Genomic DNA, 57,671 nt, shown 5'->3' with positions numbered 1-57,671 from the left:
AGCGGTGGAGGGCAAACGCCCGCAGACGCTTATAGAGAACGATCCGCTGGCGCTGTTTGATGAGTTAGGGCTGCGCAATCAGCTGAGCGCTTCGCGTAGCCAGGGGCTGGCGGCGCTGGCAGCCGCCGTGCAGGAGCAGGCTCGTCAGGCGCTGGCCTGACGCTGCGCTTTCGCCATCAGTTTTTTTAACGCATGGGAGACCGCGACAAAGCCAAAGGTGGCGGTCACCATCGTTGCCGCACCAAATCCTGCGGCGCAATCCATCCGTTTTGGCCCTTCCGCGCTGCTTTTCATCGCACACACAGAGCCATCCGCCTGCGGGTAGACCAGCGCTTCGGTTGAGAAGACGCAGTCGATACCGAGTTTGCCTTTGCTGTTTTTCACCACGCCGAAATCGCTTTTCAGCCGCTCGCGCAGCTTCGCTGCCAGCGGATCCTGAATGGTTTTCGCCAGATCGCTGACCTGGATCTGCGTCGGATCGATCTGCCCGCCCGCGCCGCCGGTGGTCACCAGCGGGATCTTATTGCGTCGGCAATAGGCAATCAGCGCCGCTTTTGGCCGCACGCTATCAATGGCGTCAATCACATAGCTGAACGAGGTGCTCATCAGTTGCGCCACATTATCAGCGGTGACGAAATCGTCGATCACCGTGACACGGCACTCCGGGTTGATGTCGCGAATGCGCGCGGCCATCACTTCCGCTTTCGCCTCGCCGACGGTGTCACGCAGAGCATGGATCTGCCGGTTGGTGTTGGTGACGCAGACATCATCCATATCAATCAGCGTGATGGCGCCAATTCCAGTGCGCGCCAGTGCTTCGGCGACCCACGAGCCGACGCCGCCGATGCCGACCACGCAGATATGCGCATCTGCAAACCACTGCAGCGCTTTTTCACCATACAAACGCGCCGTCCCGCCAAAGCGCTGGCGCCAGGCGTCGCTGATTACTGCTGACATATGAAACCTCAAGCTGAAACAGAGAACCCCCTCCGGGACCGGAAGGGGTGAAGAGTTTACCACATTCCCTTAGCCGCTAAAGACGTTGCCCGTCAGACCCGCGCCCGGCGCGTTCTTTAATATCCAGACGCGACCATAGTGGTTATACCAGCCGGCGCGATGCCCGGCTTCTGCGCCGATACCCTGGTAGATGTCGAAGTGCTGGCCTTTAATCGCCCCGCCAACATCCAGCGCCACCATCAGGCGCAGCTCATACTGGCCGTTGAATTTGCCTTTACTATCCAGCTGCGGTACTTCCGCCAGCAGCGTGGTGCCCGGCGGGATCACGGTTTTATCAGAAGCAACCGACGCGCGGCCAATCAGCGGCACGGAGCTGGCGCCTTTTACCGGAGCCCAGGATTGCGGTTTAAAGAAGACAAAGGAGGCGTTCTCCTCCAGCAGCGCGCGCACTTCGGCTTCGCTGTGCTTCTCGCCCCATTCGCGAATCGCCTGCATCGACATATCTTCGCGTTTCACTTCACCGCGATCGATCAGCACTTTGCCGATGCTGCGATAGGCGTGACCATTTTTACCGGCGTAGCTAAAGAAGTTGAGCGGGCTGCCGTCGCCGAAATCGATATAGCCGCTGCCCTGCACATCCATAATGAAGTTGTCCATCAGCGAGTTGCTGTAGGCCAGCACATAGTTCTCGCTGAGCGCCCCGGCGTAGATCTCCGCACGCGAAGGCAGGCGGCCGCGTTTTGACGGCATGCGGTAGATAGGATACTGGAACTCGCCCTGGCGGGTGTGGCGCGCCTGCACCACCGGCGTGTAGTAGCCGGTAAACTGCACGTTGCCATAGTTGTCTGTGCCTTCCATCTGCCAGGCATCAATGCCGTACTGGCGCAGCGAGCGGGTATCGCCCCCGGCGCGCAGCCAGGCTTCAATCGCGTTATAGACGCTGCTCTGGTTGCCATACAGGCGCGGCGCAGAGCTTCTGATCTGGCTCACCTGCTCGGAGAAGTCTCCGGCATTAATCGGTGCGCCCACGGCGTCAGGCTGATTAACGAGGGAAAAAGGCTGAGAGAATTTTCCGTCTTTATACTGTTGACCGCGATCGGTCGGTTTAGAAGAGCAGGACGCGAGAAGTGCCACCATCGCGCCTGTGAGTACGAACCTAGCCCAACGTGCTTTCATTGTTTCTCATCTTTTGGTTAACCCCAAGCCGGATGAAGATAACAAACCGCTGTGGCTAATGAAATGCACACGAACATTCCGATATCAGTTTTGTTTAAATCTTAAGCACATTGTGTTGTTTTTAAACATAAAGTCCTTAAATCGACAAATGTCGCAAAAAAAGGTTGCATCAAATCGTCTACGGCGTATAGTGCGCTTCCACGGACGCGGGATGGAGCAGCCTGGTAGCTCGTCGGGCTCATAACCCGAAGGTCGTCGGTTCAAATCCGGCTCCCGCAACCAATTAAAATGTGGAAGAAAGAAAAAGTTTACATGATGGAAGTGTAAACAGACGGACGCGGGGTGGAGCAGCCTGGTAGCTCGTCGGGCTCATAACCCGAAGGTCGTCGGTTCAAATCCGGCCCCCGCAACCAACACAATAAACACCTTAACGGGTGTTTTTTTGTTTCTGGCGTTTGTAAAACCGCGCAGCAAACAAGACAAAAAAAATGGCGCCCTTCGGCGCCATTCTGTTATCCCCTTCTCGCCAGCGTCGCGCCATCCGCGAAGTAGGCTTTAATCCCTGCCAGAATCGACTCTGCGACTTCCTGCTGGAATTTTGCGGTCTTGAGCTTACGCTCCTCTTCCACATTACTGATAAACGCCGTCTCAACCAGAATCGACGGGATATCCGGCGCTTTCAGCACCGCAAAGCCCGCCTGCTCGACGCTGTTCTTATGCAGGTTATTGACGCGCCCCAGCTTATTAAGCACCGCTTTGCCAAACTTCAGGCTGTCGTTGATGGTCAGCGACTGCACCATATCGAACATGGTGTGATCGAGATAGCGGTCACCGCTTTTGCTTACGCCACCAATTAAGTCCGCCGCGTTCTGCGTATCCGCCAGATATTTCGCCGCTGTACTGGTCGCCCCTTTGGTCGACAGCGCGAAGACGGAGGAACCGTGCGGCTGGCGGCTGCTGAAAGCATCGGCGTGAATCGAGACAAAGAGGTCGGCGCGCTGCTTCTGCGCTTTCGCCACCCGCACCTTCAGCGGAATAAAGACATCCTCGTTGCGGGTCATATAGGACTTCATATTGCCCTCTTTCTCGATCAGCGCATGCAGACGGCGGGCGATTTGCAGCACCACATCCTTCTCACGGGTTTTATATTTCCCCGTCGCCCCCGGATCTTCACCGCCATGACCGGGATCGAGCATGATCACAATTGGCCTGTCGCGCCCGGCTTTGCCCGGCTGCGGGCCGCTCTGCGCGGGCGGCACCTGCTTATCAAGATCGCCCTGGTTGTACTCTTCAAGCAGCGCCAGCAGCGGATCCTGCACATCCTGCGCATTCGCCGGATAGAGATCCATCACCAGACGCTCTTTGAAGCCTGCGACCGGCGCCAGCGCAAAGAGTTGCGGTTTCACATTCTGCTTAAGTTCAAACACCATGCGCACCGTCTGCGGATCGAACTGACCCACACGGGCTGATTTGATAAAGGGATCGTCACTGCGGATCTGCGTTCCCATGCCCTTAAGCACGGAGTTGAGGTGGACGCCTTGCAGATCCACCACCAGGCGGTCGGGGTTGCTCAAGGCGAACTGTTTGTACTTCACCACGCGGTTCGATTCCACCGTCACACGGGTATAGCTCGACGCAGGCCAGACGCGCACGGCGACCACCTGACTGACGGCGGCCAGGCCAACCTGGCTCACGCTTAATAACCACATCGCCCCCGCACCCTGTAATAATTTGCGGCGGCTCAGCGCTGAATGACTTCCCGACATGCTTCTCCCGAGCAATTTGTTTAAATAATGCTTAACGTCAGAATTGACGGAAAACTTTAGCGAATGATGCATAAACTGTCATCTTTTAAAGGGTAAACATATGTCTGGCGCTATGCTTCACAAAGACGGGAGAATCCTGGGTTAAGAAAATTTGTGCTTGCAGCGAAGGCAATAAAAGAATAAAAATACACTTTTTACGAATAATCATGCAGTGAGGACAGGCCGTGGTCAAAGAGCGCAGAACCGAACTGGTGCAGGGATTCCGCCATTCCGTTCCCTATATCAACGCCCATCGGGGAAAGACATTCGTCATTATGCTCGGGGGTGAAGCCATCGAGCATGAAAACTTCTCCAGCATTGTCAACGACATCGGCCTGCTGCATAGCCTCGGGATCAGGCTGGTGGTGGTCTATGGCGCGCGCCCGCAAATCGACGCCAACCTTGCTGAACATCACCACGAACCGATCTACCACAAACACACCCGCGTCACCGACGCTAAAACCCTTGAGCTGGTGAAACAGGCCGCCGGTCTGCTGCAACTGGATATCACTGCGCGGCTGTCGATGAGCCTCAATAACACACCGCTGCAGGGCGCGCACATCAACGTGGTTAGCGGTAACTTTATTATTTCGCAGCCGCTGGGGGTTGATGACGGCGTTGACTACTGCCACAGCGGCCGCATTCGCCGTATTGATGAAGAGGCGATCCATCGCCAGCTCGATAGCGGCGCAATTGTGCTGATGGGGCCGGTTGCGGTCTCCGTCACCGGTGAGAGCTTTAACCTCACCTCCGAAGAGATTGCCACCCAGCTGGCGATCAAGCTGAAAGCGGAGAAGATGATTGGCTTTTGCTCGTCGCAGGGCGTCATGAACGATGAAGGCGAAATTGTCTCCGAGCTATTCCCTAACGACGCGCAGGCGCGTGTCGAAGAGCTGGAGCAGCGCGGCGACTACCACTCCGGCACCGTGCGTTTCCTGCGCGGCGCGGTAAAAGCGTGCCGCAGCGGCGTGCGTCGCAGCCACTTAATCAGCTATCAGGAAGATGGCTCGCTGTTGCAGGAGCTCTTCTCCCGCGACGGTATCGGCACGCAGATTGTGATGGAGAGCGCCGAGCAGATCCGCCGCGCCACCATTAACGATATCGGCGGCATTCTGGAACTGATCCGCCCGCTCGAACAGCAGGGCATCCTGGTGCGCCGCTCCCGCGAGCAGCTGGAGATGGAGATCGATAAGTTCACGATTATTGAGCGCGACAACCTTACCATCGCCTGCGCGGCGCTCTACCCCTTCCCGGAAGAGAAGATTGGCGAGATGGCCTGCGTGGCCGTGCATCCTGATTACCGCAGCTCGTCACGCGGCGAAGCGCTGCTGGAGCGCATTGCGTTGCAGGCGCGGCAGATGGGTCTCAGCAAGCTGTTTGTGCTCACCACCCGCAGCATTCACTGGTTCCAGGAGCGCGGCTTTACGCCGGTGGATATCGACTCGCTGCCTGAAACCAAAAAGCAGATGTACAACTACCAGCGGCGCTCAAAAGTGCTGATGGCCGATCTGACCTGATTCACGCCCCGCCCTGTGCGGGGCGTTTTATTTCAGGGCGCTGAACAATGCTTCAAGTCCGCTGCGCCGCTCGGTGCGGGTAGCAATCGCCTGGCCCAGTACGCGCTCATCGGCATAAAGCGAGAGTCGTTTACGTGCGCGGGTAATCGCGGTGTAGACCAGCTCGCGCGTCACCACCGGCACGTTTTGCGCAGGCAGGATCAGCGCGGCGTGATCGAACTCCGAGCCCTGCGATTTATGCACCGTCATCGCCCAGGCGGTTTCATGCTCCGGCAAACGGCTCGGCTGCACCGACTTGATCTTACCGCCCGGCAGCGGGAACCAGACGCGCATCCCCTGCCCCTGATCCAGCGCAATACCGATATCGCCGTTGAACAGCCCCAGCGCGGAGTCGTTGCGCGAAATCATTACCGGCCTGCCGTGATACCAGCGCGAGAAGGGCTGGCGGGTGATTTTACGCTGACGCACTAACGCCAGCTCAAGCCGCTCATTCAGCCCGCTGACGCCAAACGGCCCTTCGCGCAACGCGCAGAGCAGCTGGTACTCGCCGAAGGCGGCGATAATCGCTTCCGGCTCAGCGTGGCCCTGCACCAGCGAGAGATAGTGCCTGTAGCCCGCCAGCGCGTCGTCAATCATCTCCTGATAGGCCTCGGCACTGTTAAGCGGTTTCCGCTCGATATCCTCAAAGCCCTGGCTGAAGACCGCCTGGGTGGCGCGCTTATCACCGCGGTTAACCGCGGCGGCCAGTTGCCCGATGCCGGAGTGGCTGCCGAAGCGGTAACTTTTTTGCAGCAGGCAGAGGCTGTCGCGCAGCGCGGTGGCTGCCTCACCTTCACCTGCGGGCACTTCCGCGCCGGTTAACCGTGAGAGCTGCGCCGCGCGCGTCGCGCTGTACCCGGCATTCACCCAGGCGCAGATATCCCCCAACACCGCACCGGCCTCAACGGAGGCCAGCTGATCGCGATCGCCGAGGAAGATCACCCGCGCCCGCGGCGGCAGGGCATCAATCAGCCGCGACATCATCGGCAGGTCAATCATCGACGCCTCATCCACCACCAGCACGTCCAGATGCAGTGGGTTGAGCGCGTGATGGCGCATGCGCTGGCTTCCCGGCTGTGCGCCGAGCAGCCTGTGCAGCGTGCTGGCCTCATCCGGCAGCAGCGCTTTTTGCGCCTCATCAAGGGGCAGCTGACGCAGCGCATTGCCGAGGGATTCGGTTAACCGCGCGGCGGCTTTACCGGTGGGCGCAGCCAGGCAGATACGGCAGCGGCTGCCATTAAGCGTTTGTACCAGCGCCGCCAGAAGCTTCGCCACGGTAGTGGTTTTACCGGTTCCCGGCCCGCCGGAGATCACTGAAATTCGCCGGGTGAGCGCCACGGCGGCGGCGACTTTTTGCCAGTTCACATCGGCTTCATTGTCTGGCGGAAAGAGTGAGGCCAGCGCCTCTGAAAGACGGGCTTCATCCGCCTCATCAACGGTTTCCTGGGCGGCAAAGAACTCCGCGACGCGCCGCTCGTTCCACCACATACGGTTCAGGTAGAGGCGCGCGTCATGCAGAATAATCGGCGTCGCGCCGCTGCCGTCGCCAACCGCTGGCGAGGCAAGCAGCAGCCCCTGCCAGTCGTCGGGTGGCCCGGCCATTTCAAACAGTTGGCGTGCGAGCGGCGAATCGCTGCCGAACACCTCGGGCGTCAGGCGCGAGAGCGGCAAACAGACATGCCCCTCTCCAGCATCGCGGCTCAGCAGCGCGGCGGCCAGCAGCAAGGCGGGTTCTTCCGTGCCAGCCACCGTCAGGGCAAACTGCACGTCCAGCGGACGCAGCAGCTTCTGCTCCATCGCTTCTTGCAGTAAAGCCTGCACATTCATGGTGTCATCTCCGGTACTTCACCTGCAAACAGGGTATCCATGCGGGCGATCAGCGCCGCCTCCGGGCGGGTGGTAAAAATCCCCTGCTCCGGTTGCTGCGCCTCCACGCCGCGTAAAAAGAGGTAGATCACACCGCCGAAATGGCGCTCATAGTCGTAATCAGCGATGCGATGGCGTAAATAGCGGTGCAGCGCCAGGGTATAGAGCTGGTACTGCAAATCGTAGCGATGGGACTGCATGGCCGCCGCCATCGCCTCTTGCGTATAGGCCTGGGCGTTTTCGCCCAGCCAGTTGGATTTGTAATCGAGCAGGTAGTAGCGCCCCTGATGGCGAAACACCAGGTCGATAAAGCCCTTCAGCATCCCGCGCACGTCGCGAAAATCGAGCGGCGCGCATCCGGCCGACAGCGGATCGTAGCGGCGGATCAGCCCATCGAGCGCCTCTGCGCTCAGCATGGCGCTGATGGGGAGATAAAACTCCATCTCAACCTGTTTATCTTTAGCCGTCAGCTGGCTAAGAGAGACCCCGGCTGCGGTGAGCGGCGCGTGCAGCACCGTCTCCAGCCAGCTGCTCAGCACTGGCTGCCAGTGCTCCTCATATCCTGCCACCAGCAGCTTTTCCGCCACCCACTCCGGTGATACCGGCTGGGTGAAGTCGATATCTTCAAACAGACTGTGCAAGAAAGTGCCCGGCGCCGCACCGCGCGGAAACTCGTGCGGCGTTAGCATCGGCTGGGTTTGCACCTCGCGCTCGCCTGCGGCATCGACATCCAGACGCGGAAGCAGATCCTGAGCAAGGCCATGACCGCGCTGCTGTAAGCCGGAGTAACTGGTCACGCGCCAGTCATCGGCGACCCGGCGCATCACTTCGCGCACGCTGAGCGCGGGCGGCTGCGGCTGCGGTAACTCCCAGCGCTCAGTGTCCGGCGTGGGCGGTATGGCCAGCACAATCTCTTCATTGCAGATCTCTGCCAGCGCCTGACGCAGCCCGGCGGCGTCCAGCGCCTCGCCCTTCTGGATCAGACGACCCAGCGCGCTGAGGTGGAAATCGGTGGGCCCGCTCTTCTCGCCACGACGGCGAAACAGCGGCGCAATGCCCAGGCTGCAGTGCCAAACGGAACGGGTCAGTGCCACATAGAGCAGGCGTAAATCTTCCGCCAGCCGCTCCGCCTCCGCCAGCTCAATGCTCTCTTCGGCATGGCTGAGATCGAGCACCGCGTTAAACGAGGCGCGATCGTGATAAAAACCCTGGTCCTGAACGCGGAAGTTGGCGATAAACGGCAGCCAGACCAGCGGGTACTCAAGACCTTTCGATTTGTGGATGGTGACAATCTGCACCAGGTGCTTGTCGCTCTCCAGACGCATCTGCTCGCTGGCGGCGCTGGTGTTCGGCTCGGCGATATGCTGCGTCAGCCAGCGGGTAAGTGCGTGTTCACTTTCAAGCTGCGTGCCCGCTTCCTGCAACAGCTCGCTGACATGCAGAATATCGGTTAAGCGCCGCTCCCCGCCGGGCGTCGCGAGCAGGTTTTCCGCCACGTTACGCGCGCTCATCAGCGTGCGCAGCATCGCCATTACGCCGCGCTTTTGCCACAGCTCGCGATAGTGAGAGAACTCCTCAACCACCCGATCCCAGGCATCTTCATCAAGATTGAGCGCGTCGATATCCCGCGCCGTCAGCCCGAGCATCGAGGTCGCCAGCGCGCTGCGCAGCGTGTTTTCACGCTCCGGCGTCAACACCGCATGCAGCAGCCAGAGCAGCTCCTGCGCTTCAGGCGTCTCAAACACGCTGTCGCGGTTGGAGAGGTAGACAGAGGGAATGCCGAGCAGCGTCAGCGCATCGCGGATCAATGACGCCTCATGGCGGCTGCGTACCAGCACAGTGATATCCGAGGCTTTTACCGGCCGCGCTTTATCCCCTTCGTAGAGCAGCGCATCGCCTCGCTGCCCGGCGCTGAGCCAGTCGCGGATCTGCATCGCGCAGAGCTGGGCCATAAAGCTCTGGTAATCACCGACGCCCACGCCTTCGCCCTCCATCAGCCACAGCTTCATCGACGGCTGGGTTTCCCCTTTTACCGCAAAGCGCAGGCCGCTGTTGCGCGCAGCCGCTTTCACCGGCAGGAAGGGGATCTGGTGGAACATAAACGCGTCGTCCATCTGGCTAAAGAGCCGATTGACGCTGGCGATCATCCCCGGCGACGAGCGCCAGTTGGTATCGAGGGTGTAGCGGGCACTCACTTCGTCGCGCGCTTTCATATAGGTGAAGATATCAGCGCCGCGAAAAGCGTAGATCGCCTGTTTAGGATCGCCAATCAACAGCAGGCCACATTCGGGCTGATTCAGCCAGATGCGGCTAAAGATGCGGTACTGCTGCGGGTCGGTATCCTGAAATTCATCGATCATCGCCACCGGAAAACGGGTGCGAATAGCCGCAGCCAGCGCCTCGCCGTTCGGGCTTTGCAGCGCGTGATCGAGCCGGCTGAGCATATCGTCAAAACCGAGCTCGCCGCGGCGGCGCTTCTCTTTGGCTACCGCGTCGCGGATTTCACGCATCGCGCGGGTCAGCACCAGATCGCTCAGAGTCAACGGCTGCGCCAGCAGCGTTTCGATGGCGACAAACAGCGGATGCTCGGGCACAACGCCGCCCTCTTTGGTGCGCTGGGCGAGAAACGCCTGCGAGAACTTCTCCAGCGCGTCCGGCAGCAGATAGGTGCTGGTCTCCTCCTGCGCCCAGGCGGAGATCTTCTCAATCCATTTTCCCTGGTTACCGCGATTGAACTTGCGCCGGTCAATGCCGGAATTTTCCAGCAGCGGCTCCAGTTCACTGACAGAGTCGAGCCACTGACGTTTCACCGCATTAATCTGCGAGACAATCTGCGCATGGCGCGAAGCGAGGGTCTCCTCCTCCGGCGGCGGCGATTTGATCTGCGGGGCTTCGCCCTGCAAATAGCGGTCGATAGACCGGAGCAGATCCTGCGGCCCCTTCCACAAATCGTGGATCACCTGCGCAATATCGCGCGGCAACGGGTAGCAGTGGCGACGCCAGAAGTCGGCGCAGGCCTGATAGCGCAGCAGGGTTTCATCTTCCAGCAGTTTCAGTTCAAACAGCATGCCGGATTCAAAGGCGTTGAGGCTAAGCATGCGCTGGCAAAAACCGTGGATGGTAAAGACCGCGGCTTCATCCATCTGCCGCTCCGCCAGCATCAGCCAGTGGGCGGCCTGCTGTTTGTCTTCAATCTCTGCCAGCAGGCTGGCGTAGAGCGGGTTTTCGCTGCTTTCGCGCAGGCAGGCGATGCGTAGCTCGTGGATGTTGCTGCGTATACGCCCGCGCAGCTCTTCCGTCGCCGCTTCGGTGAAGGTGACCACCAGCAGCTCTTCGACGTTGAGCGGGCGGGGAAAGGCGGCATTGCCGCCAAGCCCGAGTAACAGCCGCAGATAGAGCGCGGCGATGGTGAAGGTCTTACCGGTGCCCGCCGAGGCTTCAATCAGGCGCTCGCCGGTAAGCGGCAGGCGCAGGGGATCAAGGGTCTCAGCGGTCGTTTCACTCATTTTTCTCGCTCATCAAGGGTAAGGATTGCTGCAAAGCGCTGGCGTCCTTCCAGACCTTCCAGCCGTCAGGCCGGGCGTAGTCGGCTTTTCCGCTCTGGCTTCCGGAGATCTGTGACAGTATCGCCATACCTTGCGGCTCAACCACCGCCTGATGGAAGAAGTCCGCAAGTTTTTGCGGCGTCAGCGCTTTTATTTGGGCCACTACTTTATCACGTGAATCGAAGCGCATATTGCCGCGATCGAAATCTTTGCTCAATTTGGAAGCCTCCTCGCCTAATGTCTGCGGCGCTTGCAGCATTTGCGCAATGACACCCTGCTGGATCTGCGCAAACTCCTCCGGCTTCATCGCGCGCAGGCGCGCTTCAGCGGTCGGGAAGAAGGCTTTATAGCGCTCCCAGAGCCAGGCGGGCTGCTTCTCATTGCTCTGCAACAGGAAGCCCATTCCCCACTGGCGGCCAACATTGATAGGGAATGCAAAGACGGCATAACCGAGCTGCTCTTCGGTGCGAAGCTGGTTGTAGAACCACGGCTGCACAATCTGCCCGAGCATCGCGCTGTACGCCGAGCTGCTGTACTCATCAAAACCGGTCGGCACAAAGACGGCAGCCAGCGCGGAATCGGTGCTGTTGCCCGCTTTCTCAAACATGACGTTCTGCTTTTTATCCACCAGCACGTCTTTGTTACGGCACCACTCGTTACCGCTGGTGCCAAGCTGTTTTTGCACGTTGCGGGCAAGGTCTTTCGCCTGCTGTTCGCTCAGGTTACCCACTACCAGAAACTCCGGGCGGGCGTTGTGCTTCAGCGCATCGCGATAATGCAGAATGTCCTGCACGGTGATCGACGGCAGCAGGGCACGGCGCGCTTCGCGCGGGAAATAGGGCACCTGCGATATCATCTGCACAGGCATAATCGCCTGGTCAAACGCTTTACCCTTCTCCGCCGAGGCCATCATCCGGCTGTACCAGGATTTCGCCTGCGTCAGCTGCTCCTCGGTTGGCGTATAGCTGAAATACCCCTCCAGCAAGGCGCTGAAAAGCTGCGGCAGACGCTGGGTGTAGCCGTTGGCATTCAGCATCAAACCGTTATTGGCATTGGTGGAGAAACCGATGCCGCCGACCGCGGCCTGGTTGCTAAGCTGATCGAGCGCCAGCCCTGCCAGGTAATCATTTAAGGCAAACATCACCTGATTTTTCGCGCTGTCCATCGCCTGCGGATTACGCAGCACCACGCTGACATCCGCCCGTGGCTCATTGGCGAAGTAGCGGCTCGGCATGTAAACCACGCGCAGCGTCGGCTCATCAACAATAAGCTCCGGGTGCGTGTATTTTTTCTCCGGCTTAATCAGCGAGAAGTCATCCGGAATGTAGGGGTTAAGCTCCGGGAATTTCAGATCGATCCCTGCTTCATCCTTTTGCCAGGCGGCAAAGCGATCGGGCGTAATTTTCTCTACCTGGTAAGGGGCATCGACGAAGTAAGCTTTTTTGTTATGCGGCTCATCAGGGCTGATATACCAGATACGCGCGTTTTGCGGCGTCATCTCATCAAGACGCGCCTGCACCGCTTTAGCGTCAAACTGGTCGGCAATGTTGACGGAGTCGAGGGTGTGGGCAACCGGCACGCGGATCATCGTGTCGGCAAGCCACTCAACGTAATCCATATCGCGGGTGATCGACGGGTAGCGGAAATCGAGATCAAGAATGTGCGCCAGCTCGTCGAAATAGCGTTTATCGATCCCCTTTTCGCGCAGCAGTTGCAGGTAGCTGAAGATAGCGGCGACAACCCGATCGCGATTCGCCAGCCCTTTATCCGTCAGGGTGGCGGAGATAGCCAGTACACCGCTGTTACCGTTTACTACTGGGTCGGAATCACCGCGAATGCCTTCAACCAGCCCCTGGCTTTGCAGCCAGTCCGAGAGCGTGCCCGGGCTGCGGTTGCCAATCAGATAGGTAATCAGCTCGTCGGTTTTGCTGCGAAAGGCCGCGGTGTTGTTATCAATACGAAACTCAACGCGCAGCACCTTGTTCGGCACTTCCGGCACGTAGTGAATAATGATGCCTTTTTGCGCATCCGTTACCACCGGCACGGTGATCTCAGGCCGGGTGATATCTTTGTTGGGAACCCGGCCATAGGTCTGCACCGCGAGCGTCGCCAGCTCGTTAAGCGGGCGATTACTGTAAATCACCGCTTTCATCAGGTTGGCCGAGTAGAACTTATCGCGAAACGCCAGCAGCGCGTCATGCACCGGGCTGCCCGGTTTATCGCTGAGGGTTTCAAGGTTACCGCCGGAGAAGCGCGCGCCGGGGTGAGCGGGGTTAATGGTCTCCGCACTCACCTGGGCCATGCGCATGCCGTCACGGGTGCGCGCCATGGTCAGCTCCGCGTTGACCGCGTTACGCTCACGCTCGGCGTACTTCTTTGCCAGCAGCGGCTCGGCGATGGCATCGGCTAAGCGATCCACGGCGCCGTCCAGCGCGTCGTTTTCCACTTCCAGGTAGTAAGCGGTGCGATAAGGCGCAGTGCTGGCGTTATGGCTGCCGCCGTGCATTTTGAGGTATTCAGCCAGGCTGTCTGGCTGCGGATACTTTTTCGACCCCATCAGCGTCATGTGCTCAAGATAGTGAGCAAGACCTGGGTGGCTATCGGGATCTTCAAGCGAGCCGACCGGTACAACCAGCGCCGAAAGGGATTTGACCGCCTGTGCATCCGAGACCAGCAGCACGACCATGCCGTTATCAAGGCGGATCGCCTGATACTGCCGCGTATCTTTGTCGCTCTTACGGATAGTCTCTTTCACAGGCTGCCAGCCGGTGTCAGCCTGACTGAGTGGCGCCCACAGGGCAAAAAACAGAACGAAGATAGTTAACCAGGTGCTGCGGGGCATTCACGAACCTCATCATTAACTTTTCCTGCTCCCCCGATAACCGCCGGAGTAGCAGGTAAATGTGTGCTGACAGCGTCAGCACGCGTGTTATATCAGTCCGTGACCGTCGCGCATAATAAGGGATGGCTCCCCTCTGCGCAATTTTTATACCGTCAGGCGGGCTGATTGTGTCGATAAAGCGGTAACAGGAAACGCTGCGACTGCGCGGTAATCTCCGCGAAGTACTCCGGCTCCAGGGTTCGCCACAGACGCTGATACCAGACATCGGCACCTTCTCCGCTGACCACCATGTTGCCTTCATAGGCCTGCAAAAATTTGCTCTGCGCTTTTTGCAACGTCTCGTCGTCCTTTACCATGGCATCATTTGCTGCGTCATAACAGGCTTTTATCCACGCGCCACCGCTTTCCGGCAGCAGCAGCAGCGGTTTCGCCATCCCTTCGCGGTAGCCTTCAATCATCAACGCCAGGTAGCGCAGCGCCTCTTCAGGCGGCAACGGCGGGAAGCGCCACTGACCATCTTTGCGCACAAAGAGACGGCTCTCTCCCGTTCCGCCACTGGCACAGTAGACAAGATGTTCCAGCCAAAGTTGCAGACCCTGGGAGACCTTCAGCTGCGATGGACGCCAGCGCAGCAGCCCGTCCGGCTGCACGTGGGCCAGCCATCCGGTCAGGTGAACACCCGCGCAGTGCAGGTCGATTTCGAGGCTGTCTGCCGGTTGGCGATGCTCAATAACGCGGCTGGCCAGCGCCTGCATCTCTTTGCACTGCGTCTCCCAGACAATTTCACCAAACGCCCCGTATGGCAGCACACCCGCAGCCCGATAACGGCGGAACAGTTTTTCCGCGTCCTGCTCTTCAACCAGCGCATTCAGTAGCTCGTCGTTAAGCTGGTAGCGATCGAGGCCATCAAGAATGAATGGCTCGGCGTCCGGAATATCGCTCTCTTCCGGGCGGAAATTGACCCGCAGACGCATCTGGAAGAAGGCGCGCACCGGGTGCGCCCAGAAGCGCTGAAGCTGATCGAAAGCCAGTGTCTCCAGCGCTGGCGTCTCCAGCGTCTGGATAAAGGGCAGATGCTCTTCGCCCTGCAGGCTGGCGGCGGGCAGCCAGTCGCGGGCATAGCTCTGCCACTCATCCACCGTATAGTTAGCCGGATCAAACGGCATGCGGGTATGCAGATGAGTGATATGTGTCTTTACCCGCCGCTCGCTTTCGTCGCAGTTGAGCGCCTCATCACCCGGCAGATGGTGGCTCTGTCCGATATAGTCCACCAGCTCCTGCACCAGCACCGAAGGAAAACGCTCTTTGTTATCCTGGATCGAACGGCCTATATAGCTGATATAGAGCTGCTGCTGAGCAGAGATAAGTGCTTCGAGGAAGAGGTAGCGGTCATCATCACGGCGGCTGCGATCGCCGCGCTGCGGTTTCTGGCTCATCAGATCAAAGCCGAGCGGGGGAAGCGTACGCGGATAGACGCCGTCGTTCATCCCCAGCAGGCAAACCACTTTGAACGGGATCGAGCGCATCGGCATCAGTGTACAGATGTTGACCGGGCCGGCGAGGAACCGCTGGCTAATGCGCTCCTGATCGAGACGCTGAGCCAACTCATCACGCAGCAGAGAGAGCGGGACCGCTTCGCCATAGCTCGCGCCAACGCCCTGGGCGATGATTGCCTGCCACTGCTGCTCAATCAGCGCCAGCGCGGCTTCGGTCTCCTGATCCGGCAGGAAGAAGTCATTAAGCATCTCCCGGCAGACCGGTAGCCACTCCTCCAGCGGGCGCTCTTCGGCAAGACCCCGACGCCAGATATTGAGTTGCATCAGCAGCGAGGCCAGGTGACCGACCAGCTCCGCAATCAGCCCGCTCGACTCGTCATAAGGAAGAATTGACTGCCACTCGCCCCGGTGGCTCTCCATGGCGTAGCCGAGCAGCATACGCGTCAGGCCAAACTGCCAGGTGTGCTGCCCGGTTGGCGGCAGTTCGAGTTCGCGCACGTTGTCATCATCCATACCCCAACGAATGCCGGACTCGTTTACCCACAGGCGCAGGTAGCGCAGCCCCTCTTCAGTAATGTTGAAACGGGCCGCCAGCACAGGCACATCCAGCAGGGCCAGAACATCTTCCGAGACGAAGCGGCTGTCCGGCAGGGATAAGAGGCTGATAAAGGCTTGCAGCGCGGGGTGAGCCTGACGTGCGCGGCGGTCCGATACCGCATAGGGGATGTAGCGCTCACCGCTGGCGCTGCCAAACACCGCCTGAATATAGGGGCTGTAGCTGTCGATATCTGCCACCATCACCACGATATCGCGCGGCGTCAGTTCAGGATCCTCCTCCAGCATCGCCAGCAGACGATCGTGCAGCACTTCCACTTCCCGCTGCGGGCTGTGGCAGATATGCACCGTGACGCTGCGATCCTCTGGATCGAGCAGGCGCTTTTTATCGCTGCGCGCAAACTCTTCTGCCGTGACGCCGGCTACCGCGCTGTTTTGCAGCTCAAGGATGTCATATTTGAGGTTTTGCAGCAGCGACCCAGGCGTGATGTCGACAAAAGCATCCAGCTCTTCATAACGCTCCATCCCCGCCAGCAGAAAGATGTTGTCACGCCCGAGCTTGCCCCAGGAGGCCAGCAGGGGGTTACCCACATCCTGCTCCCCTTCGCCATTGAACAGACCTTCCGCGCTTTGCGTATCGCGGAAAAGAGGGAACTGCCGGTCATCCCGGTGATGACGGCGGCGGCGCGTGACCAGCCGTGCGAGAAACGCCGGATCTTTGATATCGCCCCAGTAGTAGCGGCAGGGATTAGTAAACAGAAGATGCACATCAATATGTTTGCCCAGCGCCTGCAGGGCTTGCAGATAGACGGGCGGCAGCGCGGAGATGCCGCAGATAAAGACGCGCGCAGGCAGCCCGGCAGGCGGCTCTTTCGCCGATTCAAGCCGGGAGATAAAGCGCTGATACAGGTTGGCGCGGTGCCAGTGGGGCTGGCCTAACTCGCGCGTATGTTCAACCAGTGCGCGCCAGAGCGGTGCCTGCCAGCGCTGCGCATCGTCCAGCCCGTCGACCCTTTCACCCGCCTCCCAGCGCGTCAGCCACTCCGGGCGATAAACCAGGTACTGATCGTAGAGATCCGCCACGCGTGAGCAGAGCTGGAACAGTTTGCGCTTGTCATCATCATCGTGGAGATAGTGATGCAGCATGGCAAAGTCCTCATGCTCCAGCAGCGCAGGCAGCAGCGACATTAACTTCCAGCTCATACTCTGTTTGTTGAAGGCGCTCTCTTTGGGAATGTCCTCCAGGACGGTAACGAACATCTCCCAGATAAAGCTCGCGGGCAGCGGAAAGGTGATATTGGCGGCGATGCCAAATTTTTGCGCCAGGGTCATCTGCAGCCACTGCGCCATACCGGTGCTTTGCACCATGATCACTTCCGGCGCAAAGGGATCGTCGAGCCTATCATGCTCAACGATAAACTCCATCAGTGCTTCAAGCACATCCAGACGATTGGAGTGATAAACCCTTAACATACGTGCTCCTGACTACTGACTATTTGGGCAAAAAAGTTGCGTCATTTTCCCCTGCCTGCCCAGCGGCGAGATAACGGTGACGTTGATGCTGACACATCCTTCTGTTGTTGTCTGCCCCCGTGAAACCTGCCAGCCCGCAGGAAGCGGCGTCGCGTGAGGTTGAGCCTGCTGCCACGCATAGCGCCAGAGCTGTCGCCACTGGCTGGTGGCTGAAAACCCGGCGGACAGCGCGCGATGATACCCGCCAAGTGCAGTGACCACCATCACCATCAGCATCATCGCCAGCAGGACTTCCGTCAGGCTAAAACCTCGCTCCCGGTTCAGGGAAGTTGACATAATGCACTCTCCTTAATGGGGCAGAAATCGCTCCAGCCGTGGGGCGAGAAGCGAACCGTCTCACCCTCTACGCGCCCAAGCCGCCATAATGCGGCCTCTGCGCTGGCGGCGATCAGCAGGGCGGAGCCGTCGGCAAAAATACGCAGGCAGCTTCGCACCCCCTCTGCATCAGGTTGCAGGCATTGCAGCACGGGCACTGACGGCCATTGCCTGTGGCGCGCCGCCTCCATCGCCGATAGGACCGCTGCGCTGCTGCGTATCCCCTGCCCTTCACGATTGACCCGCCAGATATGGCTGGTTAGCTGCTGGTTAAGACCGTTGAGCATCAGGCTGCCCAGCAGCAGCAACAGCAGCACCAGCGCCAGGGAGGATACGCCGCGCTGCCGATTCACAGGTTATACCCGGTGACGGTTAATTCACCGCTCACCGTTTTCTCAGTTGCGCCCGGCAGGCTTGCGGCAAGCAGAATGGTGAGCTGTGGCGCAAAGCCTGCCGTCTGGCGCTGGGTCACGCTAAAGCGCTCGACGTGCATCTGCGCCGGATCGGTGACTTTTTCCCACCCTCGCCCGCTGCAGGAGGCCGCGCCGCGTAGCGTTTCGAGCGCGCCGTTTTGCAGGCGAAAGGCCGTTTGTTCAGCGTCATTACTGGATGCGCCCTCCCAGCGACCGTTGCTGTTGGCATCCCACTGTGCAATAACGCACTCCCCTTTGGCGCTGATAAAAAGCGGCTGACCATTGCAACTCCCATTGCAGTAACCCGCACGCTGGAGGTGTTTGGCGACTGCACGCAGACGCTGCCAGAGGTCATCCTCGATGGTCTGCAGCCGGGTGTGCTGCATAAGGGCAATTTGTAGCCCGGGCAGAAAGCGGGCGGAAGCAAGCAGCAGCACACTACCGATGGCCATCGCCAGCAGCGTCTCTAACAAAGAGAAACCACGCTGAACGTTTAACATACACTCCCTCCCCCAGGCTGACACATTCTGATCCTTCCCCATGCGGAAACAACCACCCGCCACTCACCGGCGCTGCTGCGCAGGCGGATATGCCCCGGCCAGGCGGTATTGCGTAAACCATAAAAGCCGAGCGACGGCGTGACATCAGCCAGTGCTATGTCCGGCCAGGCCGGGCGCATCATTAAAGCCTGCTGCGCTGAGCAACGCGCCGCCGGTGCGTTAAGCAAGCACCACTGATCCCCTTCCTGCACGCTGTAAACAACCTGGGACTGGTTGTGCCAGTTGGCCTCTTCCCGCAAGCGCTCAAGGAAATGGCGCGCCTGCAGGGCGGTTTGCCACAGCCGCTGCTGTGCTTGCCAGCTCTGCCAGCCGGAAATCCCCGCTGCGCTAAGGATGACAATCAGCGCCACGGCAACGAGGGTTTCAATCAAGGTAAAGCCATCTTCTTTTTTCATGGCGGCAGTCTGTCGCCGGGGACGTTATTCGTCGAGGGAGAAAAGGCAGGTTTACGAGGCGTTACGCAAGGAAAAAAGAGGATTGCAGCGGGTTACATAAAGGCTGGAAGCTGTGCCGAAAAAGTGATTTGCAGGCAAAAAAAACCGGCACGTTAACGCGCCGGTTGTGTCAGGCTGAGCGAGGTCAGATAGCGACCGGCGCTTTGATCGCAGGGTGCGGATCGTAGCCTTCGATCTCGAAGTCTTCGAAACGGTAATCAAACAGTGAAGCAGGTTTACGTTTGATAACCAGCTTCGGCAACGCACGCGGTTCACGGCTCAGCTGCAAGCGCGTCTGTTCTAAGTGGTTGCTGTAAAGGTGCGTGTCGCCGCCTGTCCAGACAAAGTCACCCGGCTCCAGGTCACACTGCTGCGCCATCATATGCACCAGCAACGCGTAGCTGGCGATATTGAACGGCAGGCCGAGGAAGACGTCGCACGAACGCTGGTAGAGCTGGCAAGAGAGCTTGCCATCTGCCACGTAGAACTGGAAAAAAGCGTGGCACGGAGCCAGCGCCATTTTGTCCAGTTCGCCGACGTTCCACGCCGAGACGATAATGCGGCGCGAGTCAGGATCGTTTTTCAACTGCTCAATGACCGTTGAAATCTGATCGATATGGCGGCCGTCCGGCGTAGGCCAGGCGCGCCACTGTTTGCCGTAGACCGGGCCCAGATCGCCATTTTCATCGGCCCATTCGTCCCAGATAGAGACCTTGTTCTCACGCAGATAGGCAATATTGGTATCGCCCTGCAGGAACCACAGCAGCTCATGAATAATTGAACGCAAATGGCAGCGCTTGGTGGTCACCAGCGGGAAGCCGTCCTGCAGATTAAAACGCATCTGATGGCCAAAAATAGACAGCGTGCCTGTCCCGGTGCGGTCATTTTTCGGGGTGCCTTCGTCAAGCACCTTTTGCATCAACTCTAAATACTGTTTCATGGTTCCTCAGGAAACGTGTTGCGGCGAACGATGGCGGTACGCCCAGATCATCATGATGGCGCCTGCAATAATCATCGGAATGGAGAGGATCTGCCCCATGCTGATGTACTGCACCCACTCGCCGGTAAACTGGGCGTCGGGCTGGCGGAAGAACTCAACGATGATACGGAACGCGCCGTAGCCAATCAGGAACAGGCCGGAGACCGCGCCGGTCGGGCGAGGTTTACGGATAAAGAGGTTAAGAATGATAAACAGCACCACGCCTTCCAGCGCCAGCTCATAGAGCTGGGACATGTGGCGCGGCAGAACGCCGTAGGTATCAAAAATCGATTGCCACTCCGGATGAGAAGGCAGCAGCGCCATGTCTTCCGCACGCGAGCCAGGGAACAGCATGGTGTATTTGAAGGAGGGATCGACACGGCCCCAGAGCTCGCCGTTAATGAAGTTACCCAGGCGACCCGCGCCGAGGCCAAACGGGATCAGCGGCGCGATAAAGTCGGCGACCTGGAAGAAGCTACGTTTGGTGCGTTTAGCGAAGATGATCATCACCACGATCACGCCAATTAAGCCGCCGTGGAAGGACATGCCGCCGTCCCATACGCGGAAGAGATAGAGCGGATCGTCGAGGAAGAGCGGGAAATTGTAGAACAGCACGTAGCCGAGACGGCCACCGAGGAACACCCCGAGGAAGCCTGCGTAGAGCAGGTTTTCAACTTCGTTTTTGGTCCAGCCGCTGTTCGGGCGGTTAGCCCGGCGGGTTGCCAGCCACATAGCGAAAACAAAACCGACCAGATACATCAGACCGTACCAGTGCAGGGATACGGGTCCGATGGAGAAAATCACCGGATCAAAATCCGGAAAATGCAGATAGCCACTGTTCATCTGTCACCACAACTTGTTGTTATTCCGCCGAAAGTGGACAGCGGTACACCGACGCGGTCGCGCCTGGCGGCCGCTCCAAAGCTGCGAATCATAGCATAAGGCACACCAGGCAGGTTGCCGCTATGTTGTAAAAGTTATGTATAAACGAAACGGCACAGGCCGGAGATTCAGTGCCGAGCGCTTGCCGGATGGCGCTGGCGCTTATCCGGCCTACGAACGGCAAAGCCCGGGGCGTAACCTCTGCCGGATGGCGCTGCGCTTATCCGGCCTACGAACGGCAAAGCACGGAGCGCAACCTTTGCCGGATGGCGCTGGCGCTTATCCGGCCTACAAACGGCGAAACTCGGTGCGTAATTTCTGCCGGATGGCGCTGGCGCTTATCCGGCCTACGAAAGGCAAAGCATGGTGCGTAACTTCTGCCGGATGGCGCTGTGCTTATCCGGCCTACAAAACAACGCTTATCTGGCCAACGAAGAAGGTCTGCCCTGGTAGGCCTGATAAGGCGAAGCCGCCATCAGGCATATTGCCCGCAGAGCCGAAAGGCCGGCTCTGCGGGCATACTAAACCGCCGCTTAAATCCCACCGCGGATCAGCCCGCCGAGGCCGCGTCGCTCCATAAAGGCGGCAATCTGGTGGCGCACTTCGGTTGTCAGTTGGGATTCCAGCGCGCGCTGCGCCAGCGCCTGCACCTCTTCGCAATCAATGCGGCGCAGCAAATATTTAATACGCGCCACCGAGCGACCATTCATGGAAAGATGCCGGTAGCCCATGCCAATCAGCAGCGCAACGCACATTGGATCGCCGGCCATTTCGCCACATAAACAGAGATCGATGCCCAGCCGTTCAGCCTCGCCTGAAATCATCGCCAGCGCGCGCAGCACCGCCGGGTGCAGGCTGTCGTACATATTCGCCACGCGGGTATTGTTACGATCGACAGCAAGAATGTACTGGGTTAAGTCATTGGTGCCGACAGAGATAAAATCGACGCGGTTAACCAGGTGCGACAGCATAAACACCATCGAGGGGACTTCCAGCATCACGCCGATACGCGGTTTCGGGATGGCATAACCGATCATCTCTTCCACTTCCCGCCCGGCACGCTCTATCAGCCTGCGCGCCTCATCAACCTCATCAATGCTGGTGATCATCGGCAGCAGGATGCTGAGGTTGCCGGTTGCGGCGTTTGCCCGCAGCATTGCGCGCACCTGGATCAGGAAGATCTCCGGCTGATCGAGGGTAATACGAATGCCGCGCCAGCCAAGGCAAGGGTTCTCTTCGCTGATGGGCATATAGGGAAGCTGCTTGTCGGCGCCGACATCCAGCGTACGCAGCGTCACTGGCTTGTCGTTAAACATCTGCAACATGCCCTGATACTGCGCCACCTGCTCCTCTTCGGAGGGAAAACCGCTCTGCAACATAAAAGGAATTTCGGTGCGGTAGAGCCCGATGCCATCGATTCGCTTGCCCAGCTTCTCTTCGTGGGCAGGGCTTAACCCGGCGTTGAGCATCACTTTAACCCGTTCGCCGCTGCTTAAGCGGGCTTCGAGGTTAACGTCATCTTCGGCAAGACGGCTTAACTCATTCTCTTCCGTGATAAGACGCTGGTACTCCTGCAGCAGTACCGGTTCAGGATCGACCAGCAGCTCGCCGCGATAGCCATCAACGATCAGCGTCCGCCGATGCAGGGCTGAAGGCTGAATATCCGCCCCCATAACCGTAGGAATACCCAGCGCGCGCACCATAATCGCGGCATGAGAGTTGGAAGCACCATCGCGCACCACCACGCCCGCCAGCCTGTCATGGGGCAACTCGGCAAGCGTGGTTGCAGAGAGTTCGTCTGCCACCAGCACGAAGCGTTCCGGCCAGCTATTCGGCCCCTGAATATTGTCATCGAGATGGAACAGCAGGCGCTGGCCGAGGGCGCGCAGATCGCCCGCGCGCTCTTTCAGATAGCCATCACTGAGGGCGGCAAACTGCGCGGCAAAGCTCTCAATAACGGTTTTTACCGCCCATTCGGCGACCACGCCGCGATCGACCTCTTCAAACAGCTCGCGGCGAAGACGCGCATCGGAGAGCAGGTGTGAATAGAGATCAAAGATCGCCGCCGTCTCTTTTTGCGCGCCGGCGGAGAAGCGTTTGCTGTAGCGACGAAACTCATTCGCCGCCTCTTCCAGCGCGGTCGTTAACCTTTCCCGCTCAAGGGAGGTGTCCAGCGTCGAGGCCGGGTAAACCTGCTCCATCAACGGCAGCGTCTGATCCATCCACCCTTCGGCAATCGCCACGCCGGACGAGGCAGGCAGCGCACGAATACGGGTCTGACGATACTGGCCAAACAGGGCGGTTAGCTGAGACTGGGAAAGAATACCCGCCATCTGGGTGGCGAGGGTAACAAGGAAGGACTCTTCGCTCTCGTCGTACTGGCGAATTTCGCGCTGCTGCACCACCAGTACGCCAAGCAACTGGCGGCGCTGAATAATCGGCACGCCGAGAAAGGCGCGAAACCGCTCCTCTTTCACCGAGGGGATAAATTTAAAGCTGGGGTGCTTTTGCGCATCGGCAAGGTTGATAGGTTCCGCCAGCCTGCCTACCAGGCCGACGATACCTTGATCGAATGCGAGCGTAACAGTGCGGCCGCGCGGCTTTTTCAAACCGCGCGTCGCCATAAGATAGAAACAGCGCCTGTCGTGATCTGCGAGATAGACCGAACATACTTCGGTTTCCATCGCCAGACAAACGTCGGTAACCAGTATCTCCAGCGCTTCGTTAAGACGTGGCGCGCTGGCAACTTTCTCAACAATCTCTCGCAGTCGGGTGAGCATAATGTGGGTGGCTTAACCTCGTTTCCGTCGCCAGGCAGGCGCGCTTTGCGGCTTCACAGGAGTCTCCTGAAGCGCCAGCACAGCGGCTGCAAACTCTTTCATCACCCGCCGGTAGACGTCGCGTTTAAACGACACAACCTGGCGAACAGGATACCAGTAGCTCACCCAACGCCAGCCATCAAACTCGGGTGTACTGCTGGTTTGCATATTGATATCGCTGTCGTTGCTCATCAACTGCAAAAGAAACCATTTCTGTTTCTGGCCGATGCAAACCGGCTTTGTGTCCCAACGCACCAAACGTTTCGGTAACTTGTAACGCAACCAGTTACGGGTAGAAGCAAGGATACGAACATCTTTACGACTTAAGCCCACTTCCTCGAACAGCTCCCGGTACATGGCCTGCTCCGGAGATTCTCCAGGATTGATTCCCCCCTGGGGAAACTGCCATGAGTGCTGTCCGAAGCGTTTGGCCCACATGACCTGACCCTGTCGATTACAGATTACGATTCCCACATTTGGGCGGTAGCCATCGTCATCAATCACCGGACTACCTCAAAATAAACCTGAATAAAGCGATTGTTTCACACTCCCGGAAAACGGTAAACCACTCTATGACAGGGAGATAAACGAATAACAATTGAATAACTCACAGTTATCATCACACTTATAAACAGACCTGCGTCACGCCCAGGGGTTTTATTCACCTTTTCTGTGGATAGAGTTGTGAAGAAGTATGGAATTACCCAGGGAAAACCCAGAGTAGTCTGAATAATGGCTTAAGATGCGCAAAAAATTACTCTTCGTAATTCATTGGTTTAGTGCATCAAACACCCCGCTCATCCGCCGTTTTGTGACGATCGTCACGCTTAGGATCCTGGCGTTGATGAAAGATCGAGCAGAGCCGAATTTATCCACAGATTATGCCACTAAGTTAGGCACATTTTGTGCAAAAATTCGATTTTGCTCCCGCGTCAAGGCTGTAAATGGAAACAGTAGTCGTGGTTATTCCCACTTATCCCACTTTTCTGTGGATAACAGGGTGTAAGATCCTGTTCATTGTCAGTGACCAGATTTGGAAAACCTCGCGGCCTGTTGCGCAACACGCGAACCACGCAGATAAATTCGCTTATAAATCATTGCATTGCTCTTTTTTCCCGGAACACGATAAACTTCTGCCGTGCGGTGGAAAACTGCTGTCTATTTTTTAACCAAAAGGTTTTAGCATGTGTGTAATCGCCCCTCTCACCTCTCCCCCCGAAACCGAAGCGCAGCTGCTGGCGCAGGCGCAGCGGCTGGCAGGCTATACGTTAGGCGAGCTGGCTGAACTTGCCGGAATGCCGACGCCGCGCGATCTGAAGCGCGACAAAGGGTGGATCGGCGTTCTGCTGGAGCGCTGGCTGGGGGCGAGCGCGGGCAGTAAGCCGGAGCAGGATTTCGCGGCGCTGGGCGTCGAGCTAAAGACCATCCCGATAGATCCGCTGGGCGGTCCGCTGGAAACCACCTTTGTCTGCGTAGCGCCGCTGACCGGCAACACGGGTGTGGTGTGGGAAACCAGCCATGTCCGCCATAAGCTCAAACGCGTCTTATGGGTACCTGTCGAGGGATCGCGCACCATTCCGCTTGCTGAACGTCGGGTGGGATCGCCGCTGCTCTGGAGCCCGGACGCCGATGAGGAGCAGCAGTTGCGCCAGGACTGGGAAGAGTTAATGGATCTGATCGTGCTCGGCCAGGTCACGCGCATTACCGCCCGTCATGGCGAAGTACTCCAGCTGCGCCCGAAAGCGGCCAACAGTAAAGCGTTAACCGAAGCCATCGGCGAGCACGGTGAGCCGATTCTCACCCTGCCGCGCGGTTTTTATCTGAAAAAGAACTTTACCCGCGCGCTGCTTGCGCGCCATTTCGCGTTATCGACTTAGTCAGTTTTTAGCGGCTAAAACACCGCGCTTCGCTGCTCATTAGAGCGCGGCCAGGACCCAACGCAACGCGCCCGTTTTATAACGGCTTGACTGGAGGTTTGCGCCCTCTCAGCAATAATTTTCAGATAATCCCGCTTTTTCATCGCATAAGGGCACGTTATTACTACACTTCTGTGAGGAAAAGCCGAGAGGATACGAACAATGAAGAAGTGGGCAGTGATTATTTCCGCGGTCGGGCTGGCATGCGCCGTCAGCGGTTGCAGCAGCGATTATGTGATGTCGACCAAAGACGGCAGAATGATTCTGACGGACGGTAAGCCGCAGATTGATGATGACACCGGGCTGGTGAGCTATCACGATCAGCAGGGCAACAAAATGCAGATTAACCGCGATGACGTATCCCAGATTATTGAGCGCTAAAAATTCCCTATAAAGGTCAGTAACCTGCTGGCCTTTAATCCATTTTTTCCTTTCCCTTTTGCTTCCCCTCTGCCATGGTTATATTCCTTTGTCAGCTCAACTGACGTGGCATGTTTGTTTAAGGAAGCCGGCTATGCACTATCACCGTATCCCCCACAGTTCGCTTGAAATAAGCACCCTCGGGCTGGGCACAATGACGTTTGGTGAACAAAACAGCGAAGCCGACGCCCATGCACAGCTTGATTACGCGGTCAGCCAGGGCATTAACCTGATTGATGTCGCAGAGATGTACCCCGTCCCTCCGCGCCCGGAAACCCAGGGCCTGACGGAGACCTGCGTCGGCAACTGGCTGGCGAAACGCAACAACCGCGAAAAACTGGTTATCGCCTCGAAAGTAAGCGGCCCGAGCCGCAACAGCGATAGCGGCATTCGTCCGAACCAGGCACTCGATCGCAAAAATATCCGCGCCGCGCTTGATGAGAGCCTCAAGCGCCTGCAAACCGATTATCTCGATCTCTACCAGGTTCACTGGCCGCAGCGCCAGACCAACTGCTTTGGCAAGCTGGGCTACAGCTGGGTTGAGAGCGCGCCGGTCATCACCTTACTGGAAACGCTGGAAGCCCTTACCGAGTGCCAGCGCGCCGGTAAAATCCGCTATATTGGCGTCTCCAACGAAACAGCGTTTGGCGTGATGCGCTACCTGCAACTGGCGGAGAAGCACGAGCTGCCGCGCATTGTGACGATCCAGAACCCCTACAGCTTGCTGAACCGCAGCTTTGAAGTAGGTCTGGCGGAAGTGAGCCAGTATGAGGGCGTTGAACTGCTGGCCTACTCCTGCCTGGCGTTTGGTACGCTGACCGGCAAATACCTGAACGGGGCGAAACCGGCAGGTGCGCGCAACACGCTGTTCAGCCGTTTTACCCGTTACAGCAGCGAACAGTCACAAAAAGCGGTAGCGGCCTATGTCGATATTGCGAAACGGCACAATCTCGATCCGGCGCAGATGGCGCTGGCCTTCGTGCGCCGTCAGCCCTTCGTCGCCAGCACCCTGCTGGGCGCGACGACGATGGAGCAGCTGAAAACCAACGTTGAAAGCCTGCATCTTGATTTGAGCGATGAGGTGATCGCGGAGATCGAGGCGGTGCATCAGGTCTACACCTACCCCGCTCCGTAAAAGTTACCGGCGGCGCTGCCAGATCCACAGCGCCGCAATCGCCAGCGCAAACAGCACCCCAAACCCGATACCGGTTCCCACCACCGGCACGCCCACTTTGATGGCCAGTGAGTAAAGCCCCAGCATCAGCAGCATGGCGGTGTTTTCACCGAGGTTCTGCACGGCAATGGCGTTGCCCGCACCGACGGACTCCTTACCAATCGCCTGCAACAGCGCGTTGAGCGGCACCACGAAGAAACCGCCGAGCACGCCAATCAGCATCAGCACGCCATAAGCAGGCAGCAGAGCGTGTTGTAGCGAGAAGATCACCACCGCGATACCAATCAGCACCCCGGCCGGCATACAGCGGGAGACTTTTTCCAGCGTCACCAGCTTCGCCGCCAGCCCGGCACCGACCACAATGCCGACGGCTACCATCGCGTTGAGGTAGGTCGGCGTGGCGTTATCCGTAAGACCGAGCGCTACCGGCACCCACAGCACCAGCAGGAAACGCAGCGTCACGCCCGCACCCCAGAAGAGGCTGGTACCCACCAGCGAGAAGCGGGTCTCCCCGTTCTGCCACAGGCTTTTGCAGGCGCTGAAGAAGCTGGCGGTCATCGGCCCGAAGCGCCACGAGCGCCCGGGGCGCGCCGCAGGCAGTTTCGGGATCAGCAGATTGGCAACCACCGCCCCGGCGTAGACCAGCGCACAGACGCCGACCGCTGCCAGCACATGCCAGTCGGCCAGTACGCCGCCCGCCACCGAGCCAATCAGGATCGCGGCAATGGTCGACGACTCCATCAGGCCATTCGCCTTCACCAACTTATCGCCGGTGGTGATCTCGCCGAGAATGCCATACTTCGCCGGGGAGTAGGCCGCTGCGCCAATGCCCACCAGCAGGTAGCCGACAAACGGGTTAACCCCCACGCAGATACTCGCCGCGCCCAGCAGTTTCAGGGCGTTGGCAACCATCATCACGCGCCCTTTGGCAAAGCTGTCGGCTATCTGGCCGACAAACGGTGCGAAAAGAATGTAAGCGCCCACAAACACCATTTGCAGAACGGGCTGGCTCCAGTCGGGGTAAAACTCCGCTTTCAGCAGCGCCAGCGTGGCAAAGAGCAGTGCGTTATCGCCAAATGCCGAGAGAAACTGGGCGGCAATCACCGCCATCATTCCTCGCGACAAAAGCGGCGAGTTAGCGCTCACTGACTCATGCGTGTTCGGTTTCTGCCTCATCCACCACTCCTTTCAGGGTCACGAAATCGGGCTTGCCGCTGCCCAGCACCGGCAACTGTTTCAGGAAACGGATATCACGCGGAACGGCCAGCTCCGGTACGCCCTGCGCGCGCGCCTGCTGTTGCAGCTTGTCGCGCGTCAGTTCGCTGTCGGTGGTGAACATCACCAGCGCCTCGCCTTTGCTGGCGTCGCTTTTCACCACGGTGGCGTGCATTTTCTCCGGCGAAACGGCTTGCGCCAATTGCTCCACCATCTCCAGCGAAATCATCTCGCCGGCGATCTTGGCGAAGCGTTTTGCGCGGCCCTGGATCTGCACAAAGCCCTGCTCGTCGAAGCGCACGATATCACCGGTGTCATACCATCCCGGCTCCATCTCGCCGTTAATATTTTCCGCCATCGGCGCTTCCAGCACGCCGGGGTTCTCCACCCGCAGATAGCCGGTCATTATGTTTGGCCCTTTCAGTTGCAGGCGGCCGCCCTCTTCAATGCCCGGCACCGCCATTAAGCGTGCGTCCATGCCCGGCAGAATGCGCCCGACCGTGCCCGGTTTCGCCGCCATCGGTACGTTGATGGAGACCACCGGCGCGCATTCGGTCACGCCGTAGCCTTCAAGGATGCGCAGGCCAAACTTGTCCTGCCAGATCTGGCGAGTGCTCTCCTGCAATTTCTCCGCCCCGGCAACCACATAACGCAGGCGGTAAAAATCATACGGGTTGGCAAAGCGGGCGTAGTGACCAAGGAAGGTGGACGTGCCAAACAGCACCGTGCAGTTACGGTCATAGACCAGCTCCGGCACAATGCGGTAATGCAGCGGGCTCGGGTAGAGGAAGACCTGCGCGCCGGTAAACAGCGGCGTCAGCAGGCCAACCGTCAGGCCGAAAGAGTGGAAAAGCGGCAGCGCCGACATAAAGCGGTCATTGGCGGTGAAATCGGCAATGGTACGGATCTGCTCGACGTTCGCCAGCAGGCTCTTATGGCTGTGCACCACCCCTTTCGGGTTGCCCTCTGAGCCGGAGGTAAAGAGGACCAGCGCCGGATCTTCCGGTTTCTGCTCCACCTGCGCGCGATGCGGCATCAGCAGATGGCGGAAAATCCACAGCTTATCTTCAAAGGTGACATCCCCTTTCAGATCTTCGAGATAGACCCAGCGCACCTGAGTAAGTTGCTCCGGCAGATGCCAGAGCTTGCCCTTATCCATAAAGGTGCGGGAGGTGAAGATGGTTTTGATTTGCGCCGCGGTAATCGCGCTGCTCATCCCTTTCACCCCGGCGGTGTAGTTCATCATCGCCGGAATGCGCCCGCGCGCAATGGCACCAAAGATCACCGCCGCGCTGATGCCGGCGTTCGGCAGCATCAGGCCGATTTTCTCGCCCTGCGCGCTGTATTTATCGAGGATGCGTGCCACAAAGAGGGTTTTGGTCAGCAGCTTGCGGTAGCTGTCCGGCGTAAAGTTGATATCTTCCACGCAGGGCTTGCTGGCACCGTAACGGTACTGGGCGCTGAGCAATGCTTCGAACAGCGTTTCGCGCGGGCGCACCGCCATGCGGGCTTCCATCATAATCTGGTGCAGCATTTCGCCGGCAATCTTGCGGCGATCACGCGCACGCGGCGCATCCGGCATCGGCAGCTGCGTCGGCGGCAGAATATGCAGGGTAATGCGCGGGAAGAGGCGCTGTTTAACCAGCCCTTTCAGGCGGCTGAAGAAGGTCAGCTCCGCACCATCAATACGCAGCGGGATGACCGTCGCGCCGGATTTCGCGGCGACAAAACCGGCCCCTTCATAAATCTTCATCAGCGAGCCAGACACGGAGATGCGCCCTTCCGGGAAAATCACCACCGGGCGGCCTTCGCCAATCAGGCGAACCAGATGTTTAACTGACATGGGCTTGGTCGGGTCGAGAGGGACAAAATCGATGATTTTGCTGACCCAGCGCATATACCACTGCTCGCTAATTGAGGTGTAGACCGCAAAGACCGGACGCCCGGGAAGGAACAGCGCCAGTAAAATGCCATCAATAAATGAGACATGATTGGGGGTGATTAATACCCGGTCGCCGTTTAAAGGCGCGGTATCACCGGTCAGCTGTACACGGAACAAGACGCGAAACAGGCCGCGGAAAAAGCCCAGTAGCATTTCAACTCCTTTTGCCAGTCATTGAGGCATGTGATTCAGAGTCTGGCAGATTACATGAGAAGTGCGGAGGGATAAAACGCAGGCAAAAAAAAACCTGCGCGTCCGCGCAGGTTGGTGCAATCAATAAGTACGAAAAGCGTACTGAATAAATCACCAATCAATACCTCTGGGACGTCGATTGTCACCTGCGCCTGGATGCGCTACCAGCGGGAAAAAGCAAGAGAATGAGCCGAAGTGAAACGAGGTGTGTCGATTAGCGATTACTGTTACACGGCAGGATAAAAAAAACCTGCGCATCTGCGCAGGTCGGTGTAAGTCGAGTTTGCAACGTAGCGTTGCGCTCACCTATCAATACCTCTGGGATGAACAGAGTCGCATGGTCGGGCCGCCGACAACCAGCGGTCAATCGAAACAGGCTTTCGCAAAGTGTAAGTAAAGGTTCTCAGTGTGTGAATTTGCAACGCCGCGCATGTAACGTTTTCACGATGTGCGCCGCGCTGGCTCACGTTTGCACACTCTGGTAGACGCGCCGCCTTGAACAGACGCCCCTTTTCCGTAACACTACCTGCAGTGTAAACGCTTACCCAGGAAGGTAGAGAATGGCGACGATTAAAGACGTTGCGCGGCTGGCCGGGGTCTCGGTTGCGACGGTGTCGCGCGTGATCAACAGTTCACCGAAAGCCAGTGAAAACTCGCGCCAGGCGGTACAGAGCGCGATGGATTCGCTTAATTACCACCCGAACGCCAACGCCCGCGCGCTGGCGCAGCAATCGACCGAGTCGGTGGGGCTGGTGGTGAGCGACGTATCGGATCCCTTTTTCGGCGCGATGGTAAAAGCCGTTGAGCAGGTCGCCTCCGCCACCGGCAACTTTCTGCTGATTGGCAACGGCTACCACGTAGAAGAGAAAGAGCGTAAAGCGATTGAGCAACTGATTCGCCACCGCTGCGCTGCGCTGGTAGTGCACGCGAAGGTGGTACCGGACGAAGAGCTGGCATCGTTGATGAAACAGATCCCCGGTATGGTGCTGATTAACCGCATTCTGCCCGGCTTCGAGCAGCGCTGTGTGGCGCTGGATGACCGCTACGGTGCCTGGCTGGCGACGCGCCATCTTATTCAGCAGGGCCATACGCGCATTGGCTATCTCTGCTCCAACCATGAGATCTCCGACGCCGACGACCGCCTGCAGGGCTATTACGATGCGCTGAAAGAGAATGGCCTGCCGTGCAACGACAGGCTGGTGACCTTCGCCGAGCCGGACGAGAGCGGCGGCGAGCAGGCGATGACCGAACTGCTCGGGCGCGGGCGCAATTTTACCGCCGTGGCTTGTTACAACGACTCAATGGCCGCCGGTGCCATGGGCGTGCTGAACGATAACGGAATTGATGTGCCGCGCGAGATTTCGCTGATTGGCTTCGATGATGTGCTGGTGTCGCGCTATGTGCGCCCACGGCTGACCACCGTGCGTTATCCGATCGTGACGATGGCGACCCAGGCCGCCGAGCTGGCACTGGCGCTGGCGGAAAACCGCCCGCTGCCGGAGATCACCCATCTCTTTAACCCAACGCTGGTGCGCCGTCATTCGGTGATTGCGCCGCCGGAGAGTTGATCGCAGCGGAGCTGCTGAAACCGTCGGAACCACGTAGGCCGGATAAGCGTAGCGCCATCCGGCATTATCACCGCGGCACCATTGCCGGATGGCGGCTTCGCCTTATCCGGCCTACCAAAACGCAGTTCCAGCGACACCGTTTTGGCTTTTACCTGCGGTATTACAGCGACGGTGTTGACCCCCGCTGAAATCGGCGAACCGAAGCGTGAATGACAAGGTCTGGACGCCATGGATGGCGGACAGAGGCGAACCGAGACAGGATGTCGAGTCGAGCCGGCCGCAGTCAGGCTCGCGGGAGGTGAGCGCAGTGCGCAGCACCGATTTCCTCGCGGGGCCGCGGGGATTGACAAGGGGAGCGCGGCCGCTTCCCTTGTCCCGTTCACCGCATACGAGATTAATGAAACTCCCCAGCGCCTGGTGAACGGAATCATTCCACCGAAGCCACATGCAAACCCCATTGCCGGATGGCGCTAACGCTTATCCGGCCTACACGGTTTCAGCGGCTAAAAACTCAAAGCGCAATACGATACAGATGCACGCTGGTATTCGGGTAATCGAGGCCATCCCCGATATACGCCCAGCCAAAACGCTCATAATAATCCCGGAAGGCGGCGTAGAGGTGCAACTGATCAAAGCCCATCGCTTTTGCCTGCTGCATAACATGGCGCTGTAGCTGCCCGGCCAGTCCCTGGCCGCGCGCACTCTCTTTTACATAGAGCGCAGCAAGCCATGGGTAAAGATCCTGGCGGCTGATCAAATCACAGCGCCACAGCCCGACGGTGCCCAGCAGTTCATCGCCCTCTACCAGCACATAAGTCAGCGGCAGCTGTCCCGGCGTCTGGCTGTGCTCAATAATGCTGGCGAAAAACTCCCGTGACAGCGAGTCGCCAAACTCCTGCCACAGACAGCCAGTCACCTGCTCCGCATGCTGCGGTGCCTCATAAAGCGGCAGAATAGTCACATCAACTTCCCCTGAAAAATCGGTACCGACTCAAACAGATAGCCGTCAAAGTCCGGTGCGTCTTCGTCCGACAGCTCAAGCAGACTTTTTTTAACGTTTTCGAGATGCTGCCACATCGCCTGCCAGGCACCCATCACATCGCGGCGGCGCAGCGCGGCCAGCAGGGTTTGGCGGTCGCCGAGCCACTTCAGGCGGTAGGCGCGGCTGGCGATATGCACGTTGAACTGCTGCCACAGCGGGCTGCTGTCCATGTGGTGCCAGATGCTCTCGACCGTTGCCAGCAGCATCTGGTTTTGCGACGCACCCGCTAGCACCAGGTGGAACATTTTGCTGTTGTCCTGCGAAGTGTCGTTGAGGGCGATGGCGCGCTGCTCCTGCTCGAGGATGCGCCGAAGATTGTCGATATCCGCCCGCGTCGCCATTTTGGCGGCAAAGGCGGCGATATTGCTCTCCAGCAGCTGGCGCGCCTGGAGGATCTCAAACGGGCCGACATCGCTGCTTAAAAAGCGCTCCTCTTCGTTTTCATGGGCCTGAGGAATGCGCATCACATAGACCCCGGAGCCCTGGCGGATATCCACCGTGCCCTGCAACTCCAGCATCAGTAAGGCTTCGCGCACGATGGTACGGCTGACGCCATACTTCTCGGCAATATTGCGCTCCGGCGGCAAGCGCGAGCCAACGGGATAGTGACCCTCGATGATCTGCTCACGCAGATCGTCGCCAATCTCCTGGTACTGTTTTTTCTCCGGCGGGACGACGGCCTTCTCCACGATATCACCTGCACTTATCAGTCGTTGCGCTATCTTACTTCATCATCAAGGGTCAGGGTCAACTGACGCTCATCCCTGAGTTTACGAAACCAGCCAAGAGACTTTTTCGGCCTGCGGTCGCGGTTATGTTGCAGGTCGATCTCCACCAGCCCATAGCGGTTTTTGAAGGCATTCATCGGCGAGACATTATCGGTAAACGCCCACAGCATATAGCCCTGGCAGTTTGACCCCGCTTCTTTCGCGCGCAGCGCCTGGTAGAGATGCGCGGCGATAAAGTCGATGCGGTAATCATCCTCAATGGTGCCCTGCGCGTTGCGAAACCGACCTTCATTCTCAATGCCCATGCCGCTTTCCGCCACGAACCACGGAATATTGCCGTAGTGGTTTTTAAGGCGCATCGCCATATCAAAAACGATCTCCGGCAGGATCTCCCAGCCGCGCGAGGTGTTCATCTTGCGCCCCGGCAGCTCAAACGGCTCGTAATAGTAAGCCGGGTGGAAAGGCGTTTCCGGGTGCCAGGCGCGGGACGGGGCTTTGACGCGGTGCGGATAGTAGAGGTTAATCCCCAGCTCATCGACGGTGTTATCGCGAATAATCGCCAGTTCCTCGTCGCTGTACTCCCACTTCACCCCATGTTTCTCCAGCAGCGCCAGCAGCTCCGCCGGGTAGTGCCCTTTGACCATTGGATCGAGAAATACCCGGTTGTAGAAGAGATCGTAACGCTCCGCCGCCAGCAGATCGTGCGGCGCGCACGAACGCGGGTAGGTCACCTCCGGGTTGAGAATGCAGCCGACGCTGCCCTTGTACCCCTTCTCACGAAACAGCTTCACCACTTTCGCGGTGGCGAGGTTCTTATGGTGGTTCCACTGCATCCAGGTCGAGGTGTTCTGCTCATAGGGCCAGCGCAGCGCGTCAAGGTAGACGCGGGTCTGCACCACAATCGGCTCATTAAAGGTGAACCAGCGCGTCACCTTCTGGTGGTAGCGCGCAAACACCTTTTCGACATAGAGCAGGTAGAGTTCGACCACTTTTTTCGACGCCCAGCCGCCGTAGGTTTCCAGCAGATAACCGGGCAGTTCATAGTGTTCAAGGCAGATCATCGGCTCGATGCCGTGGCGCGCCATCTCAGCAAACAGTTCGTCGTAGTAAGCGGCGTAGCGCTCATCCACCACGCCATTTTCATAATCGGTGAGAAAACGCGACCAGTTGATGGAGGTGCGGTAGTGGGTTAAGCCCGCCTGCTTCATCAGCTGCACGTCTTCGCGAAAGCGCTGGTAGAAGTTGGTCGCCACCGCCGGGCCGTAGCCCTGGTGCCAGACGTGACGATCGTTTTTGTACCAGAGATCGGGCCACGAATCCTGGCCCTCGCGTTTGTCTTTCCACCCCTCCGTTTGCCAGGCCGACGCGGCGGCACCGAGGATAAAGTCGGGCGGGATGGTGACGGTTTTCGTGCTCATAACGTCCTCATACTTTTGGCGTTGAAGAGGTGGCTTCCGCTTGCAGCTGCGCCTGCTCGGCGCGGCGTGAGGCAATCTTCACAAACGGCAGATAGATGATGATGGCGGTCAGGATGCAGATAAGCTGCGTGATCACCGCCCCCATCGATCCGGCGGTGGAGAGCCAGGCATTGATCAGCGGCGGCGTGGTCCACGGCACCATCACCACTGCCTTACCGGCAAAGCCGCTGGCAGTGGCGAAGTAGCCAATCGAGCCGGTCACCAGCGGCGTGATAATAAAGGGGATCGCGAGGATCGGGTTGAGCATGATCGGCATACCGAAAATCACCGGCTCGTTAATGTTGAAGATCCCTGGGCCTATCGACAGCTTGGCGATCTCCTTCATCTCTTTGCGCTTGGTGGCGATCATCACCGCCACCAGCAGGCCGATGGTCAGCCCCGATCCGCCGATGCTCATATAGACATCCCAGAACGGCATGGTGATGATGTTCGGCACCTCTTTGCCCTGCTCAAAGGCGCTCATATTGACGGTGATCGCCCCCAGCAGCAGCGGTTCGCGGATCGGTTTGATCATCTGGTTACCGTGAATACCAATCACCCAGAAGAGTTGCGCGACAAACATCAGCAGCAAGATCCCCGGCAGGCTCTGCACCACCCGCTCCAGCGGCTGCTGCACAACCTGATAAACAGCGTCATAGAGATACATGCCGGTCAGCTGGTGGAAAATAAAGCCGAAGGTGGCAATGGCGGTGGTGGTAATGATCGCCGGGATCAGCGCGGAGAATGAGGCGGAGACGTTAGGCGGCACGGTGTCCGGCATCTTGATCTTCAGCCCTTCGCGCGTCTCCAGCCAGCAGTAAATTTCCACCGACAAAATGGCGATAAACATGCCGAGGAACAGGCTGCGGGTATCAGAGAACTGGCGCAGCAGCACATCTTTCACCACGTGCATCTGGCCATCGACCAGCATTTCAACGGTGGTCGGCGTCACGCAGATAAAGCAGATCACCGCCAGCAGGCCGGGAAAGAGCGTGCGGATACCGTTGATTCGCCCCAGCTCGATACCGATTAAGAACACCGCGCCGATATTAAGGAAGTTAAGGGTGGCGTAGTTGATGGCGCTGGTAATCGGCTTGAGCGCCGCCAGAAAGGAGAGCGACTGGAAGCTGGCAAGCCCGTTTTTCGGATCCAGCACCATGTTGGAGATCAGCACAGAGAAGGCGCCGACAATGATCACCGGCATCAGGGTAATAAATGAGGCCTTGATGGCCATGATGTAGCGATAGCTGTTGAATTTCGTCGCGAAACTCCCCAGCGAATCGATGAGCTTTTCTTGTAGGGCCATGAGTTAACACCTCAGTAAAGGAGCTTTTTTATCGATGCAGGGATACCGCTGTCGTCCCATTTGGCATACCAAAAATAGTCACGCCCGGCGAAAAGTTCTGTGATGCGCCTCGCACCTCCCTATCTGGTATTCCAAAAATGCGGCACAGCGCGCATTTGGCATACCACCTTACGATTTGCAGGGATTTACGGGAAAAAGGAGGGGCGATCCCGCTATTTACAGGCGGGATCGTTAATCAGGTTCAGAACTGCTCGAGGCCGATCAGCTCTTCAATGGTCTGACGACGGCGGATCAGGCGCGCCACGCCGTTATCAAACAGCACTTCCGGCAGCAGCGGGCGGCTGTTGTAGTTTGAGGACATCGACGCGCCATACGCACCGGTATCATGGAGGACTAAATAGTCCCCCGCTTTCACTTCCGGCAGCGGGCGCGTTTCCACTTTGCCGCCCTCTTGCTGGGTAAAGACATCGCCCGATTCGCACAGCGGACCGGCAACCACGGTGTCGATACGCGCCGCGTTGCGCAGATCGCGCCCGTCGGCGGCCAGCGCCGTAATGTGGTGATAGCTGCCGTACATCGCCGGGCGCATCAGATCGTTAAACCCGGCGTCGATCAGCACAAAGTGGCGGCTGCCCATGCTTTTTACGCTGCGCACCTGGGAGATCAGCACGCCCGACTCCGCCACCAGAAAGCGCCCCGGTTCGATCTCGAGTTTCACCGCATGGCCGAGATGCTGCGCGATTTTCTCCCGCGCGGCGTTCCACAGGCCGTAGTAGTGCGCGGTATCAACCGGCTCTTCGCCTTCGTGATAAGGAATCGACAGGCCGCCACCGGCAGAGATAGCCGGCAGATCCTGACCAAAGTCGATCACCTGCTGCACCATCGCGCCGCACACCTGCTCAAGGTGACCATAATCGACGCCGGAGCCGATGTGCATGTGGATGCCCGCCAGTTGCAGGCCGTAACGCTGCATCACCTCCAGCGCCGCGCCCATGTCGCTATACCAGATACCATGTTTGCTGTTCTCACCGCCGGTGTTGGTTTTCTGGCTGTGACCGTGACCAAAACCGGGGTTAACGCGCAGCCAGACGCGGTGGCCTGGCGAAACGGCACCGAGCTGCTCGAGCATATCCACTGAACCGGCGTTCACCGCGATGCCCAGTTCGCTGACGCGGGCGATAGTCGCCTCATCCAGCACATCGGCGGTAAAGACAATATCGTCCGGGTGTGTTTTCGGATCATAACCCGCCGCCAGCGCACGCTCGATTTCGCCCAGCGACACCGAATCCACCTTCACCCCCTGCTCGCGCATCAGGCGCAGAATATGAATGTTAGAGCAGGCTTTCTGGGCAAAACGGATGACGTCAAAGTCGCTCAATTTGGCGATCTGCTCGCGAATGATTTGCGCATCGTAAACCCATACCGGGCAGCCAAATTCCGCCGGCAGTTGCAGCAGGTTGGCGGCGTTGAGGTCGGTTTCTGTCTGGTGTAGCGAGCGTGGCATAACAACTCCGTCAGCAATCTTTTTTATGATTACGCCACAGGTCAGAGCGAATAAAAAATATCGTTTTGTCGCGAGGCTATGCAAAAATGATATGGATAACGTTCTGCAACCGGATCATCTAATGCCCGCTGTTAACCTGCGCCATATCGAAATTTTTCATGCCGTGATGACCACCGGCAACCTTACCGAGGCCGCTGCGATGCTGCACACCTCGCAGCCGACCGTCAGCCGGGAGCTGGCGCGCTTTGAAAAGGTGCTGGGTCTGACGCTGTTTGAGCGCTCGCGCGGGCGGCTGCACGCCACGGTGCAGGGGCTGCGGCTGTTTGAAGAGGTGCAGCGATCCTGGTACGGGCTGGACAGGATCGTCAGCGCGGCGGAGAGCCTGCGCGAGTTTCGCCAGGGGGAGCTGTCGGTCGCCTGCCTGCCGGTCTTTTCGCAATCCTTCTTACCGCTGCTGTTGCAGCCCTTCCTCGCCCGCTACCCGGACGTCAGCCTTAATATTGTGCCGCAGGAGTCGCCACTGCTGGAGGAGTGGCTCTCGGCGCAGCGCCACGATTTGGGCCTCACCGAAACGCTCTCGACGCCCGCAGGCACCGAGCGCACGCCGCTGCTGACCTGTAATGAAGTGTGCGTGATGCCAGAGGATCATCCGCTGGCGCAGAAAAGGGTGCTGACACCGGCGGATTTTCAGGGGGAGAACTACGTCAGTTTGTCGCGTACGGACAGCTATCGTCAGCTGCTTGATGCCCTGTTCAATGAGCATCAGGTGAAGCGCCGCATGGTGCTGGAAACCCACAGCGCGGCGTCGGTCTGCGCGATGGTGCGCGCCGGGGTCGGCATTTCCGTGGTGAACCCGCTGACCGCTCTCGACTATGCCACCAGCGGCGTGGCGGTGCGGCGCTTCAGCATCGACGTGCCCTTTACCATCAGTCTGGTACGCCCGTTGCACCGCCCGGCATCGGCGCTGGTCGATACCTTTGCCGAACATATGCAGGCAGCCATGCCGCGAATTACCGCGCCGCTGGCCGCCATGCTCGGCGAGGATTAAGAGAGCATAAAATCGACCGCGGCAGCAGCATGCAGCGCGGCCGTGTCGAACACCTTAATCGGGCTGTGGGTTTCAGGCAGCAGCAGGCCGATTTCGGTACAGCCGAAAATCACCCCTTCCGCCCCTTCGCTCGCCAGCTGTTTGATCACATTCATAAAGTAGTAGCGCGATTCATCGCTGAAGGTGCCAAGGCAGAGCTCATCAAAGATGATCTCATTGATGCGCTGGCGATCTTCCGGGCCGGGCACCGTGGTTCTGATGGCGAACTGCTTCTCCAGCCGCCCGCGATAGAAATCCTGCTCCATGGTGTAGCGTGTACCCAGCAGCGCAACATTGCGCAGCCCGGCGTTCTCAATGGCGTGGCCGGTTGCGTCGGCAATGTGCAGGAAAGGGATCTGGCAGCGCTCCTCAATTTGCCCCGCTACTTTGTGCATGGTGTTGGTACAGAGCACAATCGCCTGCGCCCCCGCCTGCTCAAGACCCGCCGCCGCCTGGCCGAGGATATCTCCGGCTTTATGCCACTGCGCGGTGGCCTGGCAGGTTTCAATCTCGTGAAAATCGAGGCTATGCAGCAGCAGGCTCGCGGAGTGCAAGCCGCCCAGGCGTGCTTTAACGCCCTCGTTAATCAGCCGATAGTAGGGAATGGTCGATTCCCAGCTCATGCCGCCCAGTAGTCCAATTGTTTTCATCGCCTTTCTCCGTCTCGTTCTCGCGCAATCATGCAAAGTTGTGATCGACTTTCAACTTCTCCGGCCCGGCGTTTATTTTTCCGCCACCGTGAGATAAATTATTTAAAACATTGTTTCACTATCTCTTACCGACTACAGGACAGCCCGATGTTTATCTTTCATAAAGACACGCAACTTGACGACCTGGGCAACGGCGTCACGCGCCGTATTCTCGCCCATGGCGGCAAAATGATGGCGGTTGAAGTTATGTTCGAACAGGGCGCTGTCGGCCCGATGCATAACCACCCTCATGAGCAGCTCACCTATGTTTTATCCGGGGAGTTCGAATTTACCATCGGTGATGAGAAACATATCGTCACCGCAGGCGATACACTTTACAAGCAACCGCACATTATGCACGGCTGCGTCTGTCTGAAGCCGGGCACCCTGCTCGATACCTTCACGCCGATTCGCGAAGATTTTCTGCAATCCTGAATTTCTGAGAAGTGAAAAGCGCCTCCTGCCACGGAGGCGTTTTTATTTCTGCGCCATTAATAATCCTTCGCCAGATAATGGTTGAAATATTGAATGATTTCACCGCGCGATATTTTCTCCGGCCCTTTCCCTTGCCGCAATAACCCCTTTTTATTTACTGAAAAGCCCGCGTTTTTTACCTGAAAATGACTGCCAAATCACTTTATTGAAACATCGTTTCGACTTCGATCACATTTCAGCAATTTAGCGAATGACGGCACCTTTAAACACAATAAAATATTTTAAAACGATGTTTTACAATTCAAGAACGCAAGTTCAGAGGATTTTAAAACCCGGAATAATGCCAATAATTTCCGGCAGTTACAGATTCAAAACGCTTTGATTTCATTAAGTATTGTGATCTAACGCACCCTTTATTGCGTGAAAGGGCGGCGGCTCTCCGAATCCGAATTACACATTGCTCGCCAGGTAGGTATCTATGAATGAAAACAGACTACTGGGATTGGCCTGGATATCACCTTACATAATAGGGTTGATTGTCTTTACCGCTTTCCCGTTCATCTCATCCTTCTTTCTCAGTTTCACTGAGTATGATCTGATGAGCCCGCCGGTATTTAATGGCATCGAAAACTACCGCTACATGTTTACTGAAGATACCCTCTTCTGGAAATCGATGGGCGTGACGTTTGCTTATGTCTTTTTAACCATTCCGCTGAAGCTGGCCTTTGCGCTGGGCATCGCCTTTGTGCTCAATTTTAAATTGCGCGGCATCGGCTTTTTCCGCACCGCGTACTACATCCCGTCGATCCTCGGCAGCTCGGTTGCTATCGCGGTGTTGTGGCGCGCGCTCTTCGCCATCGATGGCTTGTTAAACAGCTTTATCGGCGTCTTTGGCCTTGATCCTGTTAACTGGCTCGGCGAGCCGTCGCTGGCGCTGATGTCGGTGACGCTGCTGCGCGTCTGGCAGTTCGGCTCGGCGATGGTGATCTTCCTGGCGGCGCTGCAAAACGTTCCGCAGTCGCAGTATGAAGCGGCGATGATCGACGGTGCCAGCAAATGGCAGATGTTTACGAAAGTGACCGTGCCGCTGATTACGCCGGTGATCTTCTTCAACTTCATCATGCAGACCACGCAGGCGTTCCAGGAGTTTACCGGCCCGTATGTGATTACCGGCGGCGGCCCGACCTACTACACCTATCTCTTCTCGCTCTACATCTACGACACCGCGTTCAAATATTTCGATATGGGTTACGGCGCAGCGCTAGCCTGGGTGCTCTTCCTGGTGGTGGCGGTCTTTGCCTCTGTCGCCTTTAAGTCCTCGAAGTATTGGGTCTTCTACTCTGCCGATAAGGGAGGCAAAAATGGCTGATGTTCAACACCTTACGCCGGGCATGAAAGAGGCTGAACGTGAAGTGGCGCGCACCCTGCGCCGCGAGAAAATCAGCGCCTGGATCCGCTACACGATCCTGCTGCTGGTCGGCCTGCTGATGCTCTACCCGCTGGCGTGGATGTTCTCGGCGTCGTTCAAACCGAACCATGAGATCTTCACCACCCTCGGGCTGTGGCCGAACCACGCGACCTGGGACGGTTTTATCAACGGCTGGAAAACCGGCACCGAATACACCTTCGGCCATTACATGCTCAACACCTTTAAGTATGTGATCCCGAAAGTGATCCTGACGATCATCTCGTCAACGGTGGTGGCGTACGGTTTTGCGCGCTTTGAGATCCCATGGAAGAACTTCTGGTTCGGCACGCTGATCGCCACCATGCTGCTACCGAGCACCGTGCTGCTGATCCCGCAATACCTGATGTTCCGTGAAATGGGCATGCTCAACAGCTATATGCCGCTCTACCTGCCGCTGGCCTTCGCCACGCAGGGCTTCTTCGTCTTTATGTTGATTCAGTTTTTACGCGGCGTGCCGCGCGATATGGAAGAAGCGGCGCAGATCGATGGCTGTAACTCGTGGCAGGTGCTGTGGTACGTGGTGGTGCCGATCCTGAAACCGGCGATTATCTCCGTGGCGCTGTTCCAGTTTATGTGGTCGATGAACGACTTTATCGGGCCGCTGATCTACGTCTACAGCGTAGATAAATACCCCATCGCGCTGGCGCTGAAAATGTCCATCGACGTGACCGAAGGCGCACCGTGGAACGAAATTCTGGCAATGGCGAGTATCTCCATTCTGCCGTCCATCATTGTCTTCTTCCTGGCACAGCGCTACTTCGTACAGGGCGTCACCAGCAGCGGAATCAAAGGTTAAGAGGGAAGTATCATGGCTGAAGTAATTTTCAACAAACTGGAAAAGGTCTACTCCAACGGCTTCAAAGCGGTACATGGTATCGACCTGAAAATCGCCGACGGTGAGTTTATGGTGATTGTTGGCCCCTCCGGCTGCGCCAAATCGACCACTCTGCGCATGCTGGCCGGGCTTGAGACCATCAGCGGCGGCGAAGTGCGCATCGGCGAGAAGATTGTCAACAACCTCGCGCCGAAGTCGCGCGGCATCGCCATGGTGTTCCAGAACTACGCGCTCTACCCGCATATGACCGTGCGCGAAAACCTCGCCTTCGGCCTGAAGCTGAGCAAAATGCCGAAAGATGAGATCGCACGCCAGGTAGATGAAGCGGCGAAAATTCTCGAACTGGAGGAGTTAATGGATCGTCTGCCGCGCCAGCTCTCCGGCGGCCAGGCGCAGCGCGTGGCCGTTGGCCGTGCGATTGTGAAAAAACCGGATGTCTTCCTGTTTGACGAGCCGCTCTCCAACCTTGATGCCAAGCTGCGCGCCTCGATGCGCATCCGCATTTCGGATCTGCATAAGCAGTTAAAAAGCTCCGGTAAACCGGCGACCACCGTTTATGTGACCCACGATCAGACCGAAGCGATGACCATGGGCGACCGCATCTGCGTGATGAAGCTCGGCCATATCATGCAGGTCGATACGCCGGATAACCTCTATCACTTCCCGAAAAACATGTTCGTCGCGGGCTTTATTGGCGCGCCGGAGATGAACATCAAACCGGCGAAAATTGTGCAGAAAGAGGGTTCCCTGCACATTACTGTCGGCCAGGAGACGCTGGCGCTTAACGCTCATCAGCAGGAGAGAGTCGCGGCTTATGCCGACAAAGAGGTCTTCTTTGGCGTGCGTCCGGAGTTTGTCTCGGTCTCCGATGAACCTTTCAGCGACGACTGTGGCGCGGGCGATCTGGTGCGCGTCGAGAACATGGGCCACGAGTTCTTCGTCTACCTGAAAGTCGCCGACTATGAGCTGACCGCCCGCATTCCCTCTGATGAAGCCAGGCCGTTGATTGCTAAGGGGCTGCACCGGAAGGTCTACTTTAAGTTCGACATGAATAAGTGCCACATCTTTGACGCGAAAACGGAACAGAACATCTCTCTATAGCTAAAAACATGCGGGCCGCGTCCGGCGGCCTCAGCGTGACCTACATAAACTGGAGTATAAAAATGAAAAAAGTGCTAATCGGCGCAGCTATCTCCGCAACCCTGGGCATGTGCGCTGTACCCGCCACCGCCGCTGACAATGTTGATTTGCGTATGTCCTGGTGGGGCGGCAACGGTCGTCACCAGGTCACCTTAAAAGCGCTGGAAGAGTTCCATAAACAGCATCCCGATATTACCGTGAAGTCCGAATATACCGGCTGGGACGGGCACCTCTCCCGTCTGACCACGCAGATCGCCGGCGGTACCGAGCCGGATGTAATGCAGACCAACTGGAACTGGCTGCCGATCTTCTCGAAAAACGGCGAGGGTTTTTACGACCTGAACCAGGTGAAAGATATTATCGATCTTAGCCAGTTCGACGCTAAAGAGCTGCAAACCACCACCATTAACGGCAAGTTAAACGGGATTCCTATCTCGGTCACCGCGCGTGTCTTCTACTTCAACGACGAGCAGTGGAAAAAAGCGGGCGTCAGCTTCCCGAAAACCTGGGACGAACTGATGGCGGCGGGCAAAACCTTTGAGAGCAAGCTGGGCAAACAGTACTACCCGGTGGTGCTGGAGCACCAGGATACGCTGGCGCTGCTCAACTCTTATATGGTGCAGAAGTACAACATTCCGGCCGTTGATGAAAAGACTAAGAAGTTCAGCTACAGCAAGGAGCAGTGGGTTGAGTTCTTCCAGATGTACAAAAAGCTGGTCGACAGCCACGTGATGCCGGATTCGAAATACTACGCCTCGTTCGGTAAGAGCAACATGTATGAGATGAAGCCGTGGATCGAGGGCGAATGGGGCGGCACCTATATGTGGAACTCCACCATCACCAAATACTCCGACAACCTGAAGCCACCGGCCAAACTGGTATTGGGCGACTATCCGATGCTGCCAGGCGCGACCGATGCAGGGCTGTTCTTTAAACCGGCGCAGATGCTGTCGATTGGTAAGTCGACCAAACATCCGAAAGAGGCGGCGCAGGTGATTAACTTCCTGCTCAACAGTAAAGAGGGTGTGCAGACGCTGGGCCTTGAGCGCGGTGTGCCGCTGAGCAAAGTGGCGGTTGAGACGCTGACCGCCAGCGGGGTTATCAAAGAGGAGGATCCGGCGGTCGCGGGCCTGCGTCTGGCGCAGTCGCTGCCGGCAAAACTCTCCGTGTCGCCATATTTTGACGATCCGCAGATTGTGGCGCAGTTTGGTACTGCGATTCAGTACATCGATTATGGCCAGAAAACCGTTGAAGAGACCGCGACCGACTTCCAGCGCCAGGCCGAGCGTATCCTCAAGCGTGCCATGCGTTAATCAGGTAAAAAGTCGAAGCTGTGAGATTTTGTAGGCCGGATAAGCGTTTACGCGCCATCCGGCAAAAAAATGCCCGGTGGCGCTGCGCTTACCGGGCCTACGAATGCAGTTTCATTGATGCTGTGGCAACAATATGCCCGGTGGCGCTACGCTTACCGGGCCTGGGAATGCGGTTTCATTAGGTTTTGTAGGCCGGATAAGCGCTTGCGCGCCATCCGGCAATTCCTCACACGCCGATATTGCGCAACTTCTCCCCGGACATCAAACGACGCTCGATATGCTCCAGCGTAACGTTTTTCGTCTCCGGCACCAGCCAGAAGGTGACACCCACAAACGCGAGGTTCAGAGCGGTATAGAGCCAGAAGGTACCCGCCGCGCCAATCGCATCCAGCAGCGTCAGGAAGGTCGCGCCGATAATCATGTTCGACACCCAGTTAGTGGTGGTGGAACAGGTAATACCAAAATCGCGGCATTTGAGCGGCTGGATCTCAGAACACAAAATCCACACCACCGGCGCGGCGCTCATCGCATACCCGGCGATACAGAGCATCGTCATCCCAACCGACACCCACGACAGGCCGCTGGACGCCGTACCGTTATCAAACTGCATCAGGCAGTAGCCGAGGATCAACGTACCAATCGCCATCACGCTAAAGCCGATTTTCAGCGCCGGTTTGCGCCCGGCTTTGTCCACCGTAAAGACGGCGATAAAGGTGGCGAACATAAAGGTCAGGCCGACCACCAGCGTGGCGATCATCTGCTCTTCCGTAGTGGTAAAACCGGCCATCTTAAAGATGCGCGGCGCGTAATACATGATGATATTCATACCGGTGAACTGCTGCATCGCCTGCAGCAGCATGCCGAGAAAGACCGCGCGGCGCACGTTGCGGTTGTTCTTGAACAGTTGAAAACCGCCCTGCTTCAACTTCAGGCTTTCACGAATTTCATTCAGCTCTTCACGCGCTTTTTCCGACGTATCGCGCAGCATGCGCAACACCTCTTCTGCTTCAATATGACGCCCTTTCTGCGCCAGCCAGCGCGGGCTGTTGGGTAAAAAGATCACGAGGATAATCAACAATACCGCCGGCAGCGCCAGCACGCCAAGCATCGCCCGCCAGTTGCCGCTGTAGCTGAACGCGGTATCGGAAAGAAACGCCAGCACAATCCCCAGCGTCACCATCAGCTGATACATGCTGATCATTTTGCCGCGCACGTTTTCGCTCGCCATCTCGGAGAGATAGAGCGGCGCGGTGTAGGAAGCAATCCCGACCGCCACGCCAAGCAGCACGCGCGAGATGAGCAGCACTTCGACGCTGGTGGCAAACGCCGAGCCGAGCGAACCGGCCACAAAAAGAATCGCCCCCACCATCAGGCTGTATTTACGGCCGAGGCGGAAAGAGAGCCAGCCGTTGAACAGCGCGCCAATCGCCGCGCCGAGCATCATGCTGCTCACCACCCACTCCTGCAGCCGGTTGCTTAAGGTGAAGTGATCGGTAATAAACGGCAACGCGCCGGCAATCACGCCGATATCAAGGCCAAACAGCAGCCCGGCGACCGCGGCGGAAACAGAGACAAACATATTCATGCGTCGGGTATCACGCAGCGCACGGGGTAAAGCGACAGAATCATTACTGAGAAAAGCCATTATTATTTCCTGCCTGCACAGAATAAGACGTTATATGAAAGTAAGGCAGCGACGGGAAAAGCGTCAGTGAGGAAAACGCGAAGATATGGATAAAATAGCTGTCAGCTACTGTTTTGTGATGGAGTTTACAATTTTGAAAATAGTGTTTAAGCGCTAAACTATTTTTAATTATCTTATTTTTAAGCATATTTTAACGCTAGCGAAATAATTAAGAGTAAATGATATGGATATTTCAATTTGTTGCGTATGGACAAACAATATGCAGATATAAAAAAACCTGCCGCAGCAGGTTCTTTTATTTATCGCGCAGGGATTAACGCGCCAGCCAGCCACCATCAACAGCGATGGTGTAGCCATTGATGTAATCAGAGGCTTTAGAGGAGAGGAACACCACCGGCCCCATCAGATCGCTCGGCAGACCCCAGCGGCCAGCCGGGATGCGATCGAGGATCTCAGCGCTGCGCTGTTCGTCGGCACGCAGCTGCTGGGTGTTGTTGGTCGCCATATAACCCGGCGCAATCGCGTTGACGTTGATGTTGTGCTTCGCCCACTCGTTCGCCAGCAGACGAGTCACGCCCATCACGCCGCTCTTAGAGGCGGTGTAAGACGGTACACGAATGCCGCCCTGGAAGGAGAGCATCGAGGCGATGTTGATGATTTTGCCGCCGTTGCCCTGGGCGATAAAGTGTTTCGCCGCCGCCTGGGACATGAAGAAGACGCTCTTGATGTTCAGGTTCATCACGTCATCCCAGTCCTGCTCGCTGAAGTTGATCGCATCTTCGCGGCGGATCAGACCGGCGTTATTCACCAGGATATCGATTTTGCCAAACTCGGCGACCGCGCGCTCAAGCAGTGCCGGAATGCCGTCGATCTTACGCAGATCGGCGGTCAGGCTCAGAAAACGGCGGCCCAGCGCGGTGACGCGCTCAATGGTTTCAGTCGGTTCAACAATGTTGATGCCGACGATGTCGCAGCCCGCTTCCGCGAGGCCCAGCGCCATCCCCTGCCCCAGACCGGTATCGCAACCGCTCACTACCGCAACTTTACCTTGAAGAGAAAATGCATCCAGAATCATGTGAGTTCCTTAATCTATCAGCGCCTGTCACGGACAGGCAGTGTGTTTGCTGCCCGCAATTAGCGCAGATCTTTTACGGCGACGTGGTCCATGTCATCAAAGACCTGGTTTTCGCCCACCATCCCCCAGATGAAGGTGTACGCGCGCGTACCGACACCTGAATGGATTGACCAGCTTGGTGAAATCACCGCTTGTTCGTTCTGCATCACGATATGACGCGTCTCCTGCGGCTGGCCCATCATATGGAATACGCAGGCATCCTCTTCCATATTGAAGTAGAAATAGACTTCCATGCGGCGTTCGTGGGTGTGGCACGGCATGGTGTTCCACAGGTTGCCTGGCGCAAGCTCGGTCAGCCCCATGCTTAACTGGCAGGTCTCCAGCACGTCCGGCACAAAGTACTTATTGATGGTGCGGCGGTTGCTGGTTAACGGATCGCCGAGGGTGACCGGAGAAACCTCCGCAGGCGTCACTTTTTTGGTTGGATAGGTGGTATGAGCCGGGGCGCAGTTGTAGTAAAACTTTGCCGGTTTCGCCGCATCAACGCTGGCGAACACCACCTCTTTCGCCCCTTTGCCGACATAGAGCGCATCGCGATGGCCGATTTCATAGATCTCGCCATCAACGGTAATGGTGCCCGCACCGCCGATATTGATTACGCCCAGCTCGCGGCGTTCGAGGAAATAGGTGACGCCCAGCTGTTTACCCACTTCACCGCCAACCGACACGCTTTTCGCCACCGGCTTGATACCGCCGACGATGATGCGATCGATATGGCTGTAAACCATAGTGTATTCATCATCGACGAACACTTTTTCGATTAAAAACTCGTTGCGCAGCCCCTGGGTATCCAGCGTTTTAGCGTGCGCGCTGTGGATGCTTTGTCTGACTTCCACACTTACCTCCGACATCAATGTTCAGCAAAATGGCCTGAGACGAAACAGAGAAACAGTGTTCCGTTTCAACTTTTGCTGCATCTTATCCCGGCTAAAACACGTTTTCAATCTTATATAAAACAACGTTTCAATTTTTATGTTAGTTATTTTCCGTTCTGGAAGTAGGATCACGATTGTTGAGCGTTGACAAGGGCTACGGGGCTTAGAAGCATTCCGGTCTATGATAATTAGTTGCTAATAATCAATTAGTTAAATCCAGCTTTGAGATTTGACAGCCGCAGCAAACTTTCTCGTTTAAAATCAAAGCCCATTATTCACGGCTGTGATATCACAATCGCTTTTATGCCCTTTCGTAATAATTTTCTTATAAATTGCGCCCGCAATCACACATATTGAAACGTCGTTTTGATAAATTGAAATCCTATTTTTAAACTTAAGCAGATATGGGGTCATGCGGGGACGCAACATGGCGGCCGGCCCCTCTACAGGAGAGAAAAATGGCGAAAGGCATGCGGGTAAAACTCAACTATGCAGTGAGCCGCGATCCGGATACCGGCGCGGAAGTGACCCGCTTAACCCCTCCGGAGGTGACGTGTCACCGCAACTACTTCTACCAAAAGTGCTTCTTTAACGATGGCAGCCACCTGCTGTTTGCCGGCGAGTTTGACGGCAACTGGAACTACTATCTGCTGGACATTGAGAATGCCGAAGCGGTGCAGTTAACCGAAGGCGCGGGCGATAACACCTTTGGCGGCTTTCTCTCACCGGACGACAGCGCGCTCTACTACGTGAAAAACGATCGCACCCTGCGCGAAGTTAACCTGCACACGCTGGCTGAACGCGAGATCTACCGCGTGCCCGAAGAGTGGGTAGGTTACGGTACCTGGGTCGCCAACAGCGACTGCACCAAACTGGTGGGGATTGAGATTGCCGCCAGCGACTGGACACCGCTCAACGACTGGCAGCTGTTCCATGACTTCTTCCATAAAGGGCCACACTGCCGCCTGCTGCGCGTTGATTTACAGACAGGCGAAAGCAAGGTGATCCATGAAGAGAAGATCTGGCTTGGTCACCCGATTTACCGCCCGTTTGATGACAATACCGTGGCGTTTTGCCATGAAGGCCCGCACGATTTGGTCGATGCACGGATGTGGCTGGTGAATGAAGATGGCAGCAACGTGCGCAAAGTTAAGGATCATGCCGAAGGTGAGAGCTGCACCCATGAGTTCTGGGTGCCGAACGGTTCGGCGCTGGTCTATGTCTCCTATCTGAAAGGCGAACAGGGGCGCACCATTTCGCGCTACAACCCGGAGAGTGGCGTCAATGAAGAGATTATGCCGATGCCGGCCTGCTCGCATTTGATGAGCAACTTTGACGGTACGCTGCTGGTTGGTGACGGCTCCGGCACGCCGGTAGATGTGAAGGATACCGGCGGCTACACCATTGATAACGACCCCTATCTCTATGTGTTCGATGTGGCGCAGAAAGGGTATTACCGCGTCGCACGCCATGACACCTCCTGGGCGACCTTTGCCAACAGCCGCCAGGTCACGCATCCGCATCCCTCTTTTACCCCGGATGACAGCGCAGTGCTGTTCAGTTCCGATAAAGACGGCAAACCGGCGCTCTATATCGCCAAACTGCCCGAGCAGCGCACCCTGCTGCAACCCTGAATTTGAGTGAGTGTTTCTGTAACTGGCCTTGCCCTCCTATGGAGGGCCTTTTTTTGCGTGCTATTTTCCGGCATCGAACCCGTAGGCCGGATAAGCGTGAGCGCCATCCAGCAATAAACTCTGCGGTAATCATGCCGGATGGCGGCGATGCCTTATCCGGCCTACATGATTCCATTCTCCGGCACTGATCCCGTAGGCCGGATAAGCGTAAGCGCCATCCGGCAACAAACTCTGCGGCAATCATGCCGGATAGCGGCGATGCCTTATCCGGCCTACATGATTCCACACTTCGGCATCGAACCCGTAGGCCGGATAAGCGTAAGCGCCATCCGGCAATAAACTCTGCGGTAATCACGCCGGATGGCGGCGATGCCTTATCCGGCCTACATGATTCTATTCTCCGGCACTGATCCCGTAGGCCGGATAAGCGTGAGCGCCATCCGGCAATAAACTCTGCGGTAATCATGCCGGATGGCGGCGATGCCTTATCCGGCCTACATGATTCCGTTCTCCGGCATCGAACCCGTAGGCCGGATAAGCGGAAGCGCCATCCGGCAATAAACTCGGCGGTAATCATGCCGGATGGCGGCTACGCCTTATCCGGCCTACATGATTCCATTCTCCGGCATTGATCCCGTAGGCCGGATAAGCGCCAGCGCATCCGGCAACAAACTCGGCGGCAATCATGCCGGATGGCGGCGATGCCTTATCCGGCCTACATGATTCCGTTCTCCGGCATCGATCCCGTAGGCCGGATAAGCGCCAGCGCCATCCGGCAATAAACTGTGCGGCAATCATGCCGGATGGCGGCGATGCCTTATCCGGCCTACATGATTCCGTTCTCCGGCATTGATCCCGTAACGCGTAAATCACGCGCGGCGCGAAGAATGATGGGCATAAAAAACCCGGCGCCAGGCACCGGGTGTTTGAAAATATTCAGAGACTCAGAAAGAGTAAGCGACACCCAAACGGAAACGGGTCTGGCGTTCGTCGGTATTTTTCACGCCCACGTTGCCGATTTCGACATACGGTGACCAGTTTTTATCAAGTTTGTACGCCAGCTTGGCATTATATTCGTTGGAGTAGTTTTTATTATTTTCACGCACCACATCTTCCGTGCTCTTGGCATATACGTAGTTCAGCTCGGTGCGGAAGTCGCCCATTGCCCAGCCCACCCACGCATCGAATTTATTGACTTTGTTATCGACCACGTTGGAATCCGGGTTACGGGTATATTCATAGCGGTAACGGCCGGCAATATAGACGCCGTTATCAAAACTGTATTGCGCATGAATATAGGGTTTATAGATCGAGAAGGTATCTTTACTTTCAATATTAAAGCCTGGTGTTAACGCAATATTCTTGGTGGCAGCCCAGCGCCAGTTGATCGACTCTTCATGACCGTTGCCGACAATCTCCGTTAACGGTTTATCAGCATCATCACCACCTGATTTCCATTTCGCTTCAACGCCAAAACCCAGTCCATTATCAAAGCGATGCGACACGGCTACGCGATCGGCGTTGGAGCCGCTGTCAATGTATTCATGACGCAGATCGACGGTAACAGCGTACGAAGCGAAGGATGCGCCAAGGAGAGTAGCAAGGGCCAGAGTTTTCTTAAACATGAGCAACCTCAACAATTAAAATTACGTTTCATTTTTATGGAATTGCATTTTATTTTTATAGTAACTTTATTTTAGTGATCTGGATCGTAAATATTTCTCTAGAAAATAGCGAAGTAAAAGCGCGTGACGAGCATCAATAAAAGTTGCCCTTTAGGGGTAAAAAAAGCGTTTAAGATCACACCGCACGCTTATTATCGAGCTTTACATAAACCCAATTAAATAACGCGCAGAGGGCGACAAGACAATGCACGCAAAATTAATAAGCAGGCTTATCAGTTGAAAATAAAATGGTCACGCAGGGGATAATGCTATTTTTAGCGATTACTTTGATTCTTAAGGCAGGAAAGAGAAGGTTTTATTTTTATTGAAACGGAAGCTGCGAGAGGGATCACAAATAATAACGTCCTCAGGACGAGGACGTTATTATCAGCAACCAGGATTAGTCACGCTCGATCGCCAGCGCGACGCCCTGGCCACCGCCAATACAGAGTGTTGCCAGCCCTTTGCGCGCCTTGCGCTTTTGCATCTCATGCACCAGCGACACCAAAATGCGGCAGCCGGAAGCCCCAATCGGATGACCGAGCGCAATCGCGCCGCCGTTGACGTTAACGCGCTTCTCATCCCACTCAAGGATTTTGCCCACCGACAGCGCCTGCGCGGCATAAGCCTCGTTGGCTTCAATCAGGTCGACATCATCCAGCTGCCAGCCCGCGCGCTCAAGGCAACGGCGCATGGCGTAAACCGGCGCAATGCCCATCAGCGCCGGGTCAACGCCCACGCTTGCAAAGGCGCGAATGCGCGCCAGCACCGGTAAGTTGAGCGCCTCTGCGCGTTCCGCGCTCATCATCAGCACCGCCGCTGCGCCATCGTTAATCGGCGATGCGTTACCGGCCGTCACCGAGCCGCTGGTTTCAAAAGCCGGGCTGAGCTGCGCCAGCGCTTCAGCACTGGCATCGGTGCGCGGCTGCTCATCGGTATCGACCAGCACGCGCTTGCCGTCGGCGCTCTGCGTCTGCACAGGGACGATCTCGTCGCGAAAACGGCCAGAGTCGATAGCCATCCGCGCTTTATGTTGCGAACTGAGCGCCCACTCATCCTGGCGCTCGCGGCTGATGCCATATTCCCGCGCCAGGTTCTCCGCCGTGACGCCCATATGGTAATCATTGAATGCATCCCATAGCCCATCATGCACCAGGCTGTCGATAAGCTGGCTGTTGCCAAGCTGCGCGCCGGTGCGGCTATCGGTTAACACATGCGGCGCGCGGCTCATGTTCTCCTGGCCACCGGCAATCACCACGTCGGCTTCGCCGCACTGGATCGCCTGCGAGGCGAGATGCAGTGCTTTCAGCCCGGAGCCGCACACGTCGTTGATGGTGATCGCAGAAACGGTATTCGGCAGCCCGCCTTTGATCGCCGACTGGCGCGCCGGGTTCTGCCCGGCCCCGGCGGTCAGCACCTGGCCCAGAATCACTTCATCGATATCCTGCGGCTGCACGCCGCTGCGCGTCAGTAACGCCTGCACCACCGCGCTGCCCAGCTCAACGGCAGAGTGACGCGACAGCGCCCCCTGAAAACAGCCGATTGGCGTGCGCACAGCGCCGACAATCACCACATCTTTCATCTCTACCCCCACGATGGCTGAACCGGGCAATAGTAGAGCATTGTTAAAAAGGTTTATCAGGGATGTTTAAAATTGGTGAGATTAATCACAGGGAATTGTACGGGGCGATCGAGGAGGCAGAGATGCGCGGCCAGGGCGACCGCGCATCAGGGAGATTAGTTGTTTACCGGAATAACCGCGCCTTTGTATTTGGTACGGATCCAATCCTGAATCTCTTTTGAGTGCAGCACGTTCACCAGCGCCACGATATCTTTCTTCTTCTCGTCGCCGCGATGCACGGTAATGATGTTGGCATACGGGTTATTTTCACCGCTCTCGACGGCAATCGGATCGTGAACCGGGTCGAGACCGGCATCAATCGCGTAGTTGGCGTTGATCACCACCGCGTCGCCTTCATCGTTGTTGTACATCTGCGGCAGCAGCGCCGCTTCAACGTTCGGCAGGAACTTCAGTTTTTTCGGGTTCTCAACGATATCGTCAATGCGCGCCGTCACTTTATCGATGCCCGGCTTCAGCTTGATGACGCCCTCTTTTTCAAAGATAGAGAGAATACGCCCCTCTTCAGAGACCGCGTCACGCATGATGATTTTGCCGCCTTCCGGCAGATCTTTCAGCGACTTGTATTTTTTGGAATAGATACCAATCGGCTCAATATGAATCGCACCGGCGCTAACGAAATCATAGGTTTTATCGCCAGCGTGATCTTTCAGCACGCTGTTCAGGTACGGGATGTGCTGGAAGTAGTTGGCATCGATTTCACGACCCGCCAGCGCGGTGTTCGGCAGGATGTAATCCTGGAACGGTTTGATCTCCAGATCGATGCCCTGCTTCGCCAGAATCGGCTTCGCCTGCTCAAGGATTTCCGCGTGCGGTACGTTAGACGCACCAACGGTCAGCGTATCGGCCCAGGAGGAGAAACTCAGCACGCTGAGGGTGGCTGCGGCAATCAGTGTCAGTGTCTTTTTCATGTTGTTGGTTTCCAATAGTTATCGTTTATCTAACAGAGAGGTAATCACGTCGCCGCAGAACTGGATGATGAAGACGATGATAAGAATGGTCACCGTCGCCACCAGCGTGACGTCGTTATGGTTCCGCTGGAATCCTTCCAGATAAGCAAGATTGCCCAGGCCACCTGCGCCGATCACCCCGGCCATGGCGCTGTAGCTCACCAGCGCAATCAGCGTCACGGTAATACCGGAGACCAGCGCAGGCGATGATTCGGGAAGCAGCACCCGAAAGACTAAGGTGCTGAGACGCGCGCCCATTGAGCGCGTCGCCTCAATGACCCCTTTATCCACTTCGCGCAGCGCAATCTCCACCAGCCGCGCATAGAACGGTGCCGCGCCGACAATCAGCGCCGGTAGCGCCGCGTTAGCACCGAGAATCGAGCCGACAATCGCCTTGGTAAAGGGGATTAACAGCACAATCAAAATGATGAACGGAATCGAGCGGAAGACGTTTACCAGAATCGAGATGACGCTATAGAGCGCGCGGTTCTGGAACAGCCCGCCGCGCGCGGTGAGAAACAGCGCCAGCCCAAGCAGAATGCCCAGCACGAAGGTTGCCGCGCCCGAGAGCGCCGTCATATAGAGCGTCTCCTGCGTTGCCGCCCAGAGTTGCTCCCATTTCAGGTGCGGAAAAAGTGATTCAGCCATGGGTCACGACCTCGCTCTCAATGTTGCTCTTGCCGAGATCGGTAAGAATGTTGTTCAGTTGTTCCGGAGTTGCCACCACGTGCACCCATAATTGCCCAAATACGCCATGCGCGGTTTGCGACATCTTGCCGTGCAGAATGTTAAACGGCAGGCCGTAGCGCAGCGTCAGTTCGCCGACAATCGGCTGATGGGTGCTGTGGCCGGTAAAGGTGAGCTTAATCACCGTGCCGTCGAGATCGCTGTTCAGATCCGGGTTGAAGGTTTCCTCTTCTTTATACTGGCTCACCTGGCGCACAAACTGCTTAGTGATCGGCTGCTGCGGATGGGTAAAGACCTGCAATACATCGCCCTCTTCCACCACTCTGCCCTCTTCCATCACCGCGACGCGGTCGCAAATCTTGCGCACCACGTGCATTTCATGGGTGATCAGCACAATCGTCAGCTTAAAGCGGCGATTGATATCAAGCAGCAGGTCGAGGATCTGATCGGTGGTTTGCGGGTCGAGCGCCGAGGTGGCTTCATCGCAGAGTAATACATCGGGGTTGTTTGCCAGCGCGCGGGCAATGCCGACACGCTGTTTCTGCCCGCCGCTCAGCTGCGACGGATAGGCATTTTCACGCCCTTTCAGCCCCACCAGCTCAATCAACTCGGCAACGCGCGCGTTGATCGCTTTCTTCGGCGCACCGGCGATCTGCATGGAAAAGGCGATGTTCTCGCTCACCGTGCGCGACCATAAAAGGTTGAAGTGCTGAAAGACCATGCTGATCTTCAGACGCGCCTGGCGCAGGGCTTCGCCGCGTGCGGCAGCAATATCCTGGCCGTTAATCACCACGCTGCCGTTGGTCGGCTTTTCCAGCCCGTTGAGTAAGCGGATCAGCGTACTTTTTCCCGCACCGCTGTAACCGATAATTCCATAAATTTGCCCCTGCTCAACCGTCAGATTGACGTTGTCGACGGCGGTAATCGATGCCTTTCCCTGGTCGAAGATCTTGGAGATATTCCTGAGGACGATCATGCGTTGGTATTTTCCGTTTGGCGGTTTAGCAGTATGGATGTCCAGATGATAATAATCAGCCAGCGTTATAATACAAATAACCAAATAGACATTAGATATAGCAGAAAGCGCTAAAAGCGTTATAACGCGGCGTCGCAAACTAAGAATTTATTCAGTATAAGATTGCCGAAAAACGCATAACAGCGGCGAAAGAGTGAAGAAAAAGGGAGAAAAAGCGTTTAAAAAGCGCAGTTTTAGCGATACATCCATCCAGACGACTGCACGGCTTGCCGCCCCGATGGCTAAACAGTGCTTTATATTTCCATTCGTTCTAAATACCAAACAAAGATTCTTTAAACGCGTAAAAAGAGAGACCTATCATCCGCTCACTTCCCTGATTAGCGAGCAAATGGGTTATGTCACTTTTTCATTCAGTAACTGAATTAATTGGTAATACACCGCTGCTGCAACTGCACAAATTACCGACCGGGCCGTGCGAACTGTTTTTAAAACTGGAAAACCAGAACCCCGGCGGCTCAATAAAAGACCGCGTCGCGCTATCAATGGTCAACGAAGCCGAGCGGCAAGGCGTACTGGCACCGGGCGGAACGATTATCGAAGCCACGGCGGGCAATACCGGCCTGGGGCTGGCGCTGATCGCCGCGCAAAAGGGCTACTCGCTGGTGCTGGTGGTGCCCGACAAAATGAGCCGCGAGAAGATTTTCCACCTGCGCGCGCTGGGGGCGAAGGTGGTGATCACCCGCTCCGATGTGAATAAAGGCCATCCGGCCTATTACCAGGATTATGCACGCCGTCTCGCCGACGAGACCCCCGGTGCGTTCTATATCGACCAGTTTAATAACGCTGCTAACCCGCTGGCGCACGCCACCTCTACCGCGCCGGAACTCTTCGCGCAGCTGGAGGGGAAAATCGATGCCATTGTGGTGGGCGTCGGCTCCGGCGGGACGCTCGGCGGGTTGCAGGCATGGTTTGCCGAACACTCTCCCGACACCGAATTTGTGCTCGCCGATCCGGCAGGCTCGATCCTCGCCGACCAGGTGGAAACGGGGCGCTACGGCGAACCCGGCGCGTGGCTGGTTGAGGGGATCGGCGAAGACTTTATCCCGCCGCTGGCGCAGCTCGACGGCGTGCGCCAGGCGTTTCGCATTAGCGATAAAGAGGCCTTTGCCACCGCGCGCCTGCTGCTGCAACAGGAAGGCATTCTCGCTGGCTCTTCTACCGGCACGCTGCTGAGCGCGGCGCTGCGCTACTGCCAGGCGCAAACTTCGCCGAAGCGGGTCGTCACCTTTGCCTGCGACAGCG

At 57.2% G+C, this 57,671-nt stretch carries 45 protein-coding genes and 2 tRNA genes (2 of these 47 running past the window's edge); 16 read left to right on the top strand and 31 right to left on the bottom strand.

Features of this window, described 5'->3' with window-relative positions:
- Positions 1-160 carry the final stretch of a cysteine desulfurase sulfur acceptor subunit CsdE gene (csdE, locus tag N7V53_RS17860; RefSeq protein WP_279794301.1) on the top strand. Its footprint begins 290 nt before the window's first position, so the window shows 160 of its 450 coding nt (coding positions 291-450); the start codon falls outside the window, past its left edge; the stop codon is at positions 158-160.
- Here the strand turns inward: csdE and tcdA are convergent.
- Together tcdA and mltA are read right to left on the bottom strand one after the other, a co-directional pair.
- The gene (gene tcdA, locus N7V53_RS17855; protein ID WP_187799978.1) at positions 145-957 is read right to left on the bottom strand and encodes a tRNA cyclic N6-threonylcarbamoyladenosine(37) synthase TcdA; all 813 of its coding nucleotides are present in this window, start codon (positions 955-957) and stop codon (positions 145-147) included. The two genes, csdE and tcdA, sit on opposite strands and share 16 nt — an antisense overlap.
- 69 nt (positions 958-1,026) lie before the next feature.
- A complete protein-coding gene (gene mltA / locus N7V53_RS17850; protein ID WP_034813802.1) occupies positions 1,027-2,133 on the bottom strand; it encodes a murein transglycosylase A in 1,107 nt (368 codons plus the stop codon).
- Positions 2,134-2,338: 205 nt separating this feature from the next.
- On the opposite strand from mltA, the gene N7V53_RS17845 reads away from it, so the two are divergent.
- Positions 2,339-2,415, top strand: a tRNA-Met gene (locus N7V53_RS17845).
- Positions 2,416-2,469: 54 nt separating this feature from the next.
- A tRNA-Met gene (locus N7V53_RS17840) sits at positions 2,470-2,546 on the top strand.
- Between the two features lie 99 nt (positions 2,547-2,645).
- On the opposite strand, the gene amiC is transcribed toward N7V53_RS17840, so the two are convergent.
- The gene (gene amiC / locus N7V53_RS17835; RefSeq protein ID WP_023481090.1) at positions 2,646-3,899 is read right to left on the bottom strand and encodes an N-acetylmuramoyl-L-alanine amidase AmiC; all 1,254 of its coding nucleotides are present in this window, start codon (positions 3,897-3,899) and stop codon (positions 2,646-2,648) included.
- A gap of 224 nt (positions 3,900-4,123) precedes the next feature.
- On the opposite strand from amiC, the gene argA reads away from it, so the two are divergent.
- A complete protein-coding gene (gene argA, locus N7V53_RS17830) occupies positions 4,124-5,455 on the top strand; it encodes an amino-acid N-acetyltransferase (RefSeq protein WP_023481070.1) in 1,332 nt (443 codons plus the stop codon).
- A 27-nt stretch (positions 5,456-5,482) separates the two neighbouring features.
- Here the strand turns inward: argA and recD are convergent, their stop codons facing one another.
- From recD to rppH, 12 genes are all read right to left on the bottom strand, one after another.
- Entirely contained in the window at positions 5,483-7,321 is a 1,839-nt protein-coding gene (recD, locus tag N7V53_RS17825; RefSeq protein ID WP_279794299.1) for an exodeoxyribonuclease V subunit alpha, read from the bottom strand.
- Positions 7,318-10,866 carry an exodeoxyribonuclease V subunit beta gene (gene recB, locus N7V53_RS17820; RefSeq protein ID WP_023481123.1) on the bottom strand — a complete coding sequence of 1,183 codons (3,549 nt, stop codon included), beginning with the start codon at positions 10,864-10,866 and terminating at the stop codon, positions 7,318-7,320. The genes recD and recB overlap by 4 nt, the downstream gene beginning before the upstream one ends.
- Positions 10,859-13,747 (bottom strand): pitrilysin, encoded by a 2,889-nt coding sequence (ptrA, locus tag N7V53_RS17815; RefSeq protein WP_023481085.1) that lies wholly within the window; start codon positions 13,745-13,747, stop codon positions 10,859-10,861. The genes recB and ptrA overlap by 8 nt, the downstream gene beginning before the upstream one ends.
- 152 nt (positions 13,748-13,899) lie before the next feature.
- Entirely contained in the window at positions 13,900-17,271 is a 3,372-nt protein-coding gene (gene recC / locus N7V53_RS17810) for an exodeoxyribonuclease V subunit gamma (RefSeq protein WP_023481133.1), read from the bottom strand.
- Positions 17,272-17,283: 12 nt separating this feature from the next.
- Positions 17,284-17,607 carry a prepilin-type N-terminal cleavage/methylation domain-containing protein gene (locus tag N7V53_RS17805; protein ID WP_279794298.1) on the bottom strand — a complete coding sequence of 108 codons (324 nt, stop codon included), beginning with the start codon at positions 17,605-17,607 and terminating at the stop codon, positions 17,284-17,286.
- Positions 17,592-17,999: a DUF2509 family protein gene (locus N7V53_RS17800; RefSeq protein WP_279794297.1), complete on the bottom strand. Its 408-nt coding sequence runs from the start codon at positions 17,997-17,999 to the stop codon at positions 17,592-17,594. Before N7V53_RS17800 ends, N7V53_RS17805 begins: the two co-directional genes overlap by 16 nt.
- Entirely contained in the window at positions 17,996-18,559 is a 564-nt protein-coding gene (locus tag N7V53_RS17795) for a prepilin peptidase-dependent protein (RefSeq protein WP_279794296.1), read from the bottom strand. Before N7V53_RS17795 ends, N7V53_RS17800 begins: the two co-directional genes overlap by 4 nt.
- Positions 18,553-19,014, bottom strand: coding sequence for a prepilin peptidase-dependent protein (locus N7V53_RS17790; RefSeq protein WP_279794294.1), 462 nt, complete (start codon positions 19,012-19,014; stop codon positions 18,553-18,555). Before N7V53_RS17790 ends, N7V53_RS17795 begins: the two co-directional genes overlap by 7 nt.
- Positions 19,015-19,198: 184 nt before the next feature.
- The gene (gene thyA, locus N7V53_RS17785; protein ID WP_279794292.1) at positions 19,199-19,993 is read right to left on the bottom strand and encodes a thymidylate synthase; all 795 of its coding nucleotides are present in this window, start codon (positions 19,991-19,993) and stop codon (positions 19,199-19,201) included.
- 6 nt (positions 19,994-19,999) lie between these two features.
- A complete protein-coding gene (gene lgt / locus N7V53_RS17780) occupies positions 20,000-20,875 on the bottom strand; it encodes a prolipoprotein diacylglyceryl transferase (protein ID WP_042713403.1) in 876 nt (291 codons plus the stop codon).
- Between the two features lie 572 nt (positions 20,876-21,447).
- Positions 21,448-23,694, bottom strand: coding sequence for a phosphoenolpyruvate--protein phosphotransferase (gene ptsP, locus N7V53_RS17775; RefSeq protein WP_023481129.1), 2,247 nt, complete (start codon positions 23,692-23,694; stop codon positions 21,448-21,450).
- 12 nt (positions 23,695-23,706) lie between these two features.
- Positions 23,707-24,237, bottom strand: coding sequence for an RNA pyrophosphohydrolase (rppH, locus tag N7V53_RS17770; protein ID WP_034813806.1), 531 nt, complete (start codon positions 24,235-24,237; stop codon positions 23,707-23,709).
- A 680-nt stretch (positions 24,238-24,917) separates the two neighbouring features.
- On the opposite strand from rppH, the gene mutH reads away from it, so the two are divergent.
- The 3 genes from mutH to N7V53_RS17755 all read left to right on the top strand — a co-directional run bounded on the left by mutH (position 24,918) and on the right by N7V53_RS17755 (position 27,204).
- Positions 24,918-25,610 (top strand): DNA mismatch repair endonuclease MutH, encoded by a 693-nt coding sequence (gene mutH / locus N7V53_RS17765; protein WP_023481128.1) that lies wholly within the window; start codon positions 24,918-24,920, stop codon positions 25,608-25,610.
- Between the two features lie 201 nt (positions 25,611-25,811).
- Complete coding sequence (locus N7V53_RS17760) at positions 25,812-26,030, top strand: YgdI/YgdR family lipoprotein (RefSeq protein WP_023481134.1); 219 nt, start codon at positions 25,812-25,814, stop codon at positions 26,028-26,030.
- Between the two features lie 133 nt (positions 26,031-26,163).
- On the top strand, positions 26,164-27,204 hold the full coding sequence (locus N7V53_RS17755; protein ID WP_279794290.1) for an NADP(H)-dependent aldo-keto reductase: 1,041 nt from the start codon (positions 26,164-26,166) through the stop codon (positions 27,202-27,204).
- A 3-nt stretch (positions 27,205-27,207) separates the two neighbouring features.
- Here N7V53_RS17755 and lplT read toward each other — a convergent pair whose 3' ends face one another.
- Positions 27,208-28,419 (bottom strand): lysophospholipid transporter LplT, encoded by a 1,212-nt coding sequence (gene lplT / locus N7V53_RS17750; protein ID WP_279794289.1) that lies wholly within the window; start codon positions 28,417-28,419, stop codon positions 27,208-27,210.
- Positions 28,394-30,553, bottom strand: a complete 2,160-nt coding sequence (gene aas, locus N7V53_RS17745; protein ID WP_054803759.1) for a bifunctional acyl-ACP--phospholipid O-acyltransferase/long-chain-fatty-acid--ACP ligase — start codon at positions 30,551-30,553, stop codon at positions 28,394-28,396. Before aas ends, lplT begins: the two co-directional genes overlap by 26 nt.
- Before the next feature lie 599 nt (positions 30,554-31,152).
- Between aas and galR the strand changes: the two genes are divergently transcribed.
- Positions 31,153-32,160 (top strand): HTH-type transcriptional regulator GalR, encoded by a 1,008-nt coding sequence (gene galR, locus N7V53_RS17740; protein ID WP_094421936.1) that lies wholly within the window; start codon positions 31,153-31,155, stop codon positions 32,158-32,160.
- A gap of 511 nt (positions 32,161-32,671) precedes the next feature.
- Here the strand turns inward: galR and N7V53_RS17735 are convergent.
- The 5 genes from N7V53_RS17735 to lysA all read right to left on the bottom strand — a co-directional run bounded on the left by N7V53_RS17735 (position 32,672) and on the right by lysA (position 38,197).
- Positions 32,672-33,121: a GNAT family N-acetyltransferase gene (locus tag N7V53_RS17735; protein ID WP_279794287.1), complete on the bottom strand. Its 450-nt coding sequence runs from the start codon at positions 33,119-33,121 to the stop codon at positions 32,672-32,674.
- Positions 33,118-33,891: a GntR family transcriptional regulator gene (locus N7V53_RS17730; protein WP_023481037.1), complete on the bottom strand. Its 774-nt coding sequence runs from the start codon at positions 33,889-33,891 to the stop codon at positions 33,118-33,120. The genes N7V53_RS17735 and N7V53_RS17730 overlap by 4 nt, the downstream gene beginning before the upstream one ends.
- Positions 33,892-33,920: 29 nt before the next feature.
- The gene (locus N7V53_RS17725) at positions 33,921-35,348 is read right to left on the bottom strand and encodes a glycoside hydrolase family 1 protein (protein ID WP_279794286.1); all 1,428 of its coding nucleotides are present in this window, start codon (positions 35,346-35,348) and stop codon (positions 33,921-33,923) included.
- A 7-nt stretch (positions 35,349-35,355) separates the two neighbouring features.
- The gene (locus tag N7V53_RS17720) at positions 35,356-36,693 is read right to left on the bottom strand and encodes a PTS transporter subunit EIIC (RefSeq protein WP_076769149.1); all 1,338 of its coding nucleotides are present in this window, start codon (positions 36,691-36,693) and stop codon (positions 35,356-35,358) included.
- Between the two features lie 241 nt (positions 36,694-36,934).
- On the bottom strand, positions 36,935-38,197 hold the full coding sequence (gene lysA / locus N7V53_RS17715; protein ID WP_279794285.1) for a diaminopimelate decarboxylase: 1,263 nt from the start codon (positions 38,195-38,197) through the stop codon (positions 36,935-36,937).
- A 121-nt stretch (positions 38,198-38,318) separates the two neighbouring features.
- On the opposite strand from lysA, the gene N7V53_RS17710 reads away from it, so the two are divergent.
- Positions 38,319-39,245: a LysR family transcriptional regulator gene (locus N7V53_RS17710; RefSeq protein ID WP_279794284.1), complete on the top strand. Its 927-nt coding sequence runs from the start codon at positions 38,319-38,321 to the stop codon at positions 39,243-39,245.
- On the opposite strand, the gene N7V53_RS17705 is transcribed toward N7V53_RS17710, so the two are convergent.
- Positions 39,242-39,934: an aspartate/glutamate racemase gene (locus N7V53_RS17705; RefSeq protein WP_023480863.1), complete on the bottom strand. Its 693-nt coding sequence runs from the start codon at positions 39,932-39,934 to the stop codon at positions 39,242-39,244. The genes N7V53_RS17710 and N7V53_RS17705 overlap by 4 nt on opposite strands.
- 147 nt (positions 39,935-40,081) lie before the next feature.
- On the opposite strand from N7V53_RS17705, the gene N7V53_RS17700 reads away from it, so the two are divergent.
- The 5 genes from N7V53_RS17700 to N7V53_RS17680 all read left to right on the top strand — a co-directional run bounded on the left by N7V53_RS17700 (position 40,082) and on the right by N7V53_RS17680 (position 45,164).
- The gene (locus N7V53_RS17700) at positions 40,082-40,408 is read left to right on the top strand and encodes a cupin domain-containing protein (RefSeq protein ID WP_023480914.1); all 327 of its coding nucleotides are present in this window, start codon (positions 40,082-40,084) and stop codon (positions 40,406-40,408) included.
- A 478-nt stretch (positions 40,409-40,886) separates the two neighbouring features.
- Entirely contained in the window at positions 40,887-41,777 is an 891-nt protein-coding gene (locus N7V53_RS17695) for a sugar ABC transporter permease (protein ID WP_023480765.1), read from the top strand.
- Positions 41,770-42,672 (top strand): carbohydrate ABC transporter permease, encoded by a 903-nt coding sequence (locus N7V53_RS17690; RefSeq protein WP_023480718.1) that lies wholly within the window; start codon positions 41,770-41,772, stop codon positions 42,670-42,672. The genes N7V53_RS17695 and N7V53_RS17690 overlap by 8 nt, the downstream gene beginning before the upstream one ends.
- Before the next feature lie 12 nt (positions 42,673-42,684).
- Positions 42,685-43,812, top strand: coding sequence for an ABC transporter ATP-binding protein (locus N7V53_RS17685; protein WP_042711606.1), 1,128 nt, complete (start codon positions 42,685-42,687; stop codon positions 43,810-43,812).
- Positions 43,813-43,874: 62 nt separating this feature from the next.
- Positions 43,875-45,164 (top strand): ABC transporter substrate-binding protein, encoded by a 1,290-nt coding sequence (locus tag N7V53_RS17680; protein WP_023481034.1) that lies wholly within the window; start codon positions 43,875-43,877, stop codon positions 45,162-45,164.
- Positions 45,165-45,390: 226 nt separating this feature from the next.
- Here N7V53_RS17680 and N7V53_RS17675 read toward each other — a convergent pair whose 3' ends face one another.
- From N7V53_RS17675 to kduI, 3 genes are all read right to left on the bottom strand, one after another.
- A complete protein-coding gene (locus N7V53_RS17675; RefSeq protein ID WP_023480813.1) occupies positions 45,391-46,809 on the bottom strand; it encodes a sugar porter family MFS transporter in 1,419 nt (472 codons plus the stop codon).
- A gap of 313 nt (positions 46,810-47,122) precedes the next feature.
- Positions 47,123-47,884, bottom strand: a complete 762-nt coding sequence (gene kduD, locus N7V53_RS17670; protein ID WP_023480692.1) for a 2-dehydro-3-deoxy-D-gluconate 5-dehydrogenase KduD — start codon at positions 47,882-47,884, stop codon at positions 47,123-47,125.
- A 59-nt stretch (positions 47,885-47,943) separates the two neighbouring features.
- Positions 47,944-48,780, bottom strand: coding sequence for a 5-dehydro-4-deoxy-D-glucuronate isomerase (gene kduI / locus N7V53_RS17665; RefSeq protein WP_094422984.1), 837 nt, complete (start codon positions 48,778-48,780; stop codon positions 47,944-47,946).
- A 497-nt stretch (positions 48,781-49,277) separates the two neighbouring features.
- Here kduI and N7V53_RS17660 point away from each other — a divergent pair, with 497 nt between their 5' ends.
- The gene (locus N7V53_RS17660) at positions 49,278-50,453 is read left to right on the top strand and encodes an oligogalacturonate lyase family protein (protein WP_094421950.1); all 1,176 of its coding nucleotides are present in this window, start codon (positions 49,278-49,280) and stop codon (positions 50,451-50,453) included.
- Between the two features lie 944 nt (positions 50,454-51,397).
- On the opposite strand, the gene N7V53_RS17655 is transcribed toward N7V53_RS17660, so the two are convergent.
- The 5 genes from N7V53_RS17655 to N7V53_RS17635 all read right to left on the bottom strand — a co-directional run bounded on the left by N7V53_RS17655 (position 51,398) and on the right by N7V53_RS17635 (position 56,369).
- On the bottom strand, positions 51,398-52,078 hold the full coding sequence (locus tag N7V53_RS17655) for an oligogalacturonate-specific porin KdgM family protein (protein WP_023480788.1): 681 nt from the start codon (positions 52,076-52,078) through the stop codon (positions 51,398-51,400).
- Positions 52,079-52,517: 439 nt separating this feature from the next.
- Positions 52,518-53,699: an acetyl-CoA C-acetyltransferase gene (locus N7V53_RS17650; protein ID WP_023480881.1), complete on the bottom strand. Its 1,182-nt coding sequence runs from the start codon at positions 53,697-53,699 to the stop codon at positions 52,518-52,520.
- 155 nt (positions 53,700-53,854) lie between these two features.
- Complete coding sequence (locus N7V53_RS17645; protein ID WP_023481046.1) at positions 53,855-54,667, bottom strand: MetQ/NlpA family ABC transporter substrate-binding protein; 813 nt, start codon at positions 54,665-54,667, stop codon at positions 53,855-53,857.
- 18 nt (positions 54,668-54,685) lie between these two features.
- Positions 54,686-55,354, bottom strand: a complete 669-nt coding sequence (locus N7V53_RS17640; RefSeq protein ID WP_023480933.1) for a methionine ABC transporter permease — start codon at positions 55,352-55,354, stop codon at positions 54,686-54,688.
- Complete coding sequence (locus tag N7V53_RS17635) at positions 55,347-56,369, bottom strand: ATP-binding cassette domain-containing protein (RefSeq protein ID WP_094421954.1); 1,023 nt, start codon at positions 56,367-56,369, stop codon at positions 55,347-55,349. The genes N7V53_RS17640 and N7V53_RS17635 overlap by 8 nt, the downstream gene beginning before the upstream one ends.
- Positions 56,370-56,764: 395 nt before the next feature.
- Between N7V53_RS17635 and N7V53_RS17630 the strand changes: the two genes are divergently transcribed.
- Positions 56,765-57,671 carry the 5' portion of a pyridoxal-phosphate dependent enzyme gene (locus N7V53_RS17630; protein WP_279794283.1) on the top strand. 464 nt of this gene lie beyond the right edge of the window, so only the first 907 of its 1,371 coding nucleotides appear in the window; the start codon lies at positions 56,765-56,767; the stop codon falls past the right edge of the window.

Source organism: Kosakonia sp. HypNH10, from assembly GCF_029850615.1.
Taxonomy (GTDB): domain Bacteria; phylum Pseudomonadota; class Gammaproteobacteria; order Enterobacterales; family Enterobacteriaceae; genus Kosakonia; species Kosakonia cowanii.
The sequence above is the reverse complement of the archived record's forward strand: the minus strand, read 5'-3'. Positions and strand labels throughout refer to the sequence as shown.

What these genes read in the sequence shown, in the direction of transcription:
- tcdA (WP_187799978.1), bottom strand. Translation starts at nt 957, where the DNA reads ATGTCAGCAGTAATCAGCGACGCCTGGCGCCAGCGCTTTGGCGGGACG.
- mltA (WP_034813802.1), bottom strand. Translation starts at nt 2,133, where the DNA reads ATGAAAGCACGTTGGGCTAGGTTCGTACTCACAGGCGCGATGGTGGCA.
- amiC (WP_023481090.1), bottom strand. Translation starts at nt 3,899, where the DNA reads ATGTCGGGAAGTCATTCAGCGCTGAGCCGCCGCAAATTATTACAGGGT.
- recD (WP_279794299.1), bottom strand. Translation starts at nt 7,321, where the DNA reads ATGAATGTGCAGGCTTTACTGCAAGAAGCGATGGAGCAGAAGCTGCTG.
- recB (WP_023481123.1), bottom strand. Translation starts at nt 10,866, where the DNA reads ATGAGTGAAACGACCGCTGAGACCCTTGATCCCCTGCGCCTGCCGCTT.
- ptrA (WP_023481085.1), bottom strand. Translation starts at nt 13,747, where the DNA reads ATGCCCCGCAGCACCTGGTTAACTATCTTCGTTCTGTTTTTTGCCCTG.
- recC (WP_023481133.1), bottom strand. Translation starts at nt 17,271, where the DNA reads ATGTTAAGGGTTTATCACTCCAATCGTCTGGATGTGCTTGAAGCACTG.
- N7V53_RS17805 (WP_279794298.1), bottom strand. Translation starts at nt 17,607, where the DNA reads ATGTCAACTTCCCTGAACCGGGAGCGAGGTTTTAGCCTGACGGAAGTC.
- N7V53_RS17795 (WP_279794296.1), bottom strand. Translation starts at nt 18,559, where the DNA reads ATGTTAAACGTTCAGCGTGGTTTCTCTTTGTTAGAGACGCTGCTGGCG.
- N7V53_RS17790 (WP_279794294.1), bottom strand. Translation starts at nt 19,014, where the DNA reads ATGAAAAAAGAAGATGGCTTTACCTTGATTGAAACCCTCGTTGCCGTG.
- thyA (WP_279794292.1), bottom strand. Translation starts at nt 19,993, where the DNA reads ATGAAACAGTATTTAGAGTTGATGCAAAAGGTGCTTGACGAAGGCACC.
- lgt (WP_042713403.1), bottom strand. Translation starts at nt 20,875, where the DNA reads ATGAACAGTGGCTATCTGCATTTTCCGGATTTTGATCCGGTGATTTTC.
- ptsP (WP_023481129.1), bottom strand. Translation starts at nt 23,694, where the DNA reads ATGCTCACCCGACTGCGAGAGATTGTTGAGAAAGTTGCCAGCGCGCCA.
- mutH (WP_023481128.1), top strand. Translation starts at nt 24,918, where the DNA reads ATGTGTGTAATCGCCCCTCTCACCTCTCCCCCCGAAACCGAAGCGCAG.
- N7V53_RS17760 (WP_023481134.1), top strand. Translation starts at nt 25,812, where the DNA reads ATGAAGAAGTGGGCAGTGATTATTTCCGCGGTCGGGCTGGCATGCGCC.
- N7V53_RS17755 (WP_279794290.1), top strand. Translation starts at nt 26,164, where the DNA reads ATGCACTATCACCGTATCCCCCACAGTTCGCTTGAAATAAGCACCCTC.
- lplT (WP_279794289.1), bottom strand. Translation starts at nt 28,419, where the DNA reads ATGAGGCAGAAACCGAACACGCATGAGTCAGTGAGCGCTAACTCGCCG.
- aas (WP_054803759.1), bottom strand. Translation starts at nt 30,553, where the DNA reads ATGCTACTGGGCTTTTTCCGCGGCCTGTTTCGCGTCTTGTTCCGTGTA.
- galR (WP_094421936.1), top strand. Translation starts at nt 31,153, where the DNA reads ATGGCGACGATTAAAGACGTTGCGCGGCTGGCCGGGGTCTCGGTTGCG.
- N7V53_RS17725 (WP_279794286.1), bottom strand. Translation starts at nt 35,348, where the DNA reads ATGAGCACGAAAACCGTCACCATCCCGCCCGACTTTATCCTCGGTGCC.
- N7V53_RS17720 (WP_076769149.1), bottom strand. Translation starts at nt 36,693, where the DNA reads ATGGCCCTACAAGAAAAGCTCATCGATTCGCTGGGGAGTTTCGCGACG.
- lysA (WP_279794285.1), bottom strand. Translation starts at nt 38,197, where the DNA reads ATGCCACGCTCGCTACACCAGACAGAAACCGACCTCAACGCCGCCAAC.
- N7V53_RS17710 (WP_279794284.1), top strand. Translation starts at nt 38,319, where the DNA reads ATGCCCGCTGTTAACCTGCGCCATATCGAAATTTTTCATGCCGTGATG.
- N7V53_RS17705 (WP_023480863.1), bottom strand. Translation starts at nt 39,934, where the DNA reads ATGAAAACAATTGGACTACTGGGCGGCATGAGCTGGGAATCGACCATT.
- N7V53_RS17700 (WP_023480914.1), top strand. Translation starts at nt 40,082, where the DNA reads ATGTTTATCTTTCATAAAGACACGCAACTTGACGACCTGGGCAACGGC.
- N7V53_RS17695 (WP_023480765.1), top strand. Translation starts at nt 40,887, where the DNA reads ATGAATGAAAACAGACTACTGGGATTGGCCTGGATATCACCTTACATA.
- N7V53_RS17690 (WP_023480718.1), top strand. Translation starts at nt 41,770, where the DNA reads ATGGCTGATGTTCAACACCTTACGCCGGGCATGAAAGAGGCTGAACGT.
- N7V53_RS17685 (WP_042711606.1), top strand. Translation starts at nt 42,685, where the DNA reads ATGGCTGAAGTAATTTTCAACAAACTGGAAAAGGTCTACTCCAACGGC.
- N7V53_RS17680 (WP_023481034.1), top strand. Translation starts at nt 43,875, where the DNA reads ATGAAAAAAGTGCTAATCGGCGCAGCTATCTCCGCAACCCTGGGCATG.
- N7V53_RS17675 (WP_023480813.1), bottom strand. Translation starts at nt 46,809, where the DNA reads ATGGCTTTTCTCAGTAATGATTCTGTCGCTTTACCCCGTGCGCTGCGT.
- kduD (WP_023480692.1), bottom strand. Translation starts at nt 47,884, where the DNA reads ATGATTCTGGATGCATTTTCTCTTCAAGGTAAAGTTGCGGTAGTGAGC.
- N7V53_RS17660 (WP_094421950.1), top strand. Translation starts at nt 49,278, where the DNA reads ATGGCGAAAGGCATGCGGGTAAAACTCAACTATGCAGTGAGCCGCGAT.
- N7V53_RS17655 (WP_023480788.1), bottom strand. Translation starts at nt 52,078, where the DNA reads ATGTTTAAGAAAACTCTGGCCCTTGCTACTCTCCTTGGCGCATCCTTC.
- N7V53_RS17650 (WP_023480881.1), bottom strand. Translation starts at nt 53,699, where the DNA reads ATGAAAGATGTGGTGATTGTCGGCGCTGTGCGCACGCCAATCGGCTGT.
- N7V53_RS17645 (WP_023481046.1), bottom strand. Translation starts at nt 54,667, where the DNA reads ATGAAAAAGACACTGACACTGATTGCCGCAGCCACCCTCAGCGTGCTG.
- N7V53_RS17640 (WP_023480933.1), bottom strand. Translation starts at nt 55,354, where the DNA reads ATGGCTGAATCACTTTTTCCGCACCTGAAATGGGAGCAACTCTGGGCG.
- N7V53_RS17635 (WP_094421954.1), bottom strand. Translation starts at nt 56,369, where the DNA reads ATGATCGTCCTCAGGAATATCTCCAAGATCTTCGACCAGGGAAAGGCA.